The 57671-nt window shown below is 59.6% G+C and carries 48 protein-coding genes (2 of these 48 cut by a window edge); 38 read left to right on the top strand and 10 right to left on the bottom strand.

All coding sequences use genetic code 11. The features are described from left to right. From SE16_RS06790 to SE16_RS06770, 5 genes are all read left to right on the top strand, one after another. Window positions 1-565, top strand: the 3' portion of a protein-coding gene (locus tag SE16_RS06790; RefSeq protein WP_054492432.1) for a glycosyltransferase family 2 protein. Its footprint begins 359 nt before the window's first position; the window shows 565 of its 924 coding nt (coding positions 360-924); its start codon lies beyond the left edge, outside the window; it ends in the stop codon at window positions 563-565. 11 nt (window positions 566-576) lie between these two features. After that, window positions 577-1734 (top strand): glycosyltransferase family 4 protein, encoded by a 1158-nt coding sequence (locus tag SE16_RS06785; RefSeq protein WP_054492431.1) that lies wholly within the window; start codon window positions 577-579, stop codon window positions 1732-1734. 5 nt (window positions 1735-1739) lie between these two features. Next, complete coding sequence (locus SE16_RS06780; RefSeq protein WP_054492430.1) at window positions 1740-2726, top strand: lysylphosphatidylglycerol synthase transmembrane domain-containing protein; 987 nt, start codon at window positions 1740-1742, stop codon at window positions 2724-2726. After that, on the top strand, window positions 2723-4243 hold the full coding sequence (locus SE16_RS06775; protein WP_054492429.1) for an O-antigen ligase family protein: 1521 nt from the start codon (window positions 2723-2725) through the stop codon (window positions 4241-4243). Before SE16_RS06780 ends, SE16_RS06775 begins: the two co-directional genes overlap by 4 nt. Window positions 4244-4331: 88 nt before the next feature. Further along, window positions 4332-5504, top strand: coding sequence for a prenyltransferase/squalene oxidase repeat-containing protein (locus SE16_RS06770; RefSeq protein WP_054492428.1), 1173 nt, complete (start codon window positions 4332-4334; stop codon window positions 5502-5504). 59 nt (window positions 5505-5563) lie between these two features. Here SE16_RS06770 and SE16_RS06765 read toward each other — a convergent pair whose 3' ends face one another. After that, entirely contained in the window at window positions 5564-6061 is a 498-nt protein-coding gene (locus SE16_RS06765; protein WP_054492427.1) for a DUF456 domain-containing protein, read from the bottom strand. Between the two features lie 210 nt (window positions 6062-6271). Between SE16_RS06765 and SE16_RS06760 the strand changes: the two genes are divergently transcribed. The 4 genes from SE16_RS06760 (at window position 6272) to SE16_RS06745 (ending at window position 10740) form a co-directional block, all read left to right on the top strand. Continuing rightward, the gene (locus tag SE16_RS06760) at window positions 6272-6466 is read left to right on the top strand and encodes a Flp family type IVb pilin (protein WP_054492426.1); all 195 of its coding nucleotides are present in this window, start codon (window positions 6272-6274) and stop codon (window positions 6464-6466) included. Between the two features lie 149 nt (window positions 6467-6615). Beyond that, a complete protein-coding gene (locus SE16_RS06755) occupies window positions 6616-7989 on the top strand; it encodes a dipeptidase (protein WP_054492425.1) in 1374 nt (457 codons plus the stop codon). Between the two features lie 192 nt (window positions 7990-8181). Then, entirely contained in the window at window positions 8182-9213 is a 1032-nt protein-coding gene (gap, locus tag SE16_RS06750) for a type I glyceraldehyde-3-phosphate dehydrogenase (protein ID WP_054492424.1), read from the top strand. A gap of 114 nt (window positions 9214-9327) precedes the next feature. Further along, window positions 9328-10740, top strand: a complete 1413-nt coding sequence (locus SE16_RS06745) for a hypothetical protein (protein WP_054492423.1) — start codon at window positions 9328-9330, stop codon at window positions 10738-10740. Here the strand turns inward: SE16_RS06745 and pbpC are convergent. Further along, window positions 10737-13757, bottom strand: a complete 3021-nt coding sequence (pbpC, locus tag SE16_RS06740; RefSeq protein WP_060687402.1) for a penicillin-binding protein 1C — start codon at window positions 13755-13757, stop codon at window positions 10737-10739. The genes SE16_RS06745 and pbpC overlap by 4 nt on opposite strands. Before the next feature lie 206 nt (window positions 13758-13963). On the opposite strand from pbpC, the gene SE16_RS06735 reads away from it, so the two are divergent. The 5 genes from SE16_RS06735 to SE16_RS06715 all read left to right on the top strand — a co-directional run bounded on the left by SE16_RS06735 (window position 13964) and on the right by SE16_RS06715 (window position 18413). Continuing rightward, complete coding sequence (locus SE16_RS06735; protein WP_054491635.1) at window positions 13964-14455, top strand: cytochrome c maturation protein CcmE; 492 nt, start codon at window positions 13964-13966, stop codon at window positions 14453-14455. A gap of 80 nt (window positions 14456-14535) precedes the next feature. Beyond that, complete coding sequence (locus SE16_RS06730) at window positions 14536-16536, top strand: heme lyase CcmF/NrfE family subunit (RefSeq protein WP_054491636.1); 2001 nt, start codon at window positions 14536-14538, stop codon at window positions 16534-16536. 15 nt (window positions 16537-16551) lie between these two features. Continuing rightward, window positions 16552-17046, top strand: a complete 495-nt coding sequence (locus tag SE16_RS06725) for a zinc ribbon domain-containing protein (RefSeq protein WP_054491637.1) — start codon at window positions 16552-16554, stop codon at window positions 17044-17046. Further along, the gene (gene ccmA / locus SE16_RS06720) at window positions 17039-17746 is read left to right on the top strand and encodes a heme ABC exporter ATP-binding protein CcmA (protein WP_054491638.1); all 708 of its coding nucleotides are present in this window, start codon (window positions 17039-17041) and stop codon (window positions 17744-17746) included. The genes SE16_RS06725 and ccmA overlap by 8 nt, the downstream gene beginning before the upstream one ends. Next, complete coding sequence (locus SE16_RS06715; RefSeq protein WP_054491639.1) at window positions 17739-18413, top strand: heme exporter protein CcmB; 675 nt, start codon at window positions 17739-17741, stop codon at window positions 18411-18413. Before ccmA ends, SE16_RS06715 begins: the two co-directional genes overlap by 8 nt. Before the next feature lie 6 nt (window positions 18414-18419). Here SE16_RS06715 and SE16_RS06710 read toward each other — a convergent pair whose 3' ends face one another. After that, the gene (locus SE16_RS06710; protein WP_054491640.1) at window positions 18420-18737 is read right to left on the bottom strand and encodes a hypothetical protein; all 318 of its coding nucleotides are present in this window, start codon (window positions 18735-18737) and stop codon (window positions 18420-18422) included. Between the two features lie 164 nt (window positions 18738-18901). Between SE16_RS06710 and mrdA the strand changes: the two genes are divergently transcribed. From mrdA to SE16_RS06695, 3 genes are all read left to right on the top strand, one after another. Next, entirely contained in the window at window positions 18902-21001 is a 2100-nt protein-coding gene (gene mrdA, locus SE16_RS06705; protein ID WP_060687400.1) for a penicillin-binding protein 2, read from the top strand. A 69-nt stretch (window positions 21002-21070) separates the two neighbouring features. Beyond that, window positions 21071-21568, top strand: a complete 498-nt coding sequence (locus SE16_RS06700; RefSeq protein ID WP_054493284.1) for a phosphoribosyltransferase — start codon at window positions 21071-21073, stop codon at window positions 21566-21568. A gap of 110 nt (window positions 21569-21678) precedes the next feature. Beyond that, window positions 21679-22263 (top strand): ribonuclease H-like domain-containing protein, encoded by a 585-nt coding sequence (locus tag SE16_RS06695; protein ID WP_054493283.1) that lies wholly within the window; start codon window positions 21679-21681, stop codon window positions 22261-22263. On the opposite strand, the gene SE16_RS06690 is transcribed toward SE16_RS06695, so the two are convergent. Together SE16_RS06690 and SE16_RS06685 are read right to left on the bottom strand one after the other, a co-directional pair. Beyond that, window positions 22253-22816, bottom strand: a complete 564-nt coding sequence (locus tag SE16_RS06690; RefSeq protein ID WP_054493282.1) for a cob(I)yrinic acid a,c-diamide adenosyltransferase — start codon at window positions 22814-22816, stop codon at window positions 22253-22255. The two genes, SE16_RS06695 and SE16_RS06690, sit on opposite strands and share 11 nt — an antisense overlap. A gap of 20 nt (window positions 22817-22836) precedes the next feature. Then, complete coding sequence (locus tag SE16_RS06685; RefSeq protein WP_060687398.1) at window positions 22837-23334, bottom strand: methylated-DNA--[protein]-cysteine S-methyltransferase; 498 nt, start codon at window positions 23332-23334, stop codon at window positions 22837-22839. A 286-nt stretch (window positions 23335-23620) separates the two neighbouring features. On the opposite strand from SE16_RS06685, the gene SE16_RS06680 reads away from it, so the two are divergent. Further along, complete coding sequence (locus SE16_RS06680) at window positions 23621-24178, top strand: hypothetical protein (protein ID WP_054493897.1); 558 nt, start codon at window positions 23621-23623, stop codon at window positions 24176-24178. Window positions 24179-24266: 88 nt separating this feature from the next. On the opposite strand, the gene SE16_RS06675 is transcribed toward SE16_RS06680, so the two are convergent. Beyond that, window positions 24267-26390 (bottom strand): hypothetical protein, encoded by a 2124-nt coding sequence (locus SE16_RS06675; RefSeq protein ID WP_054493898.1) that lies wholly within the window; start codon window positions 26388-26390, stop codon window positions 24267-24269. Window positions 26391-26891: 501 nt separating this feature from the next. Between SE16_RS06675 and ilvB the strand changes: the two genes are divergently transcribed. From ilvB to SE16_RS06625, 11 genes are all read left to right on the top strand, one after another. Further along, window positions 26892-28607 carry a biosynthetic-type acetolactate synthase large subunit gene (gene ilvB, locus SE16_RS06670; RefSeq protein WP_054493899.1) on the top strand — a complete coding sequence of 572 codons (1716 nt, stop codon included), beginning with the start codon at window positions 26892-26894 and terminating at the stop codon, window positions 28605-28607. Beyond that, entirely contained in the window at window positions 28604-29110 is a 507-nt protein-coding gene (gene ilvN / locus SE16_RS06665) for an acetolactate synthase small subunit (protein ID WP_054493900.1), read from the top strand. Before ilvB ends, ilvN begins: the two co-directional genes overlap by 4 nt. Window positions 29111-29155: 45 nt before the next feature. Beyond that, on the top strand, window positions 29156-30190 hold the full coding sequence (gene ilvC, locus SE16_RS06660; protein WP_054493901.1) for a ketol-acid reductoisomerase: 1035 nt from the start codon (window positions 29156-29158) through the stop codon (window positions 30188-30190). Window positions 30191-30215: 25 nt separating this feature from the next. After that, a complete protein-coding gene (gene pyk / locus SE16_RS06655) occupies window positions 30216-31340 on the top strand; it encodes a pyruvate kinase (RefSeq protein ID WP_054493902.1) in 1125 nt (374 codons plus the stop codon). 179 nt (window positions 31341-31519) lie between these two features. Continuing rightward, window positions 31520-33154 carry a 2-isopropylmalate synthase gene (locus SE16_RS06650; RefSeq protein ID WP_054493908.1) on the top strand — a complete coding sequence of 545 codons (1635 nt, stop codon included), beginning with the start codon at window positions 31520-31522 and terminating at the stop codon, window positions 33152-33154. A gap of 47 nt (window positions 33155-33201) precedes the next feature. Further along, the gene (locus tag SE16_RS06645; protein ID WP_054493909.1) at window positions 33202-34491 is read left to right on the top strand and encodes a 3-isopropylmalate dehydratase large subunit; all 1290 of its coding nucleotides are present in this window, start codon (window positions 33202-33204) and stop codon (window positions 34489-34491) included. Window positions 34492-34505: 14 nt separating this feature from the next. Next, window positions 34506-35015: a 3-isopropylmalate dehydratase small subunit gene (locus SE16_RS06640; RefSeq protein WP_054493903.1), complete on the top strand. Its 510-nt coding sequence runs from the start codon at window positions 34506-34508 to the stop codon at window positions 35013-35015. A 429-nt stretch (window positions 35016-35444) separates the two neighbouring features. Beyond that, entirely contained in the window at window positions 35445-36530 is a 1086-nt protein-coding gene (gene leuB, locus SE16_RS06635; protein ID WP_054493910.1) for a 3-isopropylmalate dehydrogenase, read from the top strand. Window positions 36531-36595: 65 nt separating this feature from the next. Next, window positions 36596-38173: a citramalate synthase gene (gene cimA / locus SE16_RS06630; RefSeq protein ID WP_054493904.1), complete on the top strand. Its 1578-nt coding sequence runs from the start codon at window positions 36596-36598 to the stop codon at window positions 38171-38173. 442 nt (window positions 38174-38615) lie between these two features. Beyond that, complete coding sequence (locus SE16_RS15735) at window positions 38616-39077, top strand: hypothetical protein (protein WP_152918200.1); 462 nt, start codon at window positions 38616-38618, stop codon at window positions 39075-39077. A gap of 372 nt (window positions 39078-39449) precedes the next feature. After that, entirely contained in the window at window positions 39450-39641 is a 192-nt protein-coding gene (locus SE16_RS06625) for a hypothetical protein (RefSeq protein ID WP_054493905.1), read from the top strand. Window positions 39642-39757: 116 nt separating this feature from the next. Here SE16_RS06625 and SE16_RS06620 read toward each other — a convergent pair whose 3' ends face one another. Together SE16_RS06620 and SE16_RS06615 are read right to left on the bottom strand one after the other, a co-directional pair. Further along, window positions 39758-41263 carry an amidase gene (locus SE16_RS06620; protein WP_054493906.1) on the bottom strand — a complete coding sequence of 502 codons (1506 nt, stop codon included), beginning with the start codon at window positions 41261-41263 and terminating at the stop codon, window positions 39758-39760. An 88-nt stretch (window positions 41264-41351) separates the two neighbouring features. Further along, window positions 41352-44261 (bottom strand): O-antigen ligase family protein, encoded by a 2910-nt coding sequence (locus tag SE16_RS06615; protein WP_060687395.1) that lies wholly within the window; start codon window positions 44259-44261, stop codon window positions 41352-41354. Window positions 44262-44408: 147 nt separating this feature from the next. Here SE16_RS06615 and SE16_RS06610 point away from each other — a divergent pair, with 147 nt between their 5' ends. The 9 genes from SE16_RS06610 to SE16_RS06570 all read left to right on the top strand — a co-directional run bounded on the left by SE16_RS06610 (window position 44409) and on the right by SE16_RS06570 (window position 56068). Beyond that, window positions 44409-45437 carry a DHH family phosphoesterase gene (locus tag SE16_RS06610; protein WP_060687394.1) on the top strand — a complete coding sequence of 343 codons (1029 nt, stop codon included), beginning with the start codon at window positions 44409-44411 and terminating at the stop codon, window positions 45435-45437. Window positions 45438-45606: 169 nt separating this feature from the next. Then, window positions 45607-45987, top strand: a complete 381-nt coding sequence (locus SE16_RS06605) for a hypothetical protein (RefSeq protein WP_161804519.1) — start codon at window positions 45607-45609, stop codon at window positions 45985-45987. A 64-nt stretch (window positions 45988-46051) separates the two neighbouring features. Further along, window positions 46052-46456: a hypothetical protein gene (locus tag SE16_RS06600; RefSeq protein ID WP_060687391.1), complete on the top strand. Its 405-nt coding sequence runs from the start codon at window positions 46052-46054 to the stop codon at window positions 46454-46456. A gap of 64 nt (window positions 46457-46520) precedes the next feature. Next, window positions 46521-46925 (top strand): hypothetical protein, encoded by a 405-nt coding sequence (locus tag SE16_RS06595; protein WP_060687389.1) that lies wholly within the window; start codon window positions 46521-46523, stop codon window positions 46923-46925. A gap of 324 nt (window positions 46926-47249) precedes the next feature. Next, the gene (locus tag SE16_RS06590; protein WP_054493735.1) at window positions 47250-49553 is read left to right on the top strand and encodes an ArnT family glycosyltransferase; all 2304 of its coding nucleotides are present in this window, start codon (window positions 47250-47252) and stop codon (window positions 49551-49553) included. After that, complete coding sequence (locus SE16_RS06585) at window positions 49553-52351, top strand: glycosyltransferase family 39 protein (protein WP_054493734.1); 2799 nt, start codon at window positions 49553-49555, stop codon at window positions 52349-52351. Before SE16_RS06590 ends, SE16_RS06585 begins: the two co-directional genes overlap by 1 nt. Before the next feature lie 124 nt (window positions 52352-52475). Continuing rightward, window positions 52476-53714 carry a cation:proton antiporter gene (locus tag SE16_RS06580; protein ID WP_054493733.1) on the top strand — a complete coding sequence of 413 codons (1239 nt, stop codon included), beginning with the start codon at window positions 52476-52478 and terminating at the stop codon, window positions 53712-53714. Between the two features lie 183 nt (window positions 53715-53897). Then, window positions 53898-55241 carry an NfeD family protein gene (locus tag SE16_RS06575; protein ID WP_054493732.1) on the top strand — a complete coding sequence of 448 codons (1344 nt, stop codon included), beginning with the start codon at window positions 53898-53900 and terminating at the stop codon, window positions 55239-55241. A 77-nt stretch (window positions 55242-55318) separates the two neighbouring features. Then, window positions 55319-56068 (top strand): response regulator transcription factor, encoded by a 750-nt coding sequence (locus tag SE16_RS06570; RefSeq protein ID WP_054493731.1) that lies wholly within the window; start codon window positions 55319-55321, stop codon window positions 56066-56068. Between the two features lie 45 nt (window positions 56069-56113). Here the strand turns inward: SE16_RS06570 and waaF are convergent, their stop codons facing one another. Together waaF and SE16_RS06560 are read right to left on the bottom strand one after the other, a co-directional pair. Continuing rightward, window positions 56114-57220: a lipopolysaccharide heptosyltransferase II gene (gene waaF / locus SE16_RS06565; RefSeq protein ID WP_054493730.1), complete on the bottom strand. Its 1107-nt coding sequence runs from the start codon at window positions 57218-57220 to the stop codon at window positions 56114-56116. After that, window positions 57210-57671 carry the final stretch of a YfhO family protein gene (locus SE16_RS06560; RefSeq protein WP_060687387.1) on the bottom strand. Its footprint extends 1743 nt past the window's final position, so 462 of the gene's 2205 nt are visible here — the last part of the coding sequence; its start codon lies off the right edge, out of view; its stop codon occupies window positions 57210-57212. The genes waaF and SE16_RS06560 overlap by 11 nt, the downstream gene beginning before the upstream one ends.

Raw genomic sequence — 57671 nt, 5'->3', positions numbered from 1 at the left:
TGCGCTCTTCTATCCTGATGGCTCGCGCCAGCCCTCGCGGCGGCGTTTTCACTCGCTCCCCGTGCTTTTCTTTCAGGACACCCCCCTGCATGGCTTGATCAAACCCTGGTTGAACCGCTTTTTCGTTGCCGACCGAACCGATGAAGAAGTCCAGCCGGTGGATTGGCTCGTCGGGGCGGCGCTCTGCGTGCGCCGTGAGGTTCTGGATGAGGTGGGGGGCATGGACGAGCGCTATTTCATGTACTTTGAAGAAGTGGATTGGCAGCGCCGCATGCGCGAAGCCGGCTGGGAGATTTGGTATTTCCCCGAAGCGCGCTTCATTCATCACGAAGGGGCAAGCAGCGGGCAGGTGGTTGCCGCACGCCATCTGCGCTATGCGCGAAGCCGCATTGTGTACACCGAACGCTGGCATGGTCGCATGTGGGCGTGGTTGTTGCGCCGCTGGTTGCGGCTCTTTTTTATGTGGGAACTCATGCTCGAATGGGCGAAATTGCAACTGCGCCACAAGCCGGACATGCGGCGGGCGCGCGTTCAGGCGTATCGGCAAGTCCTGGCGGAATTGTAAAAGAGGGAACAATGCGGATTTTACTGCTTTCTGGTGAATATCCACCCATGATTGGCGGAGTTGCCGACTACACCATGCATCTGGCGCACCATCTGGCGGCAGAGGGACACGATGTCGGGGTGCTTACGAGTACGCGCGCTGAACCCGTCGAACAGCCCCGTTTGCGCGTGATGGCGGAGATTGGGGCGTGGAATGTGCTCGCATGGCCGCGTATTTTGGAGATCGCGCGCGAGTACGACCTGGTGCACATTCAGTACCAGGCGGCGGCGTTCGATCTGGGGGGCGCGATTCCCCTCTTGCCGGATTGGTTGCGCGTGCGGGGGGGACCGCCTGTGGTGGTCACATTCCACGATTTGCGCGTGCCCTACCTGTTCCCCAAGGCGGGGCGTTTGCGGCAAGCCGTGGTGCGCCGCCTGGCGCAACGCGCGCATGCCGTGGTGACAACGAACGAAGAAGATGAAGCCATTTTGCAGGCGTGGGGTGTGCGCCTGCTCGCGTTCATCCCCATTGGCAGCAACATTCCCGTGCAGCCGCCCGCGGATTTTGACGCCGATACCTGGCGCGCCCGCTGGGGCGTTTCGCCAGAGGATTGGTTGATTGTCTATTTTGGCTTTATCAACCGCAGCAAGGGGGTGCATATTCTCTTGCGGGCGCAAGACCGCCTGTTGCGGGCGGGGTTTCGTGCCAAAGTGCTCATCGTGGGCGACCGACTTGGTGCAAGCGACCCCACCAATGCCGCCTATCTCGCCGAAATTGAAGAACTGGTGGAAGAACTCAACCTCACCGACGATTGGCTGATGTGGACGGGGCATGTGCCCGCCGCAGAAGTCTCAGCCGCGCTCAAAGCCGCCGATGTGGTGGCGCTTCCTTACACACAAGGGGCGTCGTTGCGGCATGGCACGCTGATTGCCGCCTTGACGCATGGCGCGGCTGTGGTGACAACCGAACCGCGTGTGCCCAGCCGCTACCTCAAACCACAGCACACCGTAGCGGTGGCGCGCCGCAACCATGAGGGCGATTTTGCCAGACGGTTGGCGCTCGTCTTGCGGCGCGACGATACCAAGCGCCGCTTGCAGCGGGGGGCGTTGGAGGTAGCGCCTGAGTTTGACTGGAAACGCATTCGCGACCAGCATATCACGCTTTATGAGCAATTGCTGGCTGAACGGTGAAGACAATGCGTGATTGGAAAACCTGGCTGAAATTGATTCTGACCGTCATTCTCCTGGGCGCTTTGTTGCGTCTGGTGGGATGGCGTGAAACATGGGCGACCTTGCGCAGCGCCAACCCGCGCTATCTCGTGCTGGCTGTCTTTCTTTACACGCTGACGATGTGGGTGCGGGCGTGGCGCTGGCAGGTCTTTTTGGAAGGGCAGGGCATTCGCGTGCCCGCCAGCCGCCTGACGTATCTCTACTTCGTGGGCTCGTTCTTCAACATGGTGTTGCCCAGCGGCATGGGGGGCGATGTTGTGAAATACTACGAACTCGCCCGTCACGACCGGGGCGATCAAGCCCATTTTCGCGCACGTGTCGCGAGCAGTGTGCTGGCCGACCGCATATGCGGTTTGATGGTGCTTTTTCTCATGGGGACAGCGGTTGCGCCGTGGGCACGCGGGCTTGGGATTGAGATGACGCTGGCGCTCTTGGTAGCGCTGACGCTGGCGGGCGTTGTGGGGCTGGCGTTGGTGTTGAATGCGCGTGTGCGTGAGTGGTTTGAAACGCATGTGCCATTTGCGCGTGCGCTCATCAATCGGCGGGGCATTCGTGGTTTGTACGCCTCGCTGGACGGCTACACGCGCCCGATTTTGCTACGCGCCACCTTCTACTCGCTTCTTTTCAACATTCTCATCATCATTATCAACGTGGTGATTGGGTGGGCGTACAACGTGCATATTGACCTCATGTACTACCTGATTTTTGTGCCGATTTTCTCCTTCACATTGGCTTTACCGATTTCGATCAACGGGTTAGGCGTGCGTGAAGGGGCGTATGTGGCGTTGTTCACACAGGCGGGGGTGGCGCACTCGGTCGCCCTGGCAATGTCGCTCACCTTCTACGCGGTCACCCTGGCGATTGGGCTGATGGGAGGTGTGCTGTACGTGGTTGAAAACGCGTTGGCGTTGCGCCGCATGCCCCAGCCGGAGCATATGGGGGATGAACAATGAACGCACGTGCGCTCTATCGTTCGCTGCGTGTGGCCTTTCTCGTCGGCGATCGCCGCGCCGCGTTGTTGGTGGCGCTGTTGGCGGTCGGCTTAGTGCTGATGACGGCGGCGCTCATCGTGCTGGTGTCGCCCATTGTGGCGCTTGCGTTGCCCTTCGCGGCTGTGCTCTTCTTGTTCATGTTGCGCACGCCCCAATGGGGCTTGTATGCCGTGGTTGGCGTCACCATTTTGCTTCCATTTGCCGCTTTCCCGTTCAGCATTGGTTTCAAACCCACCTTCCTCGACGCCGCGCTTGGGTTGACCTTCTTTGTCTGGTTCATGCGGCTTGCGAATGGGAACATTCGCCGCTTGCGGCTCAGTCCGCTCGCACCGGCGGTGCTGGCGTTCATTGGCGTGGCGATTGTCGCATTCATTGGCGGGTTGCAGCACGCCCCGCTCGATAAGAACACTCTACGCCGCTTTGGCGAGTTGTTGCTGGGTATCATGTTGTTTCTTGTCATCGTTGACCATGTGCGCACACGCCGCCAATTGGAAGGGCTGGCGCTGGTCATCATCTTTTGTGGGGCGCTGGCGGCATTCATCGGCGTAGCGCTCTACGTGTTGCCCGATGGGCTGGAAGCGCGCATTCTCTCCATGCTCAGTGTCTTCGATTACCCGTCGGGGGCGGGGGTGATTCGGTATATCGAAGACAACCCCGCACTGGCGCAACGCGCCACCGGCACCAGCGTTGACCCGAACGTCTATGGCGGCTTGCTCATCTTGATAACCGCCTTTACCGCGCCACAACTGGCCGCTGAACGCCCGTTGTTGCCGCGCTGGCTCACGGCCATCTTTCTCCTCGTCATGGGGCTCGCCATGGTGTTGACCTTCTCGCGTGGGGCGATGGTCGGGCTGGTTGTCGCATTGACGCCGCTCATGCTGGTACGCTATCGCCGCCTTATTCCGTATGCAATTGCGGCGGGCTTGCTGTTATTGCTCTTGCCGCAGGCGCAAGGCTATGTGGATCGCTTCATTGCCGGTTTGCGGGGCGAAGACCTAGCCACCCAAATGCGGTTTGGCGAATACAAGGACGCCTTGCGGTTGATTCGGCGGTATCCTTGGTTTGGTGTTGGGTTCTCCGGCTCACCCGACATAGACCTCTATATCGGCGTCAGCAGCATGTATCTGCTCATGGCCGAATTTATGGGCTTGCTTGGGTTGGGGGCTTTTCTGGCGACCATGGGAGGGTTTTACTGGCTGGGCGTCAAAAGCCTGCGCATCGTGCGGCGTGGCAGCACGCTCGAACCAATCCTCTTTGGGGCGTTGTCGGCGGTATTGGGCGCGATGTTTGGCGGCATTTTCGATCATTATTTCTTCAATATCGCCTTTCCTCACAGCGTCGCACTCTATTGGCTGTTTGTGGGCGTAGGCACAGCGGCGGCGCTCCTGGCGCGTGAAGAGCGCCAGAACGAAGCCCCGGAAGAGGATACCCCTATGCCCAACCCCTTCAAACTGATTTGGGACGCCGCCCAAGTGTGAGCCTGCGCTGCTCTCGCCATGAAATCAGGCTTGTGATACAATCGCCAAAAGCACACATCGTTGAAAAAACGTTGCCAAGAGGTGCACCGTGAGCAATCTTGACCCATTCCTGGAATCAACGCAGGCTTTGTTGAAGGCTTGCCGTGTTGAAATCAGCACGGGCATGGCGTACACCAACGTACCGCCGGATGACCCCACCGCGGTTGTCGTCACACGCGAACAAGCGTTGTTGCTGGCGTCACTGGCCGAGATGGGCAACCGCGAACAGTTGCGCCCCATTTTGCGTGGCTTGATGATTTTGCAGAAGGGGGATGGACATTGGGCGCCGCGCTATCGCCAAGATGGCCGCCCCATGGAAGGACCGGGCATAACCGAAGCCACCGCCATGGGGGTGTGGGCGTTGCTCAAATACGCCCAACTCTCCGAAGAAGCCGAATTTCTCAAAGCCATTGAAGTGCGTGTGCGCCGCGGGCTGGGGTACTTGGAGAAGCGCCTTCATCCCCAATTGGGATTGCCGCGCGTTGGCGGGGACATTTTGCCCCCCTTCGATGGGGCGGGGTTTTCCTTGTGGGTCGCTTCGGCGGCGGCAGCAGCCTTTCATTTAGCCGCCGAAGCCTACCGAGACCGGGATTTGGATATAGTGTATGGCGCGTTGCGCAAAGGCATTGAACAGCACTTGCTGCGCAATGAACGTTTCATCACGCGCCTGGACAGCAACGGCTACCCCGATTTACGCCCAACGATTTCACTGCTTGCGCCTGCTTTGTTCGGCATCTGGCCGGAAGACCGAGAGCCCGTGTTCTCCACGCTGGATTGGCTTTACGACGCGCTTTTCGATCGCCGCTTGAACGGCTATGTGCCCGCCTACTCGTATGCTCCGGAGTTGAGCGGCTTGTTGCCGGCTGTGTGGCCTGTGGCAACGGCATGGCTCGCCCGCACACTCTACGGCGCGGGAGAGCGCGAACGTGGCGACAAGTTGTTGCGCCTGATGCTCGGTTCAACCATCAACAACCAATTGCCTCAGGCCATCATCTCTCGCGAAGCCTTGCAATTGGTGTTGGCGCATCGTGAGGCGTTTATTCAAGCGCAACCCAAACATGTGCCCCGTTTGGAAACCGAAGTGTTGCTCACAGAACTTGAAGCCGATGCGCAGGAACACCGCATTTTGTACGTTGGCATGCCCTCTGTTCTCAGCCATGTCGAAACAGTGCGGGCTTTCCATCGGGGCGGCTACATCAAATCGTTCATCTTGGAAGCATAACCACCACCAACTGTGTGCCGACCGAAAACGCCCCTTATGGGGCGTTTTCAATTTTGTGCTTACCAAGCGAGGCTGATACGCCAGAGAACCAGCACAACCATACTCGCGAATGTGAGCACTTGAACACCCAAACCAATGCCCCATCCGAGAAGCCAGAACCAACCGGCGCGCAGCGCCGATGACAGATGACGTTGACGCAACGCCTCGACGATGAAGAGACCGGCGACGGCGCCAATCAGAAGCCCGGGGAGCGAGAAGAGCAGAAACCCGACAAGGCTGCCTATCAGCCCTACCAACGTTGCCCAACGTGAAGCGCCGCCACGGCGTGCCAGCAGATACCCGACCCACCAATCGGCCAGGCTCCCCACCAGTGCAAGCCCCCCAAGCACCAGAAGCCAAGGAGCGCCAAACACTTCAAAGCCAAACGCCGCGTCGTAGAAGCAGGCGGCAAGGAAAAGAAAAGGCGCACTGGGCAGCAATGGAAACACCAACCCGGCAATGCTGACGATGAAAGCAATGCCACTCAGCACAAGCCAGGACCATGAAGGAATTGTCATCAAAACGCTCCGCAACAGTAGGTATTTGGATTGATAACCCCCAAATCTTTTTTAGGCGGGACGAAAGTCGCGTTGCCAAGAGAAAATAGGAGTTTGCTCCTATTGCAATCTTTTCATCAATTGGCTATAATGCCAGTGCCTTCGTTGGAAGGCACAAGGTTGAAGGGGGTTATCCCCGAAACGAAATCATTTTATTCAGGAGGATTTACTATGCTTTATCTGTACACTTACCTCAACGCTTTGCTCAACGAACTCGTTGCGGAGCGCGAAGAAGGCCAGGGCTTGGTCGAATACGCGCTGATCATCGTGCTCGTCGCTATCGTCGTCATCGCCGCGCTGACCTTGCTCGGTGGCCAGATTAGCTCGGTCTTCTCGCGCATTTCTGACACCCTCAGTGGTGCCTGATTCATCTACGCGAGCGTTCACGAAAGGGCCCCGCTTCGGCGGGGTCTTTTTCTTTGCCCCCACTTGCTCTTTTCCTTCCTCTGTGGCATGTTCCTGCGGTTGGCAAACAGACTACCTCAGACAAAATGTGTTCAATTGGGAGGCTCGTTATGACGACACCGCGCGAATACGCCCGCGAGCATCGTACCCGTTTTGTGGAAGAACTCAAAACGTTCTTACGCATTCCCAGCATCAGTACGCTGTCAGAGCATGCTGCGGATGTGCGGCGTGCCGCTGAATGGCTGGCTGAACACATGCGCCTGGTGGGTATTCAGCATGTGGAACTGGTTGAAACAGGTGGACACCCGATTGTGTATGGTGAATGGCTTGGTGCAGGTCCTGAGGCGCCAACTGTGGTTGTCTATGGACACTACGACGTGCAGCCGGTTGACCCACTGGACGAGTGGAAAACGCCGCCTTTTGAGCCAACAATCATCGGTGAAAATATCTATGCCCGTGGCGCTACGGATGACAAGGGGCAATTATTCATCCATCTCAAAGCCGCTGAAGCCTATCTGAAAACAAGTGGGCGTTTGCCTGTCAATATCAAGTACATTTTTGAAGGTGAGGAAGAAGTTGGCAGTGTTCACCTGGATACGTTCATCGCGGAGAATCGGGAACGCTTGGCGGCTTCTTCCGCTATCATTTCTGATACGCACATTCTGGGACCAGATACCCCCAGCATCGTCTATGGATTGCGGGGCCTGGCGTACATTGAAGTGACTGTGCAAGGCCCACGCAATGATTTGCACAGCGGCTTGTATGGTGGGGCCGTGGACAATCCCGCGTTGGTGTTGGCGCGCATGTTGGCGCAACTGCATGATGAGCACGGTCGTGTGACCATCCCCGGTTTTTACGATGCGGTACGCCCCTTGACGCCTGAGGAGCGTGAGAACCTGGCGCGTGTTCCATACGGCGAAGAAGAATTGAAAGCCGAAACAGGCGTTCCTGCTGCATGGGGAGAAGCGGAATACAGCATTGTCGAGCGGATTGGTGCACGCCCGACCCTGGACGTCAACGGCATGTGGGCGGGGTTCACAGGCGAGGGCGCAAAAACCATCATCCCCGCGCGCGCATCCGCCAAAATTTCCATGCGCCTCGTGCCCGACCAGGACCCTGACGATATCGCCCAACGTGCTGTCGCGTATTTGCAGGACCTTGCCCCGCCGACGGTCACATTCAGCGCGAAAACTTTGCATGGCGGCAAGCCTGCCCTCATCCCCCTGGACAGTGTGCCCATGCAAGCCGCAGCCGCTGCGTTTGAAACGGTGTGGGGTAAGCGTCCCATCTTCACACGTGAAGGCGGCTCAATCCCCGTTGTCGCGACATTTATGGACGTTTTGGGGGCGCCGCCGGTGATGCTGGGCTTTGGACTGGGCGACGACAATTTGCATGCCCCCAACGAGAAATTCTATTTGCCCAACTTCTACCGCGGGATTGAAACGGTCGTTGAGTATTTGCGGTTGTTAGCGGAAATGTCTTGACGGTTGGAAGACAAGCCGAAGAACTACAAGGGGGTATGCTCACATTGAGCGTACCCCTTTGTTTGTGGTGTGGTTGACATTCGTCAGGTGCAAAACCAATCGGTTCTCATTCGCACTTTCAAGCGACTTGCGTATAATAGGCGCGGTTGTTCCGAAAATCACAACCTAATAACCTGATAGGAGGCTGTCCCTATGGCTGATCGCATTAAAGTTGGTATCAACGGTTTCGGTCGTATCGGTCGCCAGGTGTTCAAGGCTCTCTACGAGAACTACAGCGACTTCGTTGATATCGAAGCCATCAACGACCTGATGGACGCCGAAACCAACGCCCACCTCTTGAAGTACGACTCCATTTATGGCCCCTTCCCCGGTGATGTGGAAGTCCGCGACGGCGATATTTACATTGACGGTGAGAAGCTCAAATCCTTCGCGATCCGTAATCCGGCCGAAATCCCCTGGGGCGAGCTGGGTGTGGACATCGTTATCGAATCAACCGGTGTCTTCCGCGACCGCGAAAACGCCTCGAAGCACATTGCCGCCGGGGCAAAGAAAGTGATCATCACCGCGCCGGCGAAAGGGGCTGTGGACCTCACCGTGGCGTTGGGTGTCAACGAAGAACAGTACGACCCCGAAAAGCACCACATCATCTCGAACGCATCGTGCACCACGAACTGCCTTGCGCCTGTTGCCAAGGTGCTCCATGAAAACTTTGGCATCAAGCATGGGTTGATGAGCACCATTCACAGTGTGACCAACGACCAGCGCATTCTCGACCTGGCGCACAAGGATTTGCGCCGCGCACGCTCGGCGATGCTGAACATCATCCCCACCACGACCGGTGCGGCCAAAGCCGTCGCGCTTGTCATCCCCGAACTGGAAGGTAAATTCGACGGGATGGCCTTCCGCGTGCCGACGCCAACGGTCTCCGTCATTGACTTTGTGGCTGTGTTGGAACGCGATGTGACTGTTGAAGAAGTCAACAATGCGTTCATCGAAGCCTCGCAGCGCGAAGACTGGCTGGGCGAAGTGTTGGCCGTCACGGATGAACCGCTGGTCTCCAGCGACTTCATCGGCGACCCGCACTCCTCGACGGTGGACCTGCTGAGCACGCAAGTGATTGGCGGCAATCTGGTGAAGGTGGTCTCCTGGTACGACAACGAATGGGGCTACTCGAACCGCGTTGCCGACCTCGTGGCCTACATCGCCGACATTGGTGGCTTCTAATCCGCAACGCCGCTCTCAAACAGGCATGCCCAGCGTGGCATGCCTGTTTTCATTTTCGCGCCCCTGGAGTACACTCATGCCAATGGCGTCAACCAACATGAAGCAAGGGGTTGCATGCGTTCCAAGGCTCTTTTTCGCTCCCTGTTTTGGCTTGTCATCACACCTCTCCTTTTGGCGGCGCGCCCTCTTCCCAACCCGGATACGTTTGCCTTTGGCGCGGAACTGTGGGTTGGACAGGTTGAACGTGCGCTCCCCTTTTTGGCGCAAAGTGGTGTGCGTCTGGTGCGTATCAATGGGTTGTTGTGGGGCGAAGTTGAACCAACACCGGGCCCTTACCGCTGGCACACGCAACGCCAGTTAGAGCATGACTTGCGACTGCTTGGTGAACATGGCTACGATGTGATGCTCATCATTCGCGGGACCCCCGATTGGGCGGAGCGCACACCCGATGAGGATGATGTGTATTCGTGTCGCACGGTACACCCCGATGCGCTGGACGATTTTCAGCAATTTGTTGGCGCAGCCGTGCGGCGATATAGCGCGCCGCCGTTCAACGTGCGTTTTTTTGAGATTTGGAACGAACCCGACGCCGACCCCGATTACGTGGGTCCCGATGCGCCTTATGGGTGTATTGGGCAAGAAGAAGAACCGCTCTACGATGGCGCGGCGTATGCCACCATGCTCGAAGCCGCCTATGCCGGCTTGAAAGCCGCCAATCCCGACGCGATGCTCGTTTTTGGCGGGTTGCTCCTCTCCTGCACGCCCGACAGCCCGATGGGAAGCGGGGTGGATGCCGTAGGTGATCCGACGTGTACGCAGCCGCTTTTCTTGCGTGGTGTGTTGGAGGCGGGCGCAGGCGATGCCTTTGACATGCTCGCCTACCATGCGTATCCATTTTGGTTTCCCGGCGAGCGTGATTGGGATATCTTCTACGAGAATGGGCGCTATGCCCAACGCGGGGGCTTGCTCGAAAGCAAAGTTCGCTATCTGCGGAGCGTGCTGGCTGACTATGGGCTGGAAGAAACGCCCATCATCATGAACGAAGGCGGTTTGCTCTGTCCCCCACCGTTCGAGCCGCAATGCCCGGGAACCGCCTATGAAGCCGCCAAAGCCAATTATGTGTTTCGGTTGTACACCCGCGCCTGGAAGAATGACCTTGTCGGGGCGGTCTGGTACACCTTCAACGGGCCCGGCTGGCGGTATGCCGGCCTACTCAACCGCGATCGTCCCTTCCCCGCTTATGAAGCGTTGCGCTTTTTGGCGGCACGCCTCAACGGCGCGCGTTTGCTGTGGGCGCGACGTGTCGAAGGCGTTGAAACCTACGCCTTTTGTCGGGGGAACCGCTTCATTCAACTTGCCTGGACAAATGAAGGGCGCACCTCGCGGGTGCGCCCTCTGGTGCCGGATATGCGTGTGTACAAGATGAGCACAGCGGGTTTTTTGCAACCAATCACAGGCCGAACAGCCACAATTGATTTTTGGCCGCTGGTCTTGGAGACCGATGGGTGCCCGCCCAGCGCGAATTAGTTGCCTTCCGGATTCCCACGCACGCGAATGCGGACACTTTCACTCTGCGTTTCGTTCCCTGCCGCGTCCACAGCCACCACATAAACCACATGCTCGCGCAGTTCATTGGGGCCCAACGCGCCTTCGTTGTTGAGCGTCCACTTGGCTGTGAAAGGCGCGATGCTGGTACGGGTAAACTCGCGCCCATCAATGAAGAAGCGCACTTCGCGCATGGCGATGTTATCGCTCGCGTCAACCTGGATGCTCACCCATTCATCATCGCTGAGCACATACTCTTGCCCCTCGACCGGGTAGGTAATACGCACCGTTGGTGGCGTATTGTCCACCGTCACCTGAACGCTGGTGCGCTCCACCTGTCCATCTTTGCGCAAGACAGTGAGTTGAAGTGTGTAGAGCCCTTCTTCCAGTGCGCGCGTATCCCACTGTTCCAGCACACCATCCACAACAGGCGTCGTGTGGTCGGGACCAATCTGAATCCACGAAGCGGGGTCGAGCCCTTGACCAAACTCCACGCGGTAGAGCTCAAATTGGTCGGGCGGTTCGGTGCGGGCGGTCCCCTGAATGGGCGCGATGCCGCCCACGTACCCATACGGTTGCGGCGATGTAATCACTGCTGTGCCGCTCCCCGCCACGGGGCCATAGGTGGTGTCGTACTCGGTCGGCGGCAATTCGATACCCGCCTGTTGCGCCCATTCCATCGCTTCGGGCGGCACCACCATGAAAACCTTTTCTTCGACCTGGTCGGGCGGGCAATAGACCGTTGCCAGTTTGCCGCTCGGTTTGCAGATGCGGAAAATCTGATACAGGTTGTCGTATGTGGTTGGCTGTGTGCCTTCGATAAAAATTTCCGTGCGAATGCGCGGGCACGCCGGTGTGGGGAGAAGCCCGCTTTTCGCGCAGACTTGCACGGCAACCAGCCCAGGCGGCGGGATGAACTCTTCCACCGGCAAGCCTTCGTGGATTTTCTCCATGATGTCATGCCAGATAGGGGCGGCGCCGTCCAGCCCTGAGACGTGCCCCATCTCGCTGTTGTCCGCGTTCCCGACCCACACGCCTGTCACAAATTGCGGCGTGTAGCCGATTGTCCAGTTGTCGCGGAAGTCGTTGGTCGTCCCCGTTTTGGCGGCGGCGGGACGGCTCAGCAACAAGGGGCTGCCGGCGCCCATAGCCGGTTGGCGGGCGACTTCATCGCTCAGAATGTCCGTGATGAGATACGCCAACTGCGGCGAAAGCACCTGGCGTGTTTCGGGTTGTGTGTATTCTTCCAGAATGTTTCCGTTGGCGTCCTCGACGCGCAAAATCGCCACAGGGTCGAGTTCACGATAGCCAGGGCGCCGTTTTTCGGGCGGCACAGGCGTACCCGCCATCACGCCATTGTTGGCAAAAACACTGTATGCGTAGGTCATGTCCAGCAGAGTGACTTCACCACCGCCGAGCGTCAGGCTCAACCCGTAGTCTTCACGGTTCAAGGTGTTGATGCCCATGCGGTGCGCTGTTTCAAGCACAGCGGGAATGCCCACCATTTCCAGCAACTTCACGGCGGGGATGTTGTAACTGTTGGCGAGGGCTTCACGCAGCGTTACAGGACCGTGATACCGGCGGTCATAGTTTTCGGGGACGTAAGCGGGGTTGGGATAATCGTCGAACACAGTGCGCACGTCCCACACCATCGTGGCGGGGGTGTACCCTTTGGCGAACGCCGTTACATAGGTGAAAGGCTTGAAGCTGGAACCAGGCTGGCGGGGCGTAATCGCCATGTTGATTTGCCCGTCAATGGACGAATCAAAATAGTCCAGGCTCCCCACCATCGAGAGAATTTCGCCCGTTTTGGGGTTGAGCACGACGACAGCGGCGTTCGTGACGTGCTTCTCGGGGTCTTCTTGCAGTTTACGAACGTGCTCGCGTGCCGATTCTTCGGCAATTTTTTGAATGTCGAGGTCAATCGTGGTGTAAACCGTCAAACCGCCCCGATAGACCATGTCGGGACCATATTTTTCTTCCAGCAACTTCTGCACATAGAAGACAAAATGCGGCGCCTTGATTTCATAGCGTTTTGGTTCGGCGAGGTGGTCGAGGACCGGCTCGGCTTTGGCGGCTTCCATTTCTTCGCGGGTAATGAACCCCGCTTCATACATGGCTTGCAGGGTAATTTCCTGGCGCTTTTTGGCTTGTTCCGGCGCGGTGAAGGGGTCGTAGAGCGCCGGTGCGTTAGGAAGCGCCGCTAACATGGCGGCTTCCGCCAGCGTCAAATCTTTGGCGTCTTTCCCAAAATAGGTTTGCGCAGCGGCCTGGATACCATACGCGAGGCGTCCGTAGTTGATCGTGTTGAGGTACCATTCAAGAATGGTATCCTTGTCATAGCGGCGCGAAATCTCGAACGCCAGGATGACTTCCTTGATTTTGCGGCTATAGCTTTGCTGATAGCGCTCTTCGGGGTCAATCAACACATTTTTGACGAGCTGTTGGGTAATGGAAGACCCCCCTTGCACGACTGTGCCATAGCGCAGGTTTTGGTAGAGCGCACGCGCAATCCCGCGCAAGTTCACGCCGGGGTTTTCGTAGAACGTGCGGTCTTCCAGTGCAATCGTTGCGAGGCGCACATGCACGGGAATGTCTTCCAAAGGCACCACCTGGCGGTTGCCGCCTTCAGGGTCAATAATTTCCCACAGAAGATGTTGCCCCGTGCGGTCGTAAATTTTGGTGGTTTTGAAAACGCGCTGCGTGCGGCGCGCCAGGTCGTCCGGCGAGGGCAATTCTTCATCGAAGAAATAGGTCGCGTACACTTGCACGCCGAATCCCACGGCTTGCTCGACGGCGCGGTCAATAATTGGGGGCGTCAGTTCCATCAGATACGCTGCGCCCACAGCCGCACCGGCGACAGGAATCATCGCCATGAGCAAGAACACCACCAACAGGGCGGCGCCAATTTGGGCGAGACGTTTCATGCCGGGTTGTTTTTTCTTGCGCCGCTGGCGTTCGATGCGGTGCAGAAGTGCGAGTTTGGTTGCTTCGCGCATAGGTGTTTCACCTCGAAAACGACAATCGTTTTTTTCCGCATGTACAAGGGTATATACTAGCATGAGTGCTTACAAGGCAAAATGCATCTTCCAAGGTGTTCTGATGATGAAAATGTGACAAATATCACGAGCCATGTCAGTTGGAAACTCCTGTTCCTTATGCTACAATGCGCGTGCAATCCGACCCGACGGAACGGAGGCAAAACATGTCGGTACTCGTGCGCGAAGAGCCTCACATTGGGCCTATTCCAAAACGCAAATTCAAGTTTGTCGTTGGCGGGGTGGTGATTCTCCTTGCCATGGCGTTCCTCATCTATCAGGGCGTGCGTGCCGGTGGCGCGTACTACATCACGCTTGCCGAAATGGTGGCGCGTGGTGATGCCATTGTGGGCGATATGGTGCGTGTTGAGGCCGTGGTGGACAAGGAAAGCGTCGAATACGATACGCGCAACATCGTTTTGCGCTTTGATATGGTGGATGACCAGGGCAACCGCATGCCGGTGGTCTATCACGATGTGATGCCCGACCTTTTTATGAAAAGCACCAGTGTGATTGTCGAAGGGCGGGTGAACGAAAACGGTGTGTTTGAAGCCAGCAATATTCTTGTGAAATGTCCGTCGAAGTATGAAGAAGCCGCTGAATCGGGCGCGGAAGTGCCCGCCGACCACTACCAGGGCGTGCCAACCGACGGGCAATGAGGGGCCACGTTTTCAAAATGAATGGATGCAGGGATGACAGCACGTCCCTGCATTTGTTTTGTTGAAGAAAGGAGAGGCACATGGCTGATGCCGGCTATCTCATCATGTTGGCGGCGTTGGGGTTAGCCGCTTATGCGACCGTGGCGCTCTTCTTCGGGGCGCGGCGGCGATTGCCTGAACTTGTCCTGAGTGGACGCAATGCGCTGTTTGGCGCGGGGGCGCTCGTTGTGCTTGCCTTCCTGCTGCTTGAGTATCTGCTCATCTCGCAGGACTTTCGCTTTGCCTATGTGTGGCGACAAACCAGCATTGGGCAACCCCTCTTCTACACCATCACGGGGATTTGGGGCGGGCAAGAAGGTTCATTGCTCTTTTGGGCGCTTCTGCTGGTCATCTACACAGCCGCTGTGTACCTCGTGCACCGCGAAAATGCCGCGCCGTTCATGCCCTATGTCCTGGCTGTGCACGCCTTTGTGCTTACATTCTTCCTGATCGTCATGAATTTTGAAGCGCACCCGTTCGCGCTTTTGCCCGTGCCCCAAACCGACGGGCGCGGCTTGAACCCCTTGCTCCAGCACCCTGCTATGATTATGCACCCCCCCATGCTCTACGCCGGCTTTGTCGGCTTTACCGTTCCCTTTGCGTTTGCTATCGCCGCCTTGCTGACGGGGCGCACAAGCGCCACGTGGGTGCGTTTGTCGCGCCGCTGGACGTTGGTGGCGTGGATGTTCCTCAGCATTGGCATTGGCTTGGGCGGTTGGTGGGCGTACAACGAACTCGGTTGGGGGGGCTACTGGGCGTGGGACCCCGTCGAAAACGCTTCGCTGATGCCGTGGCTGGTGGGCACCGCCTTCTTGCACTCCGTCATGGTGCAGGAACAACGCGGCATGTTCAAAGTCTGGAACATGGTGCTCATCATGCTCACGTTTGTGTTGAGCATTTTCGGCACGTTCCTCACGCGGAGCGGCGTCCTTGAATCCATTCACGCTTTCGCGACAGGCAAAATTGGCACCTACTTCCTGGTCTATATCGCTATTCTCTTGCTGGGCTCATTCGGTTTGCTCTACCAGAAACTGCCCTTGCTCAAAAGCGACCACCAACTTGATGCCATGGTCTCGCGCGAAACGGCCTTTTTGTTGAATAACGTTCTCTTCCTCGGTATCTGGTTCGCTGTTTTCTGGGGCACGATTTACCCCATCGTCAGCGAACTGGCGACGGGGCGCCGTGTTGTCGTGGGCGAGCCGTACTTCAATCAGGTGGCGGGACCCTTGCTGTTGGCGATGTTGTTGCTTATGGGGATTGCGCCGTTGTTGCCGTGGCGGCGCGTCTCGCTGCCGCAATTGCGGCGTACCCTCATGCTGCCTGTTGGGGCGGCGCTCGTGACGGTGGTGGCGCTGTTCCTCGGCGGCGTGCGTGAGTGGGTGACGCTTGTCTCTCTGCCGGTGGCGGCTTTCATCGCCGTCGGGCACCTTGCGGAGATTGGGCGTGCGTGGCGCACACAACGCATGCGCACAGGAGAAGCCCCGCATACAGCGTTGCTCTCGCTGGTGGCGAAAAATCGCCGCCGCTATGGGGGCTACATTATCCACCTGGGTATCGTTCTGCTCAGCATTGGTGTGATTGGCTCGCGTGTGTACGACCGCAGCAAAGACGTGACGCTGGCGCCGGGTGAAACGGCGCAGGTGGAAGCCTATCGCATTCAGTTTCTGGGTGTGGAGACTTCGCGCGACCTCATCAAGGAACGTGTCGCGGCGCCCATTCATGTCTGGAAGAACGACCGCTTTCTGGGCGTGATGACGCCCGCGCTCGATTGGCACTTCAAAGTGCCCGGTGGGCAACGTGAAACCGAGGTGGCGGTTGAATCCACGCTCACCGAAGATTTCTACGTGGTGTTGACCGGCGTCAACGACGATAACTCCGTCACGTTCAAGATTTTCATCAACCCGCTCGTGGCTTGGGTCTGGATTGGGGGCTTGGTGCTCTTGCTGGGCGTCTGGATTGCCATGTGGCCCGACCCGCGCGAAGAGCGCATTTTGGAACGCTTGCAAGCACGCGAACGCTCCGGCTTGGGCGTGCATGTGTGAAATGAGAGGGCAAGCATGACCATTGAAACATTCGTCGCACTCGCACTTATCGCACTGCTGGTGACGTGGGCGGTGCGTCCGCTGATGCGGCGCACTGGGGGAAGCGATACCTTCCAACCCGACCCGCGCCTGGAAGAACTGGAAACGTTGCTCTTTCAACGCGAAGCCGTTCTCAACGCGCTGCGCGACCTACAATTTGATTTCAGCATGGGCAAACTCAGCGAAGCCGATTTCCGCGCATTGGACGCGCGCTATCGCATGCAGGCCGCCGCTATTTTGAAGCGCCTGGACGAACTCGAACAGGCGGTTGATGTGCCCACCACGGACGATGACCGCCTGCTGGATGAGTGGATTGATCGCGCTGTGGCGGCGTTGCGCCAACAGCGGGGGACGGCGCGCGCGTGTGTGCAGTGCGGCGCGCCTTTGCCCGTCAACGCGCGTTTTTGCGCGCAATGTGGAACACCCGTCAACGAACCAAACATGGCGGAACAGACGAGTCACGGTGATTGAAATCGAGAACCTGCACAAGCAATTTGGGCATCATCGCGTTTTGCGGGGCATCAACCTGACGATTGCCCAGGGGCAGTTTCTGACCCTCTTTGGTCCCAACGGTGCAGGGAAAACCACCTTGCTCAAAATTATCGCGACCCTCAGCCGCCCCACACGTGGGTGTGTGCGGCTGAACGGCTACGAACTGCGCAGCGATTGGACCGAAGCCCGCCGCGCGATTGGCATGGTCTCGCACCAGAGCCTGCTTTACCCCGACCTCACACTCTACGAAAACTTGCGCTTTTTCGCGCAACTCTACGCCCTGCCCGACCCCGACAACCGCATTCGCCACCTGCTGGATGAAGTCGGGTTGGCGCATCGCGCCCACGACGCTGTGCGCACGTTCTCCCGTGGCATGATTCAGCGTGCCACTATTGCGCGCGCCCTTTTGCACGACCCGCTGATTCTTCTGCTGGATGAACCCTTCACGGGGCTGGATGAAGGCGCGGCGGAGCGGTTTGGAGCGTTGCTTGCCGAAACCGCCCGCCGTGGGCGCACCATCATCATGACGACACACAACCTGGAGCAGGGGCTGGCGCTTGGCGACCATATCGCTATCCTCGCCGGGGGGAAAATTGTGCACAACGCCCCACGCGAAGCCCACACCATGGACGAATGGCGCACGCTCTATCGGCGCTACGTGGGAGGGGCGCATGCGTGAGTACCTGCGAGCGGCATGGTTGATTGCGGCGAAGGATTTGCGCATTGAATGGCGGAGCCGCGAGATTTTGAGCGTGATGGCGCTCTTTGGGGTGCTCGCCATCTTCATCTTCAACTTCGCGCTCGACCTCTCGCCGGTTGACCGGCGCACCGTCACCCCCGGCTTGCTCTGGGTGATGATTCTGTTTGCCGCGCTTTTGGGCTTGAACCGCAGTTTTGCCCGCGAGCAAGACCAATCGGCTGTGGCGGCGCTCATGCTTGTGCCAGTTGACCGCAGCGCGATTTATGCGGGAAAGTTCCTGAGCACCTTCATCTTTTTGGTGCTGGTCGAAGTCATTGTCATTCCGCTCTTTGCGGCGATGTTTACCGTTTCCATTCCGCTTTTGATGAGCGTGCCGCTGCTTCTGGGAACGTTGGGCGTTGCCATCATCGGGACGCTGTTTGCCGCGATGAGTACCAACACGCGCTTGCGCGATGTGCTGTTGCCCGTGCTCGTCATGCCCTTGCTCATTCCCGTGGTGATTGCGGGCGTCAATGCTGGGCGTATCGTCATGGACGGCAACAGCCTCTGGCAAGAAGGCGGGCGTTGGCTTTTGATTCTCACCGCGTTTGATGTGCTCTTCTTCACCGTGGCGGTGTTGCTCTTCGATTTTGTGTTGGAAGAGTAGCGCCGCTTACGCGGGCTCTTCGGCTTCACAATGGGGGCATCGCAGAGGGTTATCAAGCGTTTGCAGGCTTGCCGAACAGACGGCAAAGACCTTCACGCGCGGGAATAAGCCCCATTTGCGCACAACTTCCGCTTCCAGCACCAGGTGGCGGCATGTGCTTTCTTGCAGAATGCGGGGCACAGGGCACGTCTCGCAGAGTTTCAAATTCCACAAAGCCGCATATCCACTTTTGCGCAACAAGCGGCATTCCATGCGTTCGTGACCGCGCAAGTAGTCGTAATGGAAAAAGCGGCAATTGGGAAAACGATTTTGATCACTGCTCATACGTGGCTCCTTCGTCATCGTTGGGCGTTCATCTTAGCCGCCGCCTGGGGAAATACCAAATAAGATGAAAGCATGAAAAGCGGCGCTGAGCGCCAATTTTGTTTCCACTGGACACTTTCATACAATTTGCCCACCAACAATCACACCATGCGAGCCAGGAACCTATGCGACTGACGCGACGTGCTGTCTTGAAACTCGTTCCATCGGGAGTTGCCGCCGCTCTGCTTGCGGCATGTCGGCAACAAGCGGCATTGTTGCCCACCCCCTCGGCAACCCCGCCCGCCGAATCGCCCGAACCTATCGCCCGCACGTTTTTATCGGCGTGGCAAGCGGATGATTTCGATACCATGTACGCCTTGCTGGACGATGAAAGCCAGGCGCGTATCACGCGCGATGATTTTGTGCAAACCTACCGCCAACTTTTTGACGAAGCCACCATTTACGCCTTCGAGACAACGCTTGTGGCGGCGGGGCGGCTGGACGCGACAACCGCCGCCGCCGATTTCGACGCCGTCTATCGCACGCGCCTGGTGGGCGATTTGGTGGTGCGCCCACGTCTCCCGATGACGTTGGTCGGCGAGACCTGGCGCATTCGTTGGACGCCCGCCACCATCATCCCCCAACTGGGCGAGGGCAACGTCCTGCGCCTTTTCAAACGCACTTCGACGCGCGGCGTCATCTACGACCGCCAGCGCAATATCCTCGCCACACAGGGCGCGATTGTTGTGGTGGGGGTGGTGCCTGGGCGTATTCAGGATGAGCCGACTATGTTGAATGTGCTCAGCGCTTTGTTGAACAAAGCCCCCGCCGATATTGCCGCGTTGTATGCGAACCAGCCGCCTGATTGGTTCATCCCTGTGGGGCGAATTGCCTTTGAGACGTTTCAAGAACAGTACGACACCCTGGCGGCCATTCCCGGGCTTGATTTCCGCGAGCAAGCCGCCCGTTCGTACCCACAAGGAAGCACAGCGGCGCACGTGCTCGGCTACGTGGGACCAATCAGCCGCGAGGAGTTGGCGGCGTTGGGGGAACGCGGCTACGAAGAAGACGACATTGTGGGCAAAATGGGGCTTGAAAAAGCCGCTGAAGAGTGGCTGGCGGGCAAAAAAGGGGGACGCCTGGCGGTCCTTACCCCTGAGGGGCAAGAAGTGGCGACGCTCGCCGATGTGCCCGCCCAGCAAAGCCTCAGTCTGCACACCAGCCTTGACGTGGGGCTTCAACAAGTCGCCGAAGCCGTTCTGGACGGCAAACGGGGCTCCGTCGTGGTGCTGGATGTCAAGACGGGGCGCGTCCTGGCGCTTGCCAGCGCCCCCACGTTTGACCCCAACGCCATGTCCAACCTGCTCGATCTCCAACAGCGCCTTGCCTTCATCAACCGAGCCGACCAGCCATTGCTGAACCGCGCCACGCAGGGCGCATATCCGCCTGGTTCCGTCTTCAAAATTGTCTCGATGGCGACAGCCCTGCAAGAAGGATTGTTTGCCACCACCAGCACCTTCAACTGCCCGGGCTATTGGGACCGCCTGGGCATTCGCATGAACTGCTGGAAGTCCAGCGGGCATGGCACGATTGACCTTTCCAACGGGTTGGTCGAATCGTGCGACGTGGTGTTCTACGAAGTGGGGCTGGCGGCGTACAACCGCGATCCCAACTTGCTGCAAACGTATGCGCGGCGTTTTGGGTTGGGGGCGCTGACCGGCGTCGAACTGGATGAGAGCGCTGGGCTGGTGCCAGATAACGAGTGGAAGGTGAGCGTGCAAGGCGTCGGCTGGACGCCGGGGGATAGTGTGAACATGGCGATTGGGCAAGGCTTCTTGCTGACAACACCCTTGCAAATTGCCCGCATGATGGCGGCTATTGCCAACGGCGGCACGCTCTATCGCCCGCAAATCATCGTCTCTGCGGAAGACCCCACAGGAGAGCGCCCGCCGTTGACTTTTGAGCCGCAGGTGGATGGCACACTCGACCTTGCGCCTGAATACCTGCAAGCCATTCGCGACGCCTTGTTGCGCGTGACACAGCCGCCGCGCGGCACCGCCAGCCACATTTTCCGCGAGTTTCCCGTGCCCGTGGCGGGCAAGACGGGCACCGCCGAAGCGCCTGGCGTGGCGCCGCATGCCTGGTTTGCGGCTTACGCCCCCGCCCCCACGCCTGAGATTGCGGTGGTGGCGATGGCGGAAAACGCCGGCGAGGGGTCGGGTGTGGCGGCGCCGATGGTGCGCGAAGTGCTGGCGCACTACTTTGGCGTGGCGGCGCAGGGCTGAGGCATTTCTCCCAAAATGGGGCTTTGTGGTATTGTCTGAACACCAACTTTGTGGGGGAGGCACACACTCATGAAAAAAGATTTTCATTCGTGGGAGCGCATTGAAGAACTGACGCGTGAACTCGTCAAGCAAATTGACCCCAGCCGCTACGACGCCGTCCTGGCGATTACACGCGGCGGCATGATTCCAGGGTGTCTGGTGAGTGAGTTGCTGGACTTGCGCAACGTGCTCACGGCGGCGGTCATGTTCTACACCGATGTGGGGCAAACGCTGGATGAGCCGGTTTTCTTGCAGTTTCCCAGCGATGCGCTGCTGGTGGGCAAGCGCATTTTGGTGGTGGATGACGTGTGGGATAGCGGGAAGACCGCAGTGGCGGTGCGTGACCGTATCCGCAAGGCGGGTGGCGAAGCCGATGTGGCCGTTATTCACTTCAAGCCCGCGCACAACAAATTCCCAGGGCAAAAGCCCGATTACTACGTGATGGAGACCGACGACTGGATTGTCTATCCGTGGGACCCCGAGCGCGACCGCTTGTTGGAAGAGGAGCGGGCGCAAGGGGAAGAGTAAGCCGGACAAGAGGGCGCGCGCCCTCTTTTTTCATCTCCCGCCGCGGCTTCACCCGTCGCGCCTCTCTGCTATACTCGCGCTATCTCACACCTGTGGAAGGAGAGCCGCTCATGACGCAACGGATTGTCGTGTTTGATTTGGAGACGCAACGCAGTTTTGATGAAGTGGGAGGGCGCGAGCATATCGCCCGCCTGGGGGTTTCGCTGGCGGTGACTTACGATTACGCTGATCGCGCGTTCCACGTCTATCATGCGCACGAAGTGCCGCAATTGGTGCAGGCACTGGAAACAGCGGATGTTGTTGTGGGCTTCAATGTGCTGCGTTTCGACTATTTGGTGCTGGCTGGCGTTCTGGGGCGACCGGTGCGCCCGCGCCGCACGCTCGACATGCTGGATGATATTCACCGCCGCCTGGGCTTCCGCGTCAAACTGGATTCGCTGGCGTACAACACGCTGGGCATTCGCAAATCGGCGGATGGGTTGCAGGCGTTGCAATGGTGGCGCGAGGGGCGCATTGACCTTATCCGCGATTACTGCATGCAAGATGTGGACGTTACCCGCCGGTTGTACGAATTCGGGCGCGACAACGGCTATGTGCTCTATTGGGACCGCTTCACACGGTCCAAGAAGCGTGTGCCCGTGAATTGGCGGCTGTTCGGCGGACGCCCCTCGCGCCAGATGGGGATTATTGTTTAGAAGTTGGGGGCGTCCAGGGAATATCTTGGACGCCTGCCCGCTGGTTGACGAGCCGCGCCCAGACAAAGAGCAAGTCGCTCAGGCGGTTGAGGTAGATGCGCACTTCAGGTGTGATGGGTTCAAAGTGTTCCAGCGAGACAACGCGGCGCTCGGCGCGGCGACAGACGGTGCGTGCCAGGTGGAGTTGGGCGGCGGCGGGGGTTCCCCCCGGCAGGATGAACGTTTTCATCGGTTCGAGTTCGGCTTCGGCTTCGTCAATCCAGATTTCCAGGCGTTGGATGTCTGCGGCGGTGAGCCGTGGCACCCACGCAGCGGCTTTGCCTGCGTCGGCGGGCGTGGCAAGGTCAGCGCCCAACACGAAGAGGTCGGCTTGGATGTGGCGCACGCGTTCGAGCAGATGGGGGTCGTCTAGCATGGTGGCAACAACACCGAGGATGGCGTTGAGTTCGTCCACCGTGCCATAGGCTTCCACACGGGGGGCGTCTTTGCTGACACGTTGCCCGCCAAAAAGACCGGTTTTGCCTTCGTCGCCCGTTTTGGTGTAAATCTTCATCGTTCGTTTCCTCCATGATGTTATCCGAGTAGCACCCCTTCATGCTGCAACAGCCAGATTTTGGCTTCAATGCCGCCTGCGTAACCGCGTAATTCGTTGCGTGGTCCCACCACGCGATGGCATGGAATGACAATCAGCAGCGGGTTGCGTGCCAGGGCTTGCCCCACGGCTTGCGCGCCTCCCGGTCGTCCGATGGATTCCGCCAGCGTGGCGTAGCGGGTGACTGCTCCCCACGGCACACGTTGAACGGCTTCGAGGACGCGGCGTTGAAAGGGCGTGAGGTTGAGCGTCTGCCAGTCAATGGGGAGGTCGAATGTGCGGCGGTTGCCGGCAAAGTAGGCGTGCAGTTGGGCGGCGGCTTCTTCAAGGATGGCGGCTGCGGTGGGGAAAGGTGGGATGGGTGCGGATTCTGTTGTGCCAATGCGTACAGCCGTCAGGCCGCGCGGGGTGGCGCGGATGGCAATTTGCCCTATGGGGCTTTCGATGATGCGTTGAGCGATGTGTGATTCGTGTGGCATGGCGGCACCTCCGGGGGCTATTGTAGCCACTCATGCCAAAAAGCCCAGATATCGCCGGCGTCTTCCGGGCGAGAACGGGGTGGTACAGGTTGCTTGTAGTTTGGGTATAATTTGAAAACCTGCATGAGTACAAATGTACTCACAAATTGAGTACGCGTGTACCTATACAAGCGTATTTCGGGTTGTTATACTGCCTGGGTAAAAGCTGGTTGTATTTGTCAAACTGTTTTGGGGGTATTTTATGCAACGTCTCTTCCCTTCAATGAACGCTTATGGAGGTACAAGCATGTTCACAAAACAAAAAGCTTTCATTTTTGTGCTTGCGGGATTGCTTGTGGCTGTGCTAGCCGCCTTTTTCCGCATAACAGCAGATGAGGAGAATATCGTTCTGGTTGGTGAAGAAGCACGGGCGCAATTGGCGGCGCTTGACGAGTCAATCCTGGTGTGGCCCGATGAAAACACGTATGTTCTCAAGACGCTCATTATACAAACGGATGGGGGGTATTTTCTTTCGTATGAATCTGTTGACAGCCGCCATCATCTCACCATACAACTTTTCCCGTCCGAGGAAGATGCCCTTCGCCCTGGCGAGATAGCGATTGATACTTCGGGGGTGCCTGGTGTCACGGGGGAAATTGTGATGCAGGGACCCGTGGAGGTGCGGGGCAAGCCGGCATGGCGTGCCAAGGAAATTCTTCGTATAGACGGGGAAGAGCGTGTTTATGGTGTGCTGAATTGGTTTGAAAAAGGGTGGCAGATTACGATGCAAGTGGATGGAGAGATGTATGACGCCTTGCCTGCGCTTGCTGAACGCCTTGTTTGGAGTGGGCAAGATGCCCCGTAAGCAGTGGCCGGGTGTCTGAAACAGAGGAGTGAATGCCATGAAGTGGGGGGCGCAAAAGCGCCTCCCACTTTTTGACGTGGCGCACGTCTCATTTGCGTATCTCAATCGTTCCCAGGTAGATGCGTCCATCTTCGCGCCCGACAACCGGCCAGCGTTCCAGCGTGCGCCAATCATACATGCCAGCCCACACATCGTATATGCCAGGCGACAATGTTTCAGGAAGATCAACAACTTCGCGCGAGATGACAATTTCCCCCGCTTCCCAGCGCGTTGTTGGGGTCAAGCCGCTGTTGGGGTAGCCGTCATATTGGGCGACAGGGACGCCTTCGCCCGGACGCGTGATGTGAATGAAGATGTTGTAGTCTGTGGGCATTGTGCGCCGATTGAGCCAAAACAGCGTCAGGTGAAAGGGACGCCCGGCTTCAACAGATTGCGATTGCGGTTGCCACCCCAAAAGCCACCCTCGCTCGGCAAACGTTGCGTTGATGGGAATGACCTCGACGTGGTGGGATGCGTGGTATCCCCACACGCTAGCCGCGAAAAGCCCCCCCGCGACCAACGTTACCAGCACAGAACGGCGCTGTTTGCGCCAGAGCCACAGAAGCCCCCCAAGCGTTGTCACCAGCGAGACCCATGTTGCCAGCCGCACCGTTGACGTAGCACCCCATGCCAGCGTCAGCGTCTGTGTGCCGGCGGGCAGACGGGTTGCCACCAGCCCTAAATCGCCCAAGGGAAAGGTTTCGAGTGGCTCCGTCTCATTGCGCAGGGCGCGCCAATGGGGCATGTAGAATTGATGCAGTGAGAGCGTCGCTTCGCCGCCAGTTTCAACTGCCAGGCGAATGGTGTTGGACGCCGCCGAGAGCAGACGTGCGGTGCGGATGGGGCTTTCGGTTTGTGGGCGGGCGGGGCCGGATTGGTACAACTCATCGGGTGGCACGCGTACCCAGAGCGGGAGAAATTCTTGCTTCCATGTTGCGCCGACACTGTGAAACACTTGGTCAATGCGCCACATCTCTTGAGGGTAGCGGTATGTGTCGAGCGCCGTTCGTTCGATAAGTGTCGTAGGAAGCATGGTGGCGATCAGCAGGCCTACTAACCCGCTCATGACGACGTGCACCATGCGCCGGTTGATTGTGCTGACAGCCCCCACCAAAAACGCGATGCACAAGACCGCAATCCCCATCCAGCGCCAGGGGAATTGAAGCCATTGGAGTGGCGCGACCATGCGCCAAAGCGGCGCAGCCCAAGGCGTTTGCAACACGTAGGTGATGAGCAAGACGCCCGCCATCACCCCCACCAGCAGGCGGTGGCGCAGGTGCGCCCAGAAGAGCACCAGCAACACAAGCACGCTCCCCAGCAGAAGCATTTGGACCGGGTGGAAGAAAATCCCCTTCAAAAAAATCTTGGGTTCCAGTTGAGAGAGTTGGTGGAGTGGAGCGAGAAATTCTGTCGGATCAATACTACCGCGTTCATGCCCAACACGTACCCACTTCATCTCCAACAGGGCGGGCATCCAATAAAACGCCGCGACCCCACTGCCGACCAGCGCCGCACCGATCAATTGCGCCCATCGCCGCCAGACGACTTTTCGCTCTTGTATGGCCAGCGCCAGCATCCACAACCCAATCACCGGAAGAATGAGCAGGACCGACAGGTTATGCGTCAAGAGAAGGCCAGCGGTGCTTATGGCGAGCAACACCAGGCGGTGTTCCCACACTGCGCCTAGCAATAACGGCCACCACACAAACGCCCATGTTTCAGCCAGCGCCCCCCGTTGGTAAATATCCGCCAGGTGATACGGCAAATACGTGTACGTCAGCGCGGCTAGCAGCGCCGCCGTTTGATGCCGCCAGAGCCGCCACACCAGCCACCCCATGCTCCACGCCGCCAGCACCACCGCAACGGCAAACGAGAAATCGAGCGCCAGCGCCGCCCCGCGCCCGACCAGCAAGGGGAGCACCCCCACGTAATACGCCAGCGGCGCGTAGTAGTGCAGCACCGGAAACCCATATCCAAACGAAAACTCTGGGAAAAAGCGCGGATACCATACGCCCTGTGTCAGCGCTTCACGCAAGCCCAAAATGCGGTACGCATGAAAATACCCGTCGTGCGTGTAGCCGATGCCGGGCACTGCCAGCCCCAACAGCGCCAGAAGAACCAGCACGCTCACCCACGAAACCCATGTTTGATTGATTCGGCGCATGTATCGCATCAAACGGCACTCCTCTCTCTGCTATGGCGCGAGCATTCTATCGAATCGCGCCAGAGGCGCGAATATGCACCGCCGGCAGGGCGTGGTAAAAAGGGATAGAGGTAGTACCCATGCGGGTAGTCTTCGTGCCATTTGGTGCCATACCCCCTTGACACTGGTTTGTGCTTTTTGTTATAGTGCTCGCAACGAAACGAAAACCGAGCAGGAGCAGTTCACATGTTTGTGCCGCTCGTCCTTCTCAACCTGGTGCTTGTCGTCCTTCTTTCGCTCCTTGTCATTATTATTGGCAAGGAGCCAGCCCGCGTTGGGAAGGCCGCGAGCACCGGATGGTAGCGGCACACACGCACAAGGTCACGACAGGGCCTCCCCAACGCGGGAGGCCCTGATTGTTTGTGAAGTCGTTTCGGAAAGGGCGTTGATGCCCGCCACAGCATCCCAACGGGGGGAGCATGTTGGCGGGCGTTTTTGTTTGGTTCACCAACCTGAAAAGGAGTAGATGGTATGCAACTCACAGGCGCAGAAATCATTTGGGAATGTCTCATCCGCGAAGGCGTGGAAGTGGTCTTTGGTTATCCGGGCGGCGCCATTTTGCCTACCTACGATGCCCTGAGCAAATACCCCCAAATCCACCACGTGCTGGTGCGACATGAACAGGGCGCAACCCACGCCGCTGATGGATACGCCCGCGCCAGCGGCAAGGTGGGGGTGGCCATGGCAACCAGCGGCCCCGGCGCGACCAACATGGTCACCGGTTTGGCGACCGCCATGATGGACTCTGTGCCCATCGTGTGCATCACCGGACAGGTGCCCACCTCAGCGATTGGCTCCGACGCCTTCCAGGAAACCGACGTGACCGGCGTCACGCTCCCCGTCACCAAGCACAATTACCTTGTGACCGACGTGCGCGACCTCGCCTACATCATCCGCGAAGCCTTCCACATTGCCCGTTCTGGTCGCCCCGGGCCGGTGCTGATTGACATTCCCAAAGATGTGCAGAACGCCACGACTGAATTTGTCTTCCCCGACGAAAGCGAAATTCGCTTGCCGGGGTATCGCCCCGAAACAGTGATTCCACCGGAGCAGTTTGAGCAAGCCATCAAACTCATCAACTCGGCGGAACGCCCCGTGATTCTGGCCGGGCATGGTGTGTTGATGAGCAACGCCATGCGCGAACTGCGCGAATTCGCTGAAAAAGCCCAAATCCCCGTGGCGCAAACTTTGCTGGGGTTGGGGAACTTCCCCGCCTCGCACCCGCTCTGCCTGGGCATGATGGGGATGCATGGTGAAGCCTACGTCAACCAGGCGATTCAAGAAGCCGACCTGCTGTTGGCGTTCGGCATGCGCTTTGACGACCGCGTGACCGGCAATGTCAAAACGTATGCCCCCAAAGCCCGCAAAATCCACATCGAAATTGACCCCACCGAACTCAACAAGAACGTCAAAGTGGACGTGGGTATCATCGGCGACTTGCGCGAAGTGCTGCAACATCTGCTCCCCCATGTCGAACCACGCGACCGCTCGGCCTGGTTGGCGCGCATTGATGAATGGCGCGAAGACACCCGCCGCCGCGACATCTTGAACGTGGAGAGCGGCGACAAACTCTGGGCGGTGCACGTCATCCACGACCTCTGGAAAGCCACGCATGGGCAAGCCACCGTGGTGACGGACGTCGGGCAACACCAAATGTGGGAAGCGCAGTACTACCACCACGAACGCCCCTTCTCACTCATCACCAGCGGCGGTTTGGGGACGATGGGCTTTGCGTTGCCGGCGGCCATCGGCGCTTCGTTCGCGCGCCCCGATGAGGAGATTTGGGCGGTTGTTGGCGACGGCGGCTTCCAGATGACGCTGTGCGAATTGGCGACCGCCGTGCAGGAAAAGCGCCGTGTGCGTATCGCCATCATCAACAACGGCTATCTGGGCATGGTGCGCCAGTGGCAGGAAATCTTCTACGGGCGGCGCTACAACGCCACCCCACTGGTCAACCCCGATTTCGTCAAACTGGCTGAAGCCTACGGTATCCCCGCCTTCCGCGTGGAACGGCGCGAAGACGTTTTGCCCACCATCGAAGCCGCGCGCGCGGTAGATGGTCCCGCGCTGATTGACTTTGTGGTTGAGCGCGAGGAGATGGTCTATCCCATGGTGCCGTCCGGCGCCGATTTGCACAACATGATTCGCCGCCCGCTGGCGAACGAACGCACGGAGGTGCACTCATGAAACACGTTCTCGTTGCTCGTGTCGAAAACAAGCCCGGCGTGCTGAACCGCGTGGCGAGCCTCTTCCGCCGCCGCAACTTCAACATCATCAGCCTGACGGTGGGCGAAACCGAAGACCCCGCCGTCTCGCGCATGACAATCGTGGTGGATGCGTCCAAAACCGACGCGTCGATGGTCCAGCGCAATCTGCTCAAACTCATCAACGTGATTGACGTGGAAGACCTGACACACCGCCCCGCCGTCCAGCGCGACCTGGTGCTGGTCAAGGTGCGCTCCGACAGTGAAACCCACGCCGACCTGCTGCGCCTGGCGGAAGCGTTTCAAGCCAAAGTCGCCGATATTTCCGCCGACAGCATGATTCTGGAACTGACGGGCGAAGAGGATGAAGTGCAGTCGTTCATCGAGGGGCTGCGCCCCTACGGCATTTTGGAAATGATGCGTACCGGATTGGTGGCGATGGCGCGCGGTTCAAGCGAGCCTGCTCACCAATTCACTATTTTGTAAGCAACAACCAACAAAACTTTTCGATCAAACAGGAGGATTGCAGGAATGGCAACGATTTACTACGACCAGGACGCCGACATCAAACGTTTGGAAGGGCGCAAAGTCGCCGTGTTGGGCTACGGAAGCCAGGGGCATGCGCACGCCCTCAATCTGCGCGATAGCGGCGTTGACGTGCGTGTGGGGCTGTATGAAGGCAGCCGCAGTTGGCAGAAAGCCGAAGCCGACGGAGTGCGTGTGGTGCCTGTGGCGCAAGCCGTCGCCGAAGCGGACATCGTCATGGTGCTGATTCCCGACACGAAGCAAGCCGAAGTCTACCAGCGCGACATCAAGCCCAACTTGCAGCCGGGCAACACGCTCATGTTCGCGCACGGTTTCAACATTCGCTACGGGCAGATTGTGCCGCCTGAGGGCGTGGACGTGAGCATGGTCGCCCCCAAAGCGCCCGGCCACCGTGTGCGCGAACTCTACGTCGAAGGCGTAGGCACGCCGGCGTTGATGGCGGTCTATCAGGATGCGACGGGGCACGCCAAGGAAGACGCCCTCGCCTATGCCAAAGCCATCGGGTGCACCCGCGCCGGCGTCATCGAAACCACATTCGCCGAGGAAACCGAAACCGACCTTTTCGGCGAGCAAGCCGTGTTGTGCGGCGGCGTGGCGGAGTTGATCAAAGCCGGGTTCGAGACGCTGGTGGAAGCCGGCTACCAGCCCGAAGTGGCCTACTTCGAGTGCTTGCACGAACTCAAACTCATCGTGGATTTGTTCTACCAGGGTGGGCTGTCGTACATGCGCTACTCGGTGAGTGATACGGCCGAATACGGCGACTACCACGCCGGCAAGCGTGTCATCAACGAGCAGAGCCGCGCAGCGATGAAGCAACTGCTCGCCGACATTCAGAGCGGCGCGTTTGCCGAGCAGTGGATTGAAGAAAACGCCCAGGGGCGCCCGACCTTCTACAAGCGCCGCGCCGAAGAACAGCGCCACCCCATCGAAGAAGTGGGGCGCCGCTTGCGCCGCATGATGCCCTTTGTCAAGCCGGTGGAAATCGAACCGGAACCCGTGCCCGAAACCGAACAGCAATAAAACCAACCTTGGAAGGGGAAACGCGATGAGGTCTTCACGCAAAACGCAAATTATTGCCACCATCGGTCCCGCATGCTGGACACACGAGACCTTGCGTCGCATGGTTGCGGCCGGCATGGATGTGGCGCGGCTCAACTTCTCGCATGGCACGCATGAGACTCATGCGGAAATGGCCGCCCGTGTGCGCGCCGCCGCAGAGGCGGAGGGGCGGCGCGTCCTGTTGTTGGCAGATTTGCAGGGCGCGAAAGTGCGGATTGGCGATGTGGGGCGTGGGCTTGATTTGCAGCCGGGGCAAGCAGTGGTGCTTTCGGCGCACGCCGACCACGTGCCTTGCGATATCCCCGTCCCCGGTGTCAGCCTGGATGTTGCGCCGGGCGATACGCTTCTGTTGGACGACGGCCTCATCGCGTTGACGGTGGAAGCGTGCGACGATGAGCGGGTGGTCTGCCGGGTGCGCACCGGCGGCCACCTGACCTCGCACAAGGGCTTGACCTTGCCCCCAGGGCGACAGCACCAACACGCAAGCGCCCTGAGCGCCAAAGACCTGCGCGACATGGCGTTTGCCGTCTCGCTGGGGGTTGAGTGGGTTGCGGTTTCGTTCGTCCGTTCGGCGAGCGATATTGAGCAGGCGCGCGCGGCGTTGACGACGGTCTGCCAAGGGCGCGCGACGCCGCGTCTCATGGCGAAAATCGAAACGCGCGAAGCCGTTGAACATCTCGATGACATCATCGCCGCGGCGGATGGGGTGATGGTGGCGCGCGGCGACCTGGGGCTGGAACTGCCCCCCGAAGAGGTGCCCCTGGTGCAAAAGCGTATCATTCGGCGGTGCAACCGTGCGGGCAAGCCCGTCGTCACGGCGACGCAAATGCTGGCGAGCATGGAACACCACCCGCGCCCAACCCGCGCCGAGGTGAGCGATGTCGCCAACGCCGTGATGGATGGCACAACCGCCGTCATGCTCTCCGGCGAGACAGCGACCGGATGCTACCCGGTGGAAGCCGTGGCGATGATGCGCACCATCATCGAGCGCGTCGAGCGCGAGTTGGATACGCCGATTACCACCTCGCCGGGCGTCTTGCGCCACTTGCTCAAAGAAACCCGCGATCCCATGCCGTACAGCGTGCCCGTGAGGGTGACGCAAGGACTTTGACCGACCCGGTGTGAAGAAAGAGCAAGGAGTTCTCAGATGCCAAGAGATTCTGGCGAAAGGGGGTGGTGCCATGCGCGAAGATGACCTTTCTGGCCTTTTGGGTCACCGTCGGCATGCAAGTTCACCCAAAACCAAGTTGAACAGGAAAGGAGCACAACCCCATGAGCCAGCAACCGACTATTTCAATCGAATCTGACGTTGTCCGCATTTTCGATACGACCTTGCGCGATGGCGAGCAATCACCGGGTGCAACGCTGCACACACACGAAAAAATCGAAATCGCGAAACAGTTGGCGCGTTTGAATGTGGACGTCATCGAAGCCGGCTTCCCCGCCGCTTCCCCCGGCGACCTGGAAGCCGTTGCCGCGATTGCCCGCACCGTGGGCACGCCCGACGGTCCCATCATCGCCGGCTTGGCGCGCGCCAACCGTGACGATATCAGCAAAGCGTGGGAAGCGGTGCGCCACGCCGCAAAACCGCGCATTCACACCTTCATCGCCACCAGCGACATTCACTTGCAGTACAAACTGCGCATGACGCGCGAAGAAGTCGTCGCCACCACGCGCGAAATGGTGGCCTTTGCCAAGCAATTTTGCGACGACGTGGAATTTTCACCCGAAGACGCCGGACGGAGCGACCCGCGCTTCTTGTATGAAGTGCTGGCGGCGGCGGTTGAAGCGGGCGCAACCACGCTCAACATCCCCGACACGGTCGGCTACACCGTGCCGGAAGAATTTGGCGCGTTGATTGCCGGCATTATCGAAAACACCCCCGGCCTGAAACCCAAAGTCGAGCGGGGGGAAGTCATCATCTCGGTGCACACGCACAACGACTTGGGGCTGGCGGTCGCCAATGCGCTGGCTGGTGTCAAAGCGGGGGCGCGCCAGGTGGAATGTACCATCAACGGGATTGGTGAACGCGCGGGCAACTGTTCACTGGAAGAAGTTGTCATGGCGCTCTACGTGCGCCGCGATTACTTCAACCTGCGCACCAATATCGTCACGCAGGAAATTTACCGCACGAGCGACATGGTAAGCCGCTACACCGGCATTGTCGTTCAGCCGAACAAGGCCATTGTGGGCGCGAACGCGTTTGCCCACGAAGCGGGTATCCACCAGGACGGCATGTTGAAGCACAAGCGCACCTACGAAATCATGGACGCCGCGACGGTGGGCGTGCCCGAAAGCCGCCTGGTGCTGGGCAAACACAGCGGACGCCACGCTTTCCGTGTGCGCCTGGAACAGTTGGGCTTCCACTTGAACAAGGAGCAGTTGAACGAAGCGTTCCGCCGTTTCAAGGAACTGGCCGACAAGAAGAAGTACGTCACCGACGCCGACATCATGGCGCTGGTGGGCGACCAACTCTACCAGCCCAAAGAAACGTGGCAGTTGGTGCGCGTGCAGGTGCTGGCGGGAAATTCCAACATTCCCACCGCTACCGTCACCCTGCGCGATGAAGAGGGGCGGGAACAGACCGCCACCGCTATCGGCACAGGTCCCGTGGATGCGTGCTACCGCGCTATTCGCGAAATTGTGCGCGTGCCCAACAACCTGCTCGAATACAGCGTGCAAAGCGTGACCGAAGGGATTGACGCTGTGGGCGATGTGACCGTGCGCATTCGCGGCGGTGAGGGGAGCGAGCGCGTCAACCCGCAAACCGGTTCACGCAGTAGCGTCTACATCGGGCGTGGCGTGGATACGGACATCATCGTCGCGAGCGCCAAAGCCTACGTGCAGGCGTTGAACAAACTGCTGGCGGCGCAAAGCGACGCCCAAGCCGAAGTCGTCATCAAGGCTGAAGAAACAACCGCTTGAATCAACCGAATGTCAACGAGTGAGGGAATGAACCAATGACGCAACCGATGACTCTGGCCGAAAAGATTTTGGCAGCCAAAGTTGGGCGTGATGTGGTGCGCCCCGGTGAATTGCTGGAAGTGCCCGTGGATTGGGTGCTGGCGCATGAAATCACCACGCCGGTCGCCATTCGCATGCTTGAAGAGCGCGACATGGACCGCGTGTGGAACCCTGAGCGGGTGGTAGCCGTGCCCGACCACACGGTGCCCGCCAAGGATATTGCCTCGGCGCGGCTGTATCAGCGCCTGAAAGCGTGGGTGCAGAAGCATGGCATCAAGCACTGGTACGATGTGGGGCGCGGCGGCATCGCGCATACCGTGTTTGAAGCGAGCGGCTTGCCTGCGCCGGGTGAAGTGGTGGTCTCGGGCGATTCGCATACGCCCAACGCCGGCGCGCTGGGCATGTTTGCCACAGGCGTCGGTTCAACCGACCTGGCGGGCGCGATTTACGCCGGCACCTTCTGGCTGAAAGTGCCTGAAACCTTGCGTATTGACCTGGTGGGCGAGTTGCAGCCGGGCGTCTATGCCAAAGACATCATCCTCGAAGTCATCCGCCGCATTGGCGACGACGGCGCGCGCTCCATGGCGATGGAGTGGGGCGGTCCCGGTATGGCGACGCTCTCCATGGAAGAGCGCTTCACCCTGACCAACATGGCGGTGGAAGCCGGCGGCATGACGGGCATCGTCGCCGCCGACGACGTGACGCAAGCCTACTTGCGTGAAAAAGGGACGCCTGAAGAGCGCTGGCGCATCTTTGAACCCGACCCCGACGCTCACTACGCCGAACGCATCGAGGTCAACCTGAGCGAGTTGGAACCGGTGGTGGCGTTCCCCAACCGCCCCGGCAATGGGCACCCCATCAGCGACGCGCGGGGCATTCGCATTGACCAGGCCTACCTGGGCAGTTGCACGAATGGGCGCATCAGCGACCTGCGCATTGCGGCGAACATCTTGCGTGGGCGGCGCATTGCCGACCATGTGCGCATGATTGTTGTTCCGGCCACACAAGCCATCTACAAGCAGGCGTTGCGCGAGGGCTTGATTGAAGTCTTTGTGGAAGCCGGCGCAACCGTTTCGTACCCCTCGTGCGGGGCGTGCCTGGGCATGCACACCGGCGTCCTCGGTCCGGATGATGTGTGTATCTCGTCCACCAACCGCAACTTCACCGGCCGCATGGGGCACCCGTCGGCGCAGATTTACCTGGCAAGCCCGGCGGTTGTGGCCGCCAGCGCTGTGGCCGGCGAAATCACCGACCCGCGCGAATTCCTGACTGAAACCGCAACCCAACTGAGCGCATGAGGAGGCAACCACCAATGAGCGCAACAATTCGCGGTCGCGTGCATGTCTATCGCCGCGACCACATCAACACCGACGAAATCATCCCGGCGCGCTATCTCACCAGCGATGATCCCGAATACCTGGGCTTGCACGCCATGGAAGACCTGGACCCTGAGTTTCCCAAGAAAGTGCAACCGGGCGACATCCTGATTGCGGGCAAGAACTTCGGCACCGGCAGTAGCCGCGAGCATGCCGTGTGGGCGTTGCAGGCGGCGGGTGTGGCGCTGGTGATTGCCGACAATTACGCCAACATTTTCTACCGCAACGCCATCAACAACGGCTTTTTGGCGCTGGAAGTGCCCGGCGCCGCTGACGCCTTCGAGACGGGCGATGAGGCGGTGGTGGATTTGCGCGCCGGCACGCTGACCAACACCCGCACCGGGCAAACGCTCACATTCGCCCCCTTGCCCGACTTTGCGCTCAAAGTGCGCGAAGCGGGGGGCTATCTCGAATACCTGAAAGCGCGCGAAAGCGCCGTTTCCTGAGCCGTAGGGACACCGCGGGGGCGTACCCTCGTTTGCTGTACCTGTTGTGTTGACCTGTTGACGTGTATGCCGAAAGGAGTGGAACGATGGCGGCACAAAAGACCGACGTGAAGAAACCGAAGAGCGAACCGAAGAAGCCGACCGACGAAACATACGCCAGCGACATGCTGCAAGCCTACTACGGCTGAATGTGGATAACGCCGTTTTCATTGTGAATAACGTTGTGGATAGGTGTTGACAACAACGCCAACGGTGTGGAAAACGCGTGGAAAGGGAGGCTGATGACCTGTATCCTTCATCGCCCCCGCGGTGTCAATGCGCAGTGGGAGGCTGGAACCGGGTGAGCAAGTGGTTGCCCCGCTTCCTGTCTCCCGCTGTGAACGGCAGACCTTGAATCAAACAACCAACGAAAGCGAGACGGCTTTTGCCATGAATGCAACAATCGTTGTTCTCCCCGGAGATGGCATTGGTCCCGAAGTGACGCGCGAGGCTGTGCGCGTTTTGCAAGCCGTAGCCGAAACGTTTGGGCATACGTTCACTTTTGAAGAACATCTTGCAGGCGGTGCGGCGATTGATGCCACCGGTTCGCCCCTGCCTGATGAAACCCTGGAAGCGTGCCGCCGCGCCGATGCGGTGTTGTTGGGCGCTGTTGGCGGTCCCCAATGGCCGCCCGAAGCCCCTGTACGCCCTGAACAAGGCTTGTTGCGCCTGCGCAAAGAACTGGGCTTGTTTGCCAACTTGCGCCCTGTGACCATTTTTCCCCAATTGCTGGACGCCTCGCCCCTTCGCCCGGAGATTGTGGAAGGGGCTGATATTCTGGTGATTCGTGAACTCACAGGCGGTATCTATTTTGGTCCGCGTCTGGAACCGACCAACGGCGTGGCGTACGACACCATGCTCTACACGGCGCCTGAAATTGAGCGCATTGTGCGTTTGGCGGCGCAACTGGCACGCCAACGCCGTGGGCGGCTCACCAGCCTGGACAAAGCCAATGTGCTGGCTTCTTCGCGGCTCTGGCGGCAGGTGACCACGCGCGTCATGCGTGAAGAATTCCCCGACGTGACGCTGGAACACATGCTGATTGACGCCGCGACCATGCACCTGCTCCGCCGCCCACGCGATTTCGACGTGATTGTCACCGGCAACATGTTTGGCGACATCATCACGGACGAGGCTTCGATGCTCAGCGGCTCGTTGGGCTTGTTGCCAAGCGCCTCGCTGGGTGAAGGCACGTGCGGCGTATATGAACCAATCCACGGTTCAGCACCCGATATTGCCGGGCGCAACATCGCCAATCCGCTGGCGACCATTCTCAGCGCCGCCATGCTGTTGCGCTACTCGCTCCACCTTGCGCAAGAAGCCGATGCTGTGGAAGCCGCCGTGGCGCAGGTGTTGGCGGACGGCTATCGCACCGCGGACATTGCCCGCCAGGGCGAGGAAGTCGTTTCAACAAGCGAGATGGGCGCGGCGGTGGTGGCACGGCTCAAAGAACGGGCAAAGGCGCCTTCTGCATGAAACGGCTCGTTTGACAATCCGAGATTGGGAGAAGCCCAATCTTCAACTGGTGCAGGAGTGCTACCATGTTTGTAGAATTGTACGACACCACCCTTCGAGACGGCACACAGCGCGAAGGTATTTCTCTTTCGGTGGATGATAAACTGCGAATTACGCGCTTGCTGGATGATTTGGGCGTGCACTACATCGAAGGTGGGTGGCCTGGTTCAAACCCCAAGGATGCCGAGTATTTTCGACGTGTCCGCGAGTTGCCGTTGCGCACGGCGAAAGTGTGCGCGTTCAGTTATACGGGGCGCGCCGGTCTTGCCCCCGAAGACGACCCCAATTTGCAAGCCTTGCTTGACGCCGAAACCGAGGTTGTCACGATCGTCGGCAAGACGTGGACGTTGCATGTGCATGAAGTGCTGCGCGTCTCGCTGGAAGAGAATTTGCGCATGATTGGCGAGACTGTGCGCTACCTGGTAGCGCACGGGCGGCGCGTGATTTACGACGCCGAACACTTTTTCGACGGCTACCGCGCTGACCCCGCCTATGCGCTGGCGACGTTGCAGGCGGCCGCCGAGAATGGCGCGGAGACGGTGGTGCTCTGCGATACGAACGGCGGCACCATGCCCTGGGATATCGAAGCCATGACGCGGGCGGTCGTGGAAGCCGTGCCGGTGCGCATTGGCATTCACACGCACAACGACGCCGATGTGGGGGTGGCGAATGCGTTGGCGGCGGTGCGTGCGGGCGCTACACATGTGCAGGGCACGATCAACGGCTATGGTGAGCGTGTGGGGAATTGCAATTTGATTTCCACCATTGCCAACCTGAAACTCAAAATGGGCATTGATTGCGTGACGGATGACCAGTTGCGCCGCTTGACCGATGTCTCTCGCACGGTTGCCGAAATTTGCAACCTGGCGCACGACACCCACCAGCCCTACGTGGGGCAAAGCGCCTTTGCGCACAAAGCGGGGTTGCACGCCGACGCGACAGTCAAATGCCGCGAGAGTTATCAGCATATCGAGCCGGAATTGGTGGGGAACCGCACGCGCGTGCTGGTTTCGGAACTGGCGGGCAAGGGCAACATCCTTTACAAAGCAGGCGAATTGGGCTTGCCCGAAACGCTGGACAAAGAGCACGCCCGCCGCATTGTGCGCCGTATCAAGGAGTTGGAAGCGCAGGGCTTCTCGTTTGAATCCGCCGAAGCGTCGGTGGCGTTGTTGGTACGCCGTTCCATGCCCGATTACCGCCCACCGTTTGAATTGGTGGACTTCTTCACCGTTGTAGAGAACCGTGAAGGGCGCGGCTTACTGGCCGAGGCGAGCGTCAAAGTGCGTGTGGGCGATGAAGTGGTGCACACCGCCGCCGAGGGCAACGGTCCCGTCAACGCATTGGACGCGGCGCTGCGCAAGGCATTGCGCCCATTCTACCCGCAAGTGGATTCGTTCGAGTTGAGCGACTACAAAGTGCGCATTTTGGACGGCAACAATGGCACGGCCGCCACCACCCGTGTGTTGATTGATACGCGGTGTGGCAGTCGCCTCTGGACGACGGTGGGATGCTCCGGCAATATTATTGAAGCGTCGTGGCAGGCGCTTGCCGATAGCGTCGAGTATGGCTTGTGGGTGATGGAGCCGGTCGTGCAGGAAGCCTGAGTGCACAGCGTTTTAAACGCAAACCGCCTTCCTCTGTTGGGAGGCGGTTTTTTATTGTGGTGGGGAAAGTGAGAAGAAAATGGTGCATGTGAATAGTTAGAATTTTCAAAAAGCAATGAGTACAAATGTACTCATGAATTGAGTACACGTGTACCTATGCAGAAGAGGAAAGGTTTGTTAGAATAATTTTTTGCATATAAATGAATGAGCAAGAAGTGATTACCGCGATCTTTCGCCTGAAACTATGTAGTTTATTCATTTTTTGTACCATGGGATATGTATGTAAATACGACAACGGAATTTACTGGATTCCAGGCAGGTAATTCTTTAGTCACATTACAGCGTGGTGGATCTCAATGGGATCTCTTCCTTTGTATTTACCAGGGCTCTTGTGCAGCGATGTCGTGGTTCCCATCATCACATAAGGCAGAGGAGGCTATGAATGCGGTGGAGTAAATCTCCTACTCTTTTTGTAACAGTAGCGGCTATTGGCGTATGGCTCCTAAGTTTATGGACGGAATTACGATGGCCTTGGATTTCTCACGAACAGGGAGGCCCTTGGCCATTTTTCCCAACAATATTCTGGTGGAAATCATGGATTTACTGGGTAGTATTGTGGATGGGGCTGATTGGATATTGGTACATACGGCTATTTTATGCTCATACCGTGAGAGCACCAATTATTTTGGGAAGTGTTGCGCTTTTTCATTTTTTTGTTTACTTCTCTTTCAAAATACAAAGCCTACGAATATTTGAAGAAGTATTCCACTGGCTGGCAGGCTCGCAAATGTATGGTGCGTATCGTATTGTGGTTCAAATGAAAACCCCTTCATTTTTACTCTTGGGTATAAGTTGGTTATTCTTTACAGAAGTTTCAAAGTTTGTTTTTACTCGACATCGTTAGATGAGGCCGTTCGACTGAAGCGATGCCCAGTTGAGGGATATCGCCTCTATGGAAGCAGGCGGACAAGGGAGGTGATATTCCAAGACGATGTGTTCGATCCGGTCCGCTGGGGACTTTAGACGTGTTTTATTGTTTCATAGTGGGGAAAGAAAACCACCGCCTTCCTCTGTTGGGAGGCGGTTTTTTATTGTGGTGGGGAAAGTGAGAAGAAGATGGTGCATGTGAATAGTTAGAATTTTCAAAAAAGCAATGAGTACAAATGTACTCATGAATTGAGTACACGTGTACCTATACAGAAGAGGAAAGGTTTGTTAGAATAATTTTGCACGAGGATATGCCACAGCTCTAAACATCTCTAAGGAGGACTTTTGCATGATTGGCATGCCCGAACTTTCAATCTTGTTTTTGCTTATTTTCGTTGTCTATCCGCTTGTTGTGGTTTACACAGTGCGCCACACGATGCCCAAAGCCGCCAAATACATCATTGCGACCGTTCCGCTGGGCTTGGCTCCACTCATCGCAACAGTGGTGTTGATTCGCAAGGTGTGGTATGCCGATGCATAAAAGCCAGGCGGCATAAACGGCAAAAGTCATCCAAGCCGAATCATATCTGGGCGCACACGACTTTGAACGCAAACCGCCTCCCCATGTTGGGAGGCGGTTTCGTGTTGCACCAGTGTTTATTCTGTTTGGGAGGCTACCAGCGGCGGCATTTTGTGTTGCCAGGGGCGGGCTTGCTCCAATTGGCTGGCCAGGCGGAAGAGCGTGGCTTCATCGGCAAAGCGCCCAACAAATTGGACGCCAATGGGCAAGTTCTCGGCGTTCCAATAGAGCGGTACCGACATGGCGGGTTGCCCTGTGATGTTGAAGAGTGGTGTGTACGGAATGAAGTCGAACGTTTTGGCGGCAACCTGTTCCACCATGCCGACTTTTTTCAGCAATCCGACGAGGCGCAGACGGCTGGCAATGTTCATGAGTTGTTTTTCCAGCGCAGTGGGTTGGAGTGAGCCGATGGGGACAGGCGGCTGCGCGAGTGTGGGCGTCACGAGAATGTCATACTGTTCAAAGAATGCGCCCACCCGCCGGGCTGTACTCTGCATGTAGCGCACAGCCCGCACATACTCTTCGGCGTTTACCGCCCGCCCCAATAAGCCCAACGTCCAGGTTGCAATTTCAAAATCTTCACGGCGCGGTGTGCGCCCGGAAAGTTCGGCAAGGTCTTGGATGTCGGCGGCAACTTGCCCCGTAAGCATGGTCAGGAACGCAACCGAGAGCGCTTCACCGTCCACCTGGGGCGCGGCTTCTTCCACAATATGCCCCAAATCTTCCAGCAAACGGGCGGTTTCGGCGACGGCGCGTTTGCAATCTTCATGGACGTCGTGCCCCATGAAGGGGGTAGTGGTGATGGCAATGCGCAAGCGTCCAGGGTCGCGCCCGACTTCTTCAAGGAAGGGGCGTTCGGGCGGCGGCGCGAAGTAGGGCGCGCCTACGTCTGGCCCGGCGATGGCGTCGAGCATGGCGGCGCTGTCGCGCACGGAGCGGGTGAGCACGTGTTCAATGTTGAAGCCTTCCCACGATTCGCCAATCAGCGGTCCGAGTGGCGTGCGCCCCCGTGTGGGCTTCAGCCCAAACAGCCCACAACAAGAAGCGGGAATGCGAATCGAGCCGCCGCCGTCGCCGCCGCCCGCCATGGGCACCATGCGCGCGGCAACCGCCGCACCAGACCCCCCGCTACTGCCCCCCGGCGTGCGCGAGGTATCCCACGGGTTGCGAGTTGGTCCAAACAGTTCGGGCTCGGTGTAGGGGACGAGCCCCAGTTCGGGCGTGTTGGTTTTGCCCAGCACAATCACGCCCGCGGCGCGATAGCGTTTGACGAGTTCGCTATCAATCGTGGGACGCCAATCTTTCAGAAAGCGCGAGCCGTACGTGAGGGGTTCGCCCGCGTAAAGCGACATGAGGTCTTTCAGCAGGAAGGGCACACCCTTGAACGGTCCTTCGGGGAGCGGCTTTTGGGCGGTTTCGCGGGCGCGCTCGAACATGGTGTGCACCACGGCGTTGATGGCGGGGTTGCGGGCTTCGATGCGCTCAATGGCCGCGTCCACCAATTCCAGCGGGGTGATTTCACCACGGTGAACCAGGTCGGCGAGAGCGAGGGCGTCCAGTTGGTCGTATTCGGGGAAGCGCATGGGTCTCCTCCTTGAGCCTTGGGCGTTGGTGGTTGGTGGGCGCATTGTAAAAAAGGGGGGTGATGGTGGCAAGTAGCCAGAATGCCCTTCACCGCCGCTCGTCCACCCAGCCGACAACCGCCAGCGCCCACATCCAGATGAAAGCCAGGTCCACCAGAAAGTAGGAGTTGTCAATCAGCCCGTGCGCCAGCGTATCCACCATGAGCGCCGCGCACCCCCAGACCAGCGCCTGCTCGAACGGTTTGGGCGTGCGGCGTGTGCGCCAGACGCGCCGCCAAAACGCCACTTGTTGCCACACCAGCAATACCACGCCCATCATCCCCAGCGCAAGCCACCAGTGCAACAGAATGTTGTGCGGGTGGCTGAGGTTGGGTTCACGCCAGGCGGCTTTGTAGCGATACGCCGGATAGACGTAGAGGAAATTGTCGAGCCCGATGCCGCTGAGCCGATAGTCGCGCAACATGTCGAGGCTGGCTTGCCAGAGCAGGCGGCGCATGTACCACGTGCCCTGTGAGAGGTCGAACGCGCTGCGGATGCGGGGTGTGTCGGCAAAGGGCAGAAGGGCGAGCACCGCCACACCAATGCCTGCCAGCGCCATCAGGCGCGCCCGTTTGCCCGAAGCGAGCGCCAGGAAAAGCAGCGCGGCAGGTACCCCCAGCAGCCACGCCCCGCGCGAGAAGGTGAGAAAGAGGGCTGTGCCCAGCGGCACCAGTGCCAGGGCGTACCACCACCGACGCGCGCGCAGCAATCCGGCTTCATCCGTGCGGCGGTGGTAGTCCACGACCAGCATTCCCAGCACGAACGCCACCACGCGTCCCAGGTAGAGCGAGAGGTTGTTGGGAGAACCGTAAGGACCGCGCACCCGCCAAACACCTTCCGCTGCGACGACGTCGCCTTGTGCGGCTTGCCACAGGGCGTACAGCGCCACGAACACGCCCCCCAGCACGAAGGCGTCCGCCAGCCGCGCCATTTCTTCACGCGAAAGCCCCATGCGGCGCACCAGCCAGTAGAAGGCGGCGGGTTCGATGACCACCACGCGCCACTCGTTGGTGGCGGCGCCCTTGTTTTGCGCCCATGCCACCGAGAGCGTGCCGAAGAGGGCGAACACCAGCACCGCCCAGTCGAGTGCGTCGCGGGGGCGGAAGAGCGCGGCGAGCCAGGTTTCCCACGGTTCGCCTTTTGCCGCCAGGCGGCGCACCGTTTGCAACACCCAGACAGAGACAAGCGCCACGGTCAGCAGTTCGGGGATCGAAAAGCGCAGCAGGCCGAAGGCTTTCCCCCAAAGGAAAAAGGGCAGGGTGAGCAACGTTGCCGCGAGCGCCAGGTCGGGGCGCGCCCAGACGAAGAGCCAGACGACGGCGTAGCCAATGGCGCTGAGCACGGGATGGGCGGGCAGAAGCCAGAAGCCCGCCAGCACCACCGCGAAGATGCCGCGCTGTGCCGATTCGGGCAGGGCGCGGTAGCGGGTGTGCCATTCCGCCCAGGGCAGCCGCCAGAGCAAGTGAGTGAGCCGCACGCTGACGACGAGCGCCAAGAGTGCGGGCAGGGTGGCGGCGAGCCACCAGCGCCAGATGGGCGGCGTGTAGGTCACCAGCAGGGTGGCGGGTGGCGTGCCAACCAGCCGCACAGGGTGGGGCGTCTCTGGCGAGAGAGTGGCGAGGTGGTTTGTACCGGCTTTGGGCGTCAGGGTGATGCGGTCGGTTGGGGTTTCGATGGTGACGGTTTGGGTGGGGGGCGTCCCCCAGACGCCCAACAGGTGCGAGCCGCGCGCTGCAAATTCGAGCGAATTGGCGTTGGGTTCGGAAAGCGGCCAACGACCGGGAAGCCAGCGCCCCGGTGTGAGGTGGGCGTTGGCGGCAATCACGTCTGCCCAGGCGTCGCCCAGCGGTGTGGGCGCACCGTTGGCGTCGCGCAGGGCAAGCCCCCAGACGGGGTCGGTGGGTGGGGCGTCGGGTTGGTAGAAGAAAAGCCCCAGGCGTTGCACCCACGGCCATTCCAGGCGCGTGCGGGCGATGGCGCGTTGCAGGCGGTCGCTTTGGATGGCGGGGGTGTCGCTGCCCCACGGGGGCGGTGCGCCTTGCCAGTTTTCGGGCAGAGCAGCCCACCCCCCTTCGACGAACCAGGCGGGGGTGGCGGTGTCGCCGTGCGCTTCCATCGTTTCGCGCACCAGCACCATGCGCGACCAGTTGAGCACATGCTCATCCACGCGGCGGTCTTCGGGACCGGTCCAGAAGCCGTAGGCTTTGAGCGCCACCACGTCGAACGCATCCGCACCGCCGGCGGCATAGACGCCTTCGAGAAAGCGGACTTCGCTCATGTTGTAGCCGCCGGCTTCGCCGTTGGGGGCAAGCGCCGCCAGCACGATGGTGGCTGTCGGGTTTGCGTCGCGAATGGCGGCGGCGGTGCGCGTCAGCATTTCCGTGTAAGCGGCGGGGTCAATGAAGGCGTCGCCCCAGTGTGGGCGCACGTTGGGTTGGTCCCAGATTTGGAACGCCACGGGCGCGTCGGCGTAGCGTGCCGCCACGGTCTGGGCGAACGTGGCGAAATCGGCGAAGTCGTCAGGTGGGGCGGTCGGCCAATCGGGGGCGGAGGGACGCGCCCAGCGTGGCGCTTCATTGAGCACAAAGAGCACAGCGATGCCGCGGGCTTGCGCTGCTTCGACAATGGCGTCCCAGCGTTGCCATGCAAACCGCCCCGGTTGGGGTTCCACCTGCGCCCAGGGCATGGGCTGACGAATCCAGCCGATGCCCATCTGGTGCAGGTCGTCGAGCATGGCGGGAATGGCATCGAGCGGGACGGTGTGCAGAGCGGTTGTTGTGCCCCACGGCGTGGCGGCGCTGGTGTCGGGACGGAGTGGCGGGGGTTCACCACGCACAACGCCGCGCCAGCGTTCCTGGGTGGCGTCCCAAGTGGCGCGCGTGCCAATGACAAGCAACGCCAGCACGCAGGCGTAGAAGGCGATTCCAATCAGTTGGCGTGTGAGTCGCTTGGATGACATAAATGCCAAGGTCTGTCTCGTCTGGTTGGCGAGGATAGTAGGAGCACTTTTGACATTGACAAGTTTGCGCCTGGACTGGCTCTTGTAGTCCCTTTCGGGCGTGATAGAATGGCGGCATGAGACCAGCAGAAAACGTGGAGTGTGCCTATGCCGACCATGTCAAAACAGATTGAGCATCTTGTCGCCCTTTTTCACGAGAAGCGCAATTGGCTCGTGCTTACTCATAACGACCCCGACCCGGACGCCATTGGTGCGGCGTTTGGCATGGCGGTGTTGTTGCGCCATTTTCGGCAGAAAGGGCAACGGGTGACGATTGGGTATGGGGGGGTGTTGGGGCGTGCAGAGAACCAGGCGATGGTGCGGGCGTTGCGCTTGCGCATGAAACGCGTCGAACGGGACGATGTTGCCGCGTATGATGGCATTGTGCTGGTGGATTGCCAGCCGGGCGTGGGCAACAACCTCACCGACGAGGCGTTGCTTCCCGATGTGGTGATTGACCACCATCCGCGGGTGCGTTTGACCAGCGCTGTTCCCCTGCATGACGTGCGCCCTTCGTATGGGGCAACGTCCACGATTGTGGCGGAGTATCTGCAACAGGCGGGCGTGGCGTGGGAGCATCGCGTGGCGACGGCGCTTTTCTACGGCATCAAGACAGACACCCTGGGTTTGGCGCGCGGGGCGACGCAGGCGGACGCCGAAATGTACTTGCATTTGCATCAGTATGTTGAGCAGCGCATTGTGGCGCAGATTGAACGCGCACCGCTGCCGCGGCGCTACTTTCAGGTGCTGGCGGATGCACTGCACAGTGCAACCATCTATGGCGATATCATCATCGTGGATGTACACATTGTGCACCGCCCCGATATCATCTCGGAATTGGCGGACATGTTCTTGCGGCTCGAAGGCATCAATTGGTCAATCGTGATTGGTCAGTTTGATGAAACGCTTGCGATTTCGGTCCGCACGTCGTCGCCGGAATTGCGGGCGGGGCAACTGGTGCGTCGAGCAGTGGGGGCTCGTGGTTCAGCGGGCGGGCATAGCGTGATGGCGGCGGGACGCATTCCGTTGGAGGGGCGCGACCCTGTGGCGGAACGGGCGCGTTTGCATCGGCGGTTTCTGGAATTGCTGGGCGCGGAGCGTCGGCGCGGACGGGCGCTCCTGCAACGAGAGATATGATAAAGTTTGAATTTGTAAATATGAGTGGGTACAAATGTACTCATGAATTGAGTACGCGTGTACCTATACAAGCGTATTTTGGATTGCTATACTCACTGCGCAAAAGTTCTTTGCACCAAACCAAACTGTGAGGAGGCTACAAGCAGTGGAAAACACTAAACTGCTCAGAATGGCGACAATACTTTATGGATTTTTGGTAGACGGTATATTCGGGATTCTTCTTGTCTCATTGTATCTCAACGGCGATCTGACGTTAGTGGAGGGGCCGTATCGGTTTGAGGCGATGCTCTCGGATATCCAGACGCTTCTTATGATGTTTTGGGGCATCTGTTTTGTGCTCTTGGGCGTTTGGCGAAAGCAAGAGATAGGCGTACTTTGCCTGGTACTAGTGATAGTTGATATGGTTTTCATCGTATGGGGCCACATGAGCGATGGAAATCCAATGTCGTTCATAGTATGGGGCATTATTTTCGATCTCTTCCTTTTTGTGCTTCCCACGGTTCTTGTGACCAAGGCACTTACTGATAAAACCAGCGTGTTGGCTGCGTGAGCGTTCTGCATGAAAGGGCTGCCTACTGGCAGCCCCATGATGACCGTAAAGGAGGCTACAAGCAATGGAAAACACCAAACTGCTCAGAATGGCGACAATACTTTACGGATTTTTGATGGCCGGTATGTGGGGGAGTTTTCTTGTCTCATTGTATCTCAACGGCGATCTGACGCTGGTGGAGGGACCGCATCGTTTTGAGGCGATGCTCTCGGATATTATCGCGCTGCTCATGATGTTTTGGGGCATCTGTTTTGTACTCTTGGGTATTTGGCGAAAGCAAGAGATAGGCGTACTTTGCCTGGTACTAGCGATAGTTAATATGGTTTTTATTGCATGGGTTCACATGAGCGATGGAAATCCAATGTCATTCATAGTATGGGGCATTATTTTCGATCTCTTCCTTTTGGTGCTTCCCACGGTTCTTGTGACCAAGGCACTTACTGATAAAACCAGCGTGTTGGCTGCGTGAGCGTTCTGCATGAAAGGGCTGCCTACTGGCAGCCCCATGATGACCGTAAAGGAGGCTACAAGCAATGGAAAACACCAAACTGCTCAGAATGGCGACAATACTTTACGGATTTTTGATGGCCGGTATGTGGGGGAGTTTTCTTGTCTCATTGTATCTCAACGGCGATCTGACGCTGGTGGAGGGACCGCATCGTTTTGAGGCGATGCTCTCGGATATTATCGCGCTGCTCATGATGTTTTGGGGCATCTGTTTTGTACTCTTGGGTATTTGGCGAAAGCAAGAGATAGGCGTACTTTGCCTGGTACTAGCGATAGTTAATATGGTTTTCATCGCTTGGGGCCATATGAGCGATGGAAATCCAATGTCGTTCATAGTATGGGGTATTGCTTTTCATTTCTTTCTTTTTGTGCTTCCAACGGTTCTTGTGGCCAAGGCACTTACTGATAAAACCAGCGTGTTGGCTGCGTGAAAGAGGCTTGCTTGTCGGCAGAACCCCAATCACCGTACTTTACGGATTTTTGGTGGTCGGTATCTGGGGGAGTTTTCTTGTCTCGTTGTACCTCGGTGGCGATCTGACGCTGGTCATTGTTTTGAGGCGCCGCTCACGGATATTATCGCGCTTTTCATGCTGTTTAGGGGTATCTGTTTTGCGCTCTTGCGCTTCTTGATCAAGTTGTAAAGGAAGCAACCAGCCAACATAGCCCCGATTTGGTGCTTCCTCAACGCTTGCTATAATCCCGACAGTACGCTACGAGACGCGGCTTTGTGCCGCGTCTTTGCATGTGGAGAGATGATGCGCGTCCATTTGGCGGAAGAACAACGTGCGACACACCGCATCGCCGGAAGCAGGCGTTGGTTTCTGGCGGTAGTGCTCTTTTTCCTCTTTGCCGCGGGGGTGTACGATTGGGCGACGCCCTTTTTTGAGAAGCCCGACGAATCGGAACACTTTTATTTTGCGCTTCATTTGGCACGCGAACAGCGCCTGCCTGTGCAAAGCGCCGCCTCAAAATCAACACCTTGGAAGCAAGAAGCAAGCCAGCCCCCACTTTACCATTGGCTTGCCTCATTGGTGCTCTGGCCGTTGCGGGACGAGATTCCCTACGACGCCCTGGCGGAAAACCCGCACGCTGCGATTGGGCAACCGCTTGCACCTGACAACAAGAACGCCTTTCTCCATCCCCCCACCACAGAACTCCCCGCCGCCTTCGTGTGGGGCGTTCATCTGGCGCGGTGGCTTTCGGTGGTCATGGGGGTGCTCACGGTCTGGGCCACCTGGCGCATGGCGCGCCTGTTGCTCCCCACCATGCCAGAAACGGCGCTCTTCATCGCCGCTTGGCTGGCGGCGTTGCCCCAATTTCTCTTCATCAGCAGCGCCGTCAGCAATGATGCCACGGTCACCGCTCTGGCGACACTCTGTCTCTGGATGCTTTTGCGAGCCATCCGCTTTCAGGGGCTTGCGTGGGGCGAAACGCTGCTCTTGGGCGTGCTGGCGGGGGCGCTGGCGCTGGCCAAACTGAACGGGCTCTTCTTTCTGGTGGTTGCCGCTCCGGTGTTGCTTCTGCTGGAATGGCGCGGCAAGCCTGCACCCCATCGCGTGCGCCCGCTGGTCGTGCTGGTCGCCATTGGCGTTGGCGTGCTCATCATCGCGGGCTGGTGGTACTGGCGCAACTGGACGCTCTACGGCGACCCCACAGGCGTTTCGGCGATGTTGGAGATTGTGGGGCGGTATAGCAAGCCTCGCTCCTTTTCCTTCATGCTGTGGGCGTTCAGCGGCTTGCGCTTTTCATTTTGGGGCGTTTTCGGCTGGTTCAACATTCTTGCGCCCCGCTGGTGGTACACCCTGCTCGATGTGTTGACGCTGGCGGCGCTTGTGGGGCTTGGCGTGCAGGCGTGGCGGGTTTGGCTGCGCCGCCACAGTATCGCATGGCGCACCGCCCTGATGTGGGGCGTGGTGCTGGTGTGGCCGCTTCTCATCCTTGCGGGGGTGTTCAACTGGGCGCGTATCACGCCGGGGGCGCAGGGGCGTTTGCTTTTCCCCGCGCTCGCTCCGCTCATGCTGCTTTTGGGCGTCGGGCTGCGCACCATCACGCCCGCACGATGGCGTGTGCGGCTGGCATGGCTCGCCTGCTCAGCCTGGGCGCTCTCGGCGCTCTGGCTCCCGCTGGGTGTGATTCGCCCCGCGTACACACCACCGCCGCATGGCGAGCAGATAGCGTTGCCAGACGAAATGGTCCGTCTCAACTGGCGCACCGGCGCGATGACGCTTCTGGGGTACACCATATCGCCGCGCGTGCTTGAACCGGGAGCGATGGCGCGCGTTGTGCTCTACTGGCAAGCCGATACCCCGCTTCACGAAGCGTACAGCGTGAGCACCAAATTGTACGGCTACCGCGACGAATTTTTGGGGCAACATGATTCCTACCCCGGTGGGGGAACATACCCCACCACGTTCTGGCAAGTGGGCGAAATCGTCACCGACCCACACTGGATACCCGTCTCCGAGACGGCGGATACGCCGGTACTCGCCGCGTTGTGGGTGAATGTGTATCGCTATGAGACGCGCGAGCCACTTCCCTGGCTGACGCCCGAAGGTCGCCAGCCGTCGTTGCCCGCTGTCGGGCGGGTTGTTATCAAACGCCCTGCGTTTGGAGAACACACCGCGCCACTGGCGACCTTCGATGACGGCATTGCCCTTCTCGCGCATGAGGTGGCGCTTGACGGGGCGCAGGCGGCTGTGCGTCTCACATGGTTGGCGCAACAGCCCCCCTCGGCGGGGTACACCGTATTTGTGCACCTGGTGCCGGCGGATACACTCACGTCGCCGATCACACAGGCGGATGCGCCGCCGCGCGACGGGTTCATGCCCACATGGGCGTGGCAGGCGGGCGACCTGGTGCCGGACGAGCACATGTTGCCCTTGCCGAATGATGTGCCCCCCGGTGTGTATGCCATTATCGTGGGGCTCTATCATCCCGAAACCGGGCGGCGGCTTGCAGTGACGCCGCGCGATGCCGTCTTTGGCGACGCTATACCTGTCGCCCGCCTGATGTTTGACGGCACAACATGGCGTTTGGACGACGACGCACAGGAACGATGATGACCAGAACGCATACAACACGCTGGCGTTCCCTTGCCTGGGTGAGTGTGCTCATCTTGACGGCGTGGTTCATTCGCACGCAAGGGCTTTCCGAGCGCACCTTCTGGCAGGATGAAGGATTGACCCTCTGGCAAATTCGCCAACCCCTGGCGGTCGTCTGGTCGGGGGTGATTGAAGTGCAGGGCGTGCCGACCCAGAACACCCACCCCCCGCTCTACTTCCTGCTGTTGTGGGCGGTGCGGCACGCCATTGGCATGAGCCCTTTCGCCGTGCGCCTCTTCTCCGTCTGGTGGAGTCTGCTCACCATTCCGCTCCTCTTCATCGCCACCGCCCGCCTTGCTGGGCGGCGCGCCGGCGGCATTGCGGCGGCTTTGGTTGCCCTGAGTCCGCTCTACCTCTGGTATGCGCAGGAAGTGCGCATGTATGCCATGCTGGTGGCGCTGGCGGCGTTGTCGCTCTATGCGCTGGTGCGTCTGGTGGAAACCCCCACCCGCCGCACAGTCGCTTTGTACCTGTTGACTGCCGCGGCGCTTGCGTGGACGCACTACGCGGCGCTTTTCTTCCTGGGCGCGCAATTTGTCTTCTTGTTCTTCACCCTGGGGCGGCGGCATATACGCCTCTACTTGCTGGCGGCGGCTGTTGCGGCGGCGGTAGTCGCGCCGTTCGTGCCCTTCATCATCAAGCGCCTGGGCGTTGTTGAGCGTGATTTCTTCTTCGTGCCGCTCCATGTCATGGCGCGCGACCTGCTTCACGGGTTTACGGTGGGCATTTCGCTTCCTGTGACGTATTCCACACCCATTGAAGCCATTGCGGTGCTGGCGCTGGTGTGGGGCGCGTGGAGCGTGGGCGGACGCACGCGCCACTGGTTCCCAGGGCGCAGCCGGTGGCTGGCGGCGACGGCGTGGCTGGGGTTGGTGGTTCTGCCTGTGCTGGCGATGTATCTGGCGGGGTACGTCAAGCCGATGTACCAGGGCGTGCGGCACCTCATGGTCATCAGCCCGGCGTTTTACCTGCTGGCGGGCGTAGGCTTGGCGGCGTTAGCGGCGCGTCATCGTGTGGGCGCGGCGGCGAGTGGCGCGTTGCTCGCGTGCTGGTTGCTGGCGCTGGGCGTGAGCACGGCGGCGTACTTCGTTGATCCGGCGTATCAGAAGGATGATACACGCGGCATGTTTGCTTACATTGCCGACCATTTTCGCCCCGGCGACCTGGTGGTGTTGCACGATCCGGTGCTCTCGCATGTGCTGGAATACGAGCAACCTACCTTGCCGTGGACGGCGTTGCCGCGCTACGGCACGCATGCTGAGATGCCTGTGGCGCGTCAACATTTTTCGGACACACTGCAAAGCGCCGAACGCATTTGGTATGTGCATAGCCCCGGCAACTCGCTCGCCGACCCCGATAACCTGATAGATGCCTGGTTCATGCAAGCCGCCGACGTGCTGGACGCGCGCTTCTTCCACGGGCAAACGGTGGCGCTGGGCGTGACATACTACGACCCGCACGGCGCGGTTGCCGACAGACCGCAACCGACGAATGTACCGCTCAACATAGCCTATCCCGCGGAAGGGCTGCGCCTTGAAGGCGCGCGGGTTCCTTCGCGTGAAGTGGCGGCGGGCGAACGCTTTTTCTTCGACCTGGTTTGGTACAACGAGCGCCCTTTGCAACGCAACCTCAAAGTGAGTGTGCGCCTGTTCGCCCCCGACGGCACGCTGTGGGTGCAGGAAGACCAGTTCCCATTTGCGGGATTGTCGCCAACAACAACTTGGTCGCCTGGGAGTTATCGGCGTTCGCCGCACAGCGTGCGTCTTCCCATGGGCACGCCGCCCGGCGTGTATGAAGTGCGTTTCTTGCTCTATGACGCCGAGACCGGCGAGCCGCTGGTTCACGCCAACGGTTCGCCCGACGTTTCGCTGGGGCAGGTGCATGTGCAACCCAACCCCCATCAGGCGGAATGGCGCGCGCCGGTGCGCCTGCGTGGGCAGGCGGGCGAGGCGCGTTTGGTGGGGGCTGACCCCTGGCCCGAAACGGTGCGCGTGGGGCAATCTGTGGCGCTTGCCTTCTACGTGGAAGTGCCCCCCGCCTTGGCGGATGCCTTCTTCGACGTTGAATTGGTCGCCGAGGATGGCACGCGCCTGGCGCGCGCCGAAGGCACAGTGCTCCCTGCATTCGCCGAGCCGTCGCGTCTCACCGCGCCCACACTTGTGCAGGTGCGGCGCACGCTTGCGGTTTCGCCGTCGGGTCCGGCGGGCGATGCCGTGGTGCGTGTGCGCCTGCGCGATGCGCGGGGCGAACCGCTACCGTGGGCGCGCTGGTGGGGGCTGCGCCGCACTGAGTGGCTTGCAGTGGGGCGGTTGCGTGTGGAAGACCGCCCGCGTCGGTTCGAGATGCCGGAGCGAGGGACGCCTGTGGGGGCGGCGTGGGCGCAAGGCGTTCAGTTGGCGCGCGCTGAATGGCCGGCGACCGTGCGAGCGGGTGAAACGGCGCCGGTGGTGCTCATCTGGCAGGCGGGCGGTGCCACCGAAGCGCGCTTCAAAGTGTTCGTCCACCTGCGCGACGCCCAAAACCGCGTGGTGGCACAGCATGACGCCGAACCGGCGGGCGGTGAAGCGCCCACCAACGGGTGGCAGGCGGGCGAAATCATCGTGGATGAGCACCTGGTCAATGTGCCGGCGGAGACGCCGCCGGGCGAATATGGGCTGTACGTGGGGCTGTACGATAGCGTGAGCGGCGCGCGGTTGCCGCTGGCTGAGGGGGGCGACGAGTGGCGCTTGGGCGTTGTTCAGGTGCAAGCCCCGTAGCCCATTTGGGCGGGAAGGGACTACACAAACGGAGGTTGAGTCTATTTCAGATGGGGCTATAATTGGACTATCACGCTTGACACCGGCGCGCCAGGCCGTGCCGGTTTTTTTATGGGAGGGAGATATGTCAGCAACATTGGTCTTGTTTCTTACATTGTCAATTGTCTTGTTGACAGCGAAGGGGCTGGGGTGGCTCAGCACCCGTTTCGACCAGCCGGCGGTGCTGGGGGAATTGCTAGCCGGCTTGATTTTAGGACCGACCGTCCTCGGCTTGCTTGGCTGGCCGATCTTCGCCGAACACCATGAAACCATGCAAGAAACGTTCCACCTCTTGGCGGAACTGGGCGTGCTGGTGCTCATGTTCCTGGCGGGGCTGGAAATCGAGCCGGAGGAATTTTTTCGCAGTGGCGCGGTTGCCGTCTGGGCGGGGGTTTCTGGTGTGGTTGTCCCGCTCGTGTTGGGGGCGTTGCTGGCGCTCCTGTTCGGCTATCCGGGCCTGGAAGCGGTCTTCATCGGCATTATTCTCACCGCCACAAGCGTGAGTATCTCCGCGCAAACGCTCATGGAGTTGGGCTACTTGCGTTCCAAAGTGGGGATTGCGCTGCTTGGCGCGGCAGTGGTGGACGACGTGTTGGGCATTCTCATTCTCAGCCTCTTCGTCGCACTGGCGGGGGCTGGTTCCACCGGCGCGGGCTTGGTGTGGCTGGTGGTGCGCATGGTGCTCTTCCTCGTCGGCGGCTACGTGGTTGGGCGTGCGGTGTTGCCGCGCTTTGTCGAGTGGATGGATGAAATTCCGCTCGCGGAGTCCATGGTGGCGGCGGTGCTGGCCATCATGTTCATCTACGGCTGGGCGGCGGAAACGCTGGGCGCCGTCGCGCCTATCACGGGCACTTTCCTTGCGGGGCTCATTCTCACGCAAAGCCGCCTGCAACACAAAATCGCCGACCGGCTTTTCCCCATTGCGTTTGGCTTTCTGGTGCCCGTTTTCCTGGTCAACATTGGGTTGAACGCCAATTTGCGCGTGTTGAACCAGCAACAATGGCTCTTCGGGGGGTTGCTGGTGCTGGTGGCGGTGCTTGGCAAAGTGGTGGGGTGCGGTGTCGGCGCACGGCTGGGCGGCTTTGAACCGCGGGCGGCGTTTCAACTGGGTGTTGGCATGATTTCGCGCGGCGAGGTGGGCTTGATTGTCGCCACCATTGGGCTCAGCCAGGGCGTTATCGGCGCCGACATTTTCGCCGTGACGGTGCTCATGGTGCTGGCGACAACGCTTCTTACACCGCCCTTGTTGCGCTGGGCACTGCGCCTTTCGCCGGAAGAGGTGTTGGAAGAAAGCGGCGAACCGCTACCGCTGCACGAACTCTAAAAGCGATCGTGGCGTCGTTTCCCAAGCCGCTCCGCACACGTGGGGCGGCTTTTGGCTTTTGCCGCATGGTGCGGCAACGCATGATGCCGGGGAGACGTACAACAAAGAGGGCTGTTGTTGCTGGGCGTAGTGTTGGTACAATAGGATCAACACAATGGCTAACGAAAGGGGAAGGTGATACCGATGAACACAAAAGGGCGCACGCTCTGGTCGTTGACGGTGTTGTTGTTGCTGGTTTGGGCGAATATCGTTCACCCGCTGGCGGCGCTGGCGCAAAGCGAACGCCCGCAGGTGCTGGTACTCACGTTTGAGGGGCCTGTCACACCCGTTCTGGTCTCGTACTTGGAACGTGCGGAGAAAGAAGCCCTGCAACGGGACGCCGAGTTGATTGTCTTGCGGCTTGACACGCCCGGCGGCTCTGTGGAGGTGATGGGCGATGTGGTGCGCCACCTGGACAACGCCCAAGTGCCGGTGGCGGTCTTTGTCTGGCCGAGCGGGGCACGGGCGGCTTCGGCGGGGACGTTCGTGGTGCTGGCGGCGCATGTGGCGGCGATGGCGCCCAAAACCACCATGGGCGCGGCGTCGCCGGTGGACGCTAGCGGTGCCGAGATGGACGAAACGCTGGCGAGGAAAATCACCAACGACCTTGTCGCCAGTATTCGCGCGCATGCCGAACGGCGAGGACCCGACGCCGCGGAATGGGCAGAACTGGCTGTGCGCGAAGCCGTTGTCGCTACGGCGGATGAGGCGCTGGAATTGGGGTTGATTGATGCCATTGCGCGCGATGTGCCCGACTTGCTTGAACAGGTGGACGGGGTGAGCGTGGAAGTGCAGGGGGAACCGCACACATTGCACCTGCGCGATGCCGTCATCGTCGAACTGCCCATGACGCCGCTGGAACAATTCCTGCACACCATTGCCGACCCCAACATTGCGCTGTTGTTGCTCTCGCTGGCGGGGGTCGCCATTCTCATCGAATTGCAAAGCCCAGGCGGCTATGTCGCGGGCATTTTTGGCGTGATTGCCCTGGTGCTCGGCTTTTATGCGCTGGGCGTGCTGGACGCCAATTTTGCCGGCTTGGGCTTGCTGCTGTTGGCGTTCTTCCTCTTCTTCCTGGAAGTTCTTTCCCCCTCGGTGGGGGTGTTTGCGCTGGGGGGCGGTATTGCGTTTGTGCTTGCGGGGCTTTTGCTCTTCAACGGGCGTGAGTACGCCACCGTGTCGCTCCCCTTCCTGCTGACAATGGCGGTGCTGCTGGTGTTGTTCTCGATTTTCGTGCTGACCACAGTGGTGCGCTTGCGCAAAAAGCCGCCCGTCACGGGACAGGAGGGCATGATTGGACTGGTGGGGGTGGTGCGCGAACCCCTGACGCCGGAAGGCATTGTGCATGTGCATGGCGAAGTCTGGCGCGCGCGGAGCCTGAACGGCACGCTTGACGTGGGGCGGCGGGTGCGTGTGGTGGGGCTGGAAGGCATGACCTTGCTCGTCGAACCGGTCGAAGACGAAACGCCCACGGTAGCGAGCACCTGAGCGGCGATTTTTCGGTTGGTCGGCTTTCTGGTATGCTCTCCCCATGAATTCGCGCAAACGACGCATGGAGCCACGCTATGAGTGAGAGCAAAGCGAAAATTCTCATTGTGGATGACGAAGACCGCATGCGGCGCTTCATTCGCATGAACCTTGAATCAGAGGGCTTTCTGGTTGAAGAAGCCGCCGACGGGATGGAAGCGCTCGAAAAAGTGCGCGATTGGCTGCCCGATTTGGTCTTGCTGGATGTGCGCATGCCCAAATTGGATGGCTTTGAGACGTTGCAGTACATTCGCGAAGTGAGCGACGTCCCCGTCATCATGCTGACGGTACGCAACGATGAAGAAGACCGCGTGCGCGGTTTGGATTTGGGCGCCGACGACTATCTGGGCAAGCCGTTCAGCCCGCGCGAGTTGGTCAGCCGCATTCGGGCGGTGTTGCGGCGCACGCGCCAGGTGGAAACCGAAGAAGGCTTGCTCAAAATTGATGATTATCTCACGATTGATTTCCGCAATCAGGAGGTGATTGTGGGGGGGAAGCGGGTCAAACTGCGCCCCACTGAGTGGAAGTTGCTCTACCACCTGGTGAAGAATGCGGGCTGGGTGATGACGCATGACATGTTGCTGGCGAAAGTGTGGGGGCACGAGTACCAGGGCACGCCGGAGTATGTGCGGCTGTACATCACCTATCTGCGCAAAAAAATCGAACCCGACCCCAGCAACCCACGCTACATTTTGACCGAGTACGGCACGGGCTATCGGTTTGTGGATTACAAGCGTTTGCAGAAAGAACAGCAGGAATCGAGCGCACAAGACAAGCCGAAAGAGTAAAAGGTTGCCCTTGGCAAAACGGCCACCCTGCACGGGTGGCTTTTTTTATGCCGACGCCGCGCCGAGGAGGTGCTCGGCGGCGGCAATCACTTCATCCACCGAGACCGCTTCAATGGCGCGGTTGGGGCAACAATCGGGGCGGGCGCGTCCATGCTCAAAACAGGGGTTGCACCCTACGCGGTGCCAGAGCGTGAGGCTGCGCGGGGTGTAGGGCGCGTAGCGGGCGGGGTCGCTGGGGCCGAAGATGGCGATGACGGGCGCGCCGCACGCCGCGGCAAGGTGCATTGCGCCGGTATCGTTGCCGATGAAGAGCGCCGCGCGTTCCAGCAGAGCGCCTGTTTCATCCCATGAAAGCGTACCGGCAAGCGATTCCGCCCATGTGCCGGCAACGTCGCTCGCCAGCGCCTGGTCGTTGGGTCCACCGATAACCACCACGCGGCGTCCCTGGGCGGCAAAGTGGCGCGCCACCGCCGCAAAGCGCGAGGCAGGCCAGCGCTTGCTGAGCAAGACCATGCCGGGATTTTCGCCCCCCGCCGGGTGAATGACGATGGGGCGCGTTTCGCCCAGCAGGGCGTGTATGCGTGCGCGCGCCGTTTCAGTGGGGTAGAATTCACTGCGTACGCCGTCGGTGGGGACGCCGACAACACGCGCCACGTCAAGGTAGAGTTCGGCTTCGTGGCGAAGTTCGGCGGGCACCGGTGCAGTGTGCGTGTGAAAAAGCCCTCGCCCGCCGGAATCAAGCCCCAGGCGTTGCGGGATACCGGCAAGCGCCGCCAGAAGTCCCAGCAGGGGGGAGCGTTCAAGCACGATGGCGGTATCGTAGCGCCGCCGGCGTAGGTGGCGTGCGAGCGTCAGGAATTCGCGCCAGGTGTAGGCGCCCCCACCCAAAACGTTGCCGCTTGCGATGAGCGCATGCAGGCGGGGGTTGTTCACCAGCATGGGGCGAGCGTGTGCGCCCACCAGCCACTCAAATTGGGCGTGGGGAAAAGCGCGGTGGAAGGCGGCAAGGGTGGGCGTCGCGAGCAGGACATCGCCCACACAGCACGGTTTGATGATGAGCACGCGGCGCGGTGGGCGGAATGTGCGGTTCTGCCAGGGGCGGCGTACCGCTGACGCCAACCACAACGCGCGTTCCAGCCCGTTAGGCCGCATGGGCTTCCTCGCGTCTGTGGCTGCGCCACGCCCAGAAGAGCCCCCCACACCAGAGCAACCACGCCACGCTGCTGACGCCCAGCCCCAACAGCCAGCGCGGTGGGCGGTAGGTGAGCGTCAGCGTGTGTTCACCGGGGGGGACGGGCACGCCAATGATGAAGCCGTCGGTGCGCAACCACTCAACGGGTTGACCGTCGAGCGTGGCGTGCCAGCCAGGGTCGGCGATTTCCGCCAGTACCACAAACGTGGGCGCTGACGCCTGCACCCCAACCTGCAAGAAGCCGGTGCGCTGGTCGAGCACGTTCACGGTGGCGGTGCCTTCCACAGGCGGCGGGGAGACTTCCACTATGGCGGTGGTGTACGCGTCAAAGTCGCGGTCATCCACACGGTCGGCGATAGCGTCATCGTCGGTCATCTGCACCAGCGTCGCCACCGACCAGGCGCGGGGGCG

Source organism: Ardenticatena maritima (assembly GCF_001306175.1).
In the GTDB taxonomy this organism is placed as follows: domain Bacteria; phylum Chloroflexota; class Anaerolineae; order Ardenticatenales; family Ardenticatenaceae; genus Ardenticatena; species Ardenticatena maritima.
This window is presented reverse-complemented; position numbering and strand designations above follow the sequence as displayed.

Excerpts from the sequence above, each read along its gene's own strand:
- SE16_RS06785 (WP_054492431.1), top strand. The coding sequence starts at position 577 with ATGCGGATTTTACTGCTTTCTGGTGAATATCCACCCATGATTGGCGGA.
- SE16_RS06780 (WP_054492430.1), top strand. The coding sequence starts at position 1,740 with ATGCGTGATTGGAAAACCTGGCTGAAATTGATTCTGACCGTCATTCTC.
- SE16_RS06775 (WP_054492429.1), top strand. The coding sequence starts at position 2,723 with ATGAACGCACGTGCGCTCTATCGTTCGCTGCGTGTGGCCTTTCTCGTC.
- SE16_RS06765 (WP_054492427.1), bottom strand. The coding sequence starts at position 6,061 with ATGACAATTCCTTCATGGTCCTGGCTTGTGCTGAGTGGCATTGCTTTC.
- SE16_RS06760 (WP_054492426.1), top strand. The coding sequence starts at position 6,272 with ATGCTTTATCTGTACACTTACCTCAACGCTTTGCTCAACGAACTCGTT.
- SE16_RS06755 (WP_054492425.1), top strand. The coding sequence starts at position 6,616 with ATGACGACACCGCGCGAATACGCCCGCGAGCATCGTACCCGTTTTGTG.
- gap (WP_054492424.1), top strand. The coding sequence starts at position 8,182 with ATGGCTGATCGCATTAAAGTTGGTATCAACGGTTTCGGTCGTATCGGT.
- SE16_RS06745 (WP_054492423.1), top strand. The coding sequence starts at position 9,328 with ATGCGTTCCAAGGCTCTTTTTCGCTCCCTGTTTTGGCTTGTCATCACA.
- pbpC (WP_060687402.1), bottom strand. The coding sequence starts at position 13,757 with ATGCGCGAAGCAACCAAACTCGCACTTCTGCACCGCATCGAACGCCAG.
- SE16_RS06735 (WP_054491635.1), top strand. The coding sequence starts at position 13,964 with ATGTCGGTACTCGTGCGCGAAGAGCCTCACATTGGGCCTATTCCAAAA.
- SE16_RS06730 (WP_054491636.1), top strand. The coding sequence starts at position 14,536 with ATGGCTGATGCCGGCTATCTCATCATGTTGGCGGCGTTGGGGTTAGCC.
- SE16_RS06725 (WP_054491637.1), top strand. The coding sequence starts at position 16,552 with ATGACCATTGAAACATTCGTCGCACTCGCACTTATCGCACTGCTGGTG.
- SE16_RS06715 (WP_054491639.1), top strand. The coding sequence starts at position 17,739 with ATGCGTGAGTACCTGCGAGCGGCATGGTTGATTGCGGCGAAGGATTTG.
- SE16_RS06710 (WP_054491640.1), bottom strand. The coding sequence starts at position 18,737 with ATGAGCAGTGATCAAAATCGTTTTCCCAATTGCCGCTTTTTCCATTAC.
- mrdA (WP_060687400.1), top strand. The coding sequence starts at position 18,902 with ATGCGACTGACGCGACGTGCTGTCTTGAAACTCGTTCCATCGGGAGTT.
- SE16_RS06700 (WP_054493284.1), top strand. The coding sequence starts at position 21,071 with ATGAAAAAAGATTTTCATTCGTGGGAGCGCATTGAAGAACTGACGCGT.
- SE16_RS06695 (WP_054493283.1), top strand. The coding sequence starts at position 21,679 with ATGACGCAACGGATTGTCGTGTTTGATTTGGAGACGCAACGCAGTTTT.
- SE16_RS06690 (WP_054493282.1), bottom strand. The coding sequence starts at position 22,816 with ATGAAGATTTACACCAAAACGGGCGACGAAGGCAAAACCGGTCTTTTT.
- SE16_RS06685 (WP_060687398.1), bottom strand. The coding sequence starts at position 23,334 with ATGCCACACGAATCACACATCGCTCAACGCATCATCGAAAGCCCCATA.
- SE16_RS06680 (WP_054493897.1), top strand. The coding sequence starts at position 23,621 with ATGTTCACAAAACAAAAAGCTTTCATTTTTGTGCTTGCGGGATTGCTT.
- SE16_RS06675 (WP_054493898.1), bottom strand. The coding sequence starts at position 26,390 with ATGCGATACATGCGCCGAATCAATCAAACATGGGTTTCGTGGGTGAGC.
- ilvB (WP_054493899.1), top strand. The coding sequence starts at position 26,892 with ATGCAACTCACAGGCGCAGAAATCATTTGGGAATGTCTCATCCGCGAA.
- ilvN (WP_054493900.1), top strand. The coding sequence starts at position 28,604 with ATGAAACACGTTCTCGTTGCTCGTGTCGAAAACAAGCCCGGCGTGCTG.
- ilvC (WP_054493901.1), top strand. The coding sequence starts at position 29,156 with ATGGCAACGATTTACTACGACCAGGACGCCGACATCAAACGTTTGGAA.
- pyk (WP_054493902.1), top strand. The coding sequence starts at position 30,216 with ATGAGGTCTTCACGCAAAACGCAAATTATTGCCACCATCGGTCCCGCA.
- SE16_RS06645 (WP_054493909.1), top strand. The coding sequence starts at position 33,202 with ATGACTCTGGCCGAAAAGATTTTGGCAGCCAAAGTTGGGCGTGATGTG.
- SE16_RS06640 (WP_054493903.1), top strand. The coding sequence starts at position 34,506 with ATGAGCGCAACAATTCGCGGTCGCGTGCATGTCTATCGCCGCGACCAC.
- leuB (WP_054493910.1), top strand. The coding sequence starts at position 35,445 with ATGAATGCAACAATCGTTGTTCTCCCCGGAGATGGCATTGGTCCCGAA.
- cimA (WP_054493904.1), top strand. The coding sequence starts at position 36,596 with ATGTTTGTAGAATTGTACGACACCACCCTTCGAGACGGCACACAGCGC.
- SE16_RS15735 (WP_152918200.1), top strand. The coding sequence starts at position 38,616 with ATGCGGTGGAGTAAATCTCCTACTCTTTTTGTAACAGTAGCGGCTATT.
- SE16_RS06625 (WP_054493905.1), top strand. The coding sequence starts at position 39,450 with ATGATTGGCATGCCCGAACTTTCAATCTTGTTTTTGCTTATTTTCGTT.
- SE16_RS06620 (WP_054493906.1), bottom strand. The coding sequence starts at position 41,263 with ATGCGCTTCCCCGAATACGACCAACTGGACGCCCTCGCTCTCGCCGAC.
- SE16_RS06615 (WP_060687395.1), bottom strand. The coding sequence starts at position 44,261 with ATGTCATCCAAGCGACTCACACGCCAACTGATTGGAATCGCCTTCTAC.
- SE16_RS06610 (WP_060687394.1), top strand. The coding sequence starts at position 44,409 with ATGCCGACCATGTCAAAACAGATTGAGCATCTTGTCGCCCTTTTTCAC.
- SE16_RS06605 (WP_161804519.1), top strand. The coding sequence starts at position 45,607 with ATGGCGACAATACTTTATGGATTTTTGGTAGACGGTATATTCGGGATT.
- SE16_RS06600 (WP_060687391.1), top strand. The coding sequence starts at position 46,052 with ATGGAAAACACCAAACTGCTCAGAATGGCGACAATACTTTACGGATTT.
- SE16_RS06595 (WP_060687389.1), top strand. The coding sequence starts at position 46,521 with ATGGAAAACACCAAACTGCTCAGAATGGCGACAATACTTTACGGATTT.
- SE16_RS06590 (WP_054493735.1), top strand. The coding sequence starts at position 47,250 with ATGCGCGTCCATTTGGCGGAAGAACAACGTGCGACACACCGCATCGCC.
- SE16_RS06585 (WP_054493734.1), top strand. The coding sequence starts at position 49,553 with ATGACCAGAACGCATACAACACGCTGGCGTTCCCTTGCCTGGGTGAGT.
- SE16_RS06580 (WP_054493733.1), top strand. The coding sequence starts at position 52,476 with ATGTCAGCAACATTGGTCTTGTTTCTTACATTGTCAATTGTCTTGTTG.
- SE16_RS06575 (WP_054493732.1), top strand. The coding sequence starts at position 53,898 with ATGAACACAAAAGGGCGCACGCTCTGGTCGTTGACGGTGTTGTTGTTG.
- SE16_RS06570 (WP_054493731.1), top strand. The coding sequence starts at position 55,319 with ATGAGTGAGAGCAAAGCGAAAATTCTCATTGTGGATGACGAAGACCGC.
- waaF (WP_054493730.1), bottom strand. The coding sequence starts at position 57,220 with ATGCGGCCTAACGGGCTGGAACGCGCGTTGTGGTTGGCGTCAGCGGTA.